The sequence below is a fragment of the Bacillus cereus group sp. BfR-BA-01311 genome (genome assembly GCF_022664295.1).
Classification (GTDB): Bacteria; Bacillota; Bacilli; order Bacillales; family Bacillaceae_G; genus Bacillus_A; species Bacillus_A cereus.
The window spans coordinates 115,343-173,013 of the sequence record NZ_JAKUHC010000009.1; the positions used below are offsets into that span (position 1 = coordinate 115,343).

Sequence of the window (57,671 nt, forward strand, 5' to 3'; positions counted from 1 at the left end):
ATTATGAGTATTTTATTCTCACTCACACTTCTTCCAGCACTATTATCGTTAATCGGTAAAAGAATATTAAAAAAGAATCAAGTAGCACATACGCCGGCAAAAGCATGGCGTAAATTTGCAAAATTTGTGATGAAACATCCAATTGCAATGATTATTGTTGTTACAACATTTATTGTTATTTGCTTATTACCGTTACGTACAGCTAATTTGCAGTTCCCTGGTGTTGAAGCTTTACCTGAAAAGAGTGATACAAGGATTGCATATGAAAACTATGAAGAAGTATTTAATGAAACTGTCAAAACACACGCTGATGTTACGTTAGTTGTAGAGACGAAAAAAGATATGAAAGAAAAAGAAAGTCTACAAAAGATAGAAGAAGTCGTTCAAAAGTTAAAAGATGATAAGAAAGTACATGAAGTAAGAAGTTTATACGACGGGTTAACTGGAATGAAAGCAGATCAAGTTGTTGGAATGTTGCAGTCGCCAGAATCAGCGAAACTAACTCCTGTATTTGAAGCATACACGCAAGGGAATAAGACGACGATAGAAATCTTTTTGAAAACAAAACCACGTACAGAGACTGCAAAACAGTGGGTGCGTGACTTTAAAAAGAACTATAAAGAAACGGATGTTACTTATTATCTAGGCGGAATGACGACGTTTCAACAAGAATTAGAAGATGAAATTAAAGATAAAGTAGTAATTGGTATGTCTGTTATATTTGGATCGACCTTTGTTATATTATTATTTGCATTCCGATCTATACTCATTCCAATTAAGGCAATTGTTATGAATATACTTAGTTTAAGTGCAACTATTGGAATTGTTGTTTGGTTATTTGAAGGTGGTCATTTCGGTTTAGAAGCGAGTCCGGTTCTGTTTGTCTTACCAATCTTCATTTTTGGCCTCGTATTTGGGCTTAGTATGGATTATGAAGTATTTCTTATTTCACGTATTCATGAGCTCTATGAAGAAACAGGAGATAACGATCAAGCAACGTTAGAAGGGCTCGTTTCAACAAGTAGAATTATTACATCAGCTGCTTTAATAATGATTGTTGTAACTGGTGCATTCGCATTTACTGATATTTTACCAGTAAAGCAGATGGGTCTTGGCGTTGCATTAGCAATATTTCTTGATGCAACAATTATTCGTCTTATGCTCGTACCAAGCTTAATGAAGTTATTTGGAGACTGGAACTGGTGGTTACCATTTCGAAAAAAACGAGAAAAATCATTGTAAAAAATGCTCATCATATTGATGAGCATTTTTTATGAATAGCAAAGCCTATATTTTGCAAATAGTATGTGATAAGAACATTACATAATAAGTAGGTGAAGGCAATGTTTCGTTATTTTAAGTTTAAGTTAAATGATACAGTACAGTTTGCCGAGAACGATGGGCATATGTATCGCATTGTCGGTTATCGGTTAGAAAAAGGATTTTATCCAAAAGATGAATGGACTCATATCATTTATGAACTACTTAGAGAATTTGACGGGTATACGATGGATGCAGAAGAGGAAGAACTTGTAAAGGTCGTTCAAGTAGAGGATGAGTATTACAAAATACAAGAAGTATCAGGTTATCGCTATCCAGTAAAAATGAAACAAAAACAACAAGTGATGAAAATAGAAAAGATGGACGATTTATTAGATGCTTACAATGACTATAAAAGGTTGGCGGATTTCTTTAAAGATTTATCGTATGAACAAAAAGCTGAAGAAGTATTGTTAGAAATGAAAAGACTTAGAGCTTGAGGGGCAGTCTATTATAAGACTGTCCTCTATTTTTGACAGTGCATCCAAGCATGTTTTCCGTTACAATGAGAGAATCAATAGAAATAAGGTGATAAACAGTATGGAAACAAAGAAAAAGGGCGAATGGTGTGAAATTACTGTTCCAGCTAAATGGAATGGTATAAGTATTGAATCGGTATTAAAAGTAGAATGGGAAATACCGAAAAAGCTATTACATCAGCTTCGTATGGAAAAAGGTGTTACGGTTAACGGGGAACAAAGAAGATGGAATGAGCTTTTAAAAGAGAACGATAAGTTACAAGTCCATATGTTTGCGGAGGAAGAGTACGGTGTAGATCCAGAATATGGCGAATTACATGTAGTATACGAAGATGATCACGTACTCATCGTAAATAAACCAGAGCAAATGGACACACACCCTGCTGAAAAAGGTGGAACCGGGACGCTTGCAAATCTTGTTGCTTTTCATTTTCAAATGCAAGGTTTAGAGACGAAGGTGCGTCATATTCATCGTTTAGATAAAGATACGACAGGTGGTGTCGTGTTTGCTAAGCATAGAATTGCTGGTGCAATTATGGATTGTCTATTAATGGAAAGAAAAATTAAAAGGACGTACGCAGCGCTCGTTGAAGGGAAAGTAAAGAAGAAACAAGGAAAGATTGATGCTGCTATTGGAAGGGATCGCCATCATGCTACAAGGCGTCGTATTTCTCCAAAAGGTGACCAAGCTATCACATATTATAAAGTAGAAAAGTATTTTAAGAAGCAAAACACGACTTTCGTAACATTACAATTAGAAACGGGTAGAACACATCAAATTCGTGTTCATATGAGTCATAATGGTAATCCACTAGTTGGGGATGTATTATATGGTGGACAAACAAAATATATGTCCAGTCAAGCATTGCATGCAATGAAGATAAATTTCTTGCATCCAATTACGAAAGAAGCGATTGAAGTTGATGTGCCGTTTCCTACAAAGTTAAATAATAAAATAAAAGAATTTCAAAAAGAAAATGCGTAAAGTATAAGTTTTAACTTGAAAAAAGTAGATTTTTGCAGGGATTTCTCTAAAAGAAGCGAAGCCGTTAAGAGAAAAGAGAGGTGAGAATCGCTTGATCAAATATAAGTATGTACTTGGAATATTTTTCGCTTGTCTTTTACTTACACTATGTTTTTATCCCTATTTACCAAATCGTATGGCAGTACATTGGAATGTAAATGGTGAGCCAAACGAGTTTATGAGTAAACAAATTGTTGTAGCATTTATTCCCTGTTTTATTATTTTTTCATATGGATTTTTGTATATTATTTCACATAATATATTTAAGTTTAATGAAAGAGAGCATGGTATTATAGGCGGATTTATAAAGAAAATTACATTATTTATATTGTTTATTCATATGCTTATCCTCTTTATTAATTTTGGGGATTTGATATCCTTTCAAACAGGATTAACGATTGGGATTAGTATGTTTCTTTTTATGCTGAGTAAAGAATTTAAGAAAATAAAAGGCAAAGAAAAAGAAAAAGACCCAATTAAATTACAAAAAATTCGTTTAGTGAGTAGACGGATTTTTCAAGTGATGGCATGTGGCATATTGTTTTCATTGTTTTTGAACTTAGAGTGGGGATTTTATGTATTGCTTAGTGTAATAAGCTGTGGATCTATGTTGTTTGTGTTATATATTTTCTATTCATACATAATAGAAAGCTATGAAACTTAAAAAAGAGTCTTCTCATTATGAGAAGACTCTTTTAATCTATTTACTTCGTAATAAATTGTTGTGTCCAGTAGTTGCCGCTTTCTACATAACCAACACCGATGTGAGTGAAGCCGTTATTTAAGATGTTTGCACGGTGTCCAGCGCTGTTCATCCAAGCTTGTACTACTTCTTCAGGTGTACGTTGGCCTTGAGCGATGTTTTCACCTGCAGATGTATAAGAAATGCCAAATTTCTTCATCATGTCAAACGGAGACCCGTATGTAGGGCTGTTATGATCAAAGTAGTTGTTTTTTTGCATATCTTCAGACTTAATACGTGCTACTTTGCTTAATTCAGTATCGATTTTTAGTGCTGGTAAGCCTTGTTTTGCACGCTCAGCGTTTGTTAATTCAACAACACGTTGTTCAAACTCGCTTAAAGATTTTGCTTCTTCAGCAGGCTTTTGCTCAGCTGGTTTTTGTTCAGCAGGTTTTTGAGTATTGTTGTTTTCAGCAGGCTTTTGAGCTTCTGGTTTTTGAACTTCTTCAGCAGGCTTTTGCTCGGCAGGTTTTTGCTCAACTGGCTTTTGAGTTTCTGGCTTAGCTGTTGGTTGCTCAGTTACAACATTTTCAGTAGGTTGTTGACCAGGAATGAAGCAGTTTGGTTGGAAGTTTCCTTGTTGCCATTGTGCTAATGATTCAACTCCCATAGATTGTAAGAATGCTTGTAATTCTTGTTGGCTCATTTGTTTCATCATTACTTTTGAATGCTGAATATTTTGAACCTTTACGTTAGATGGTTGTACTGTTGCAGCTTGTGCATCTAGAGAAGATACTCCTAAAGTAAGAGCTGTTGCAGCAGCTACAGATAATAAAACACGCTTTTTCATGATGTGTGTCCCCCTATATAAAGTTTTAATTTGTTTTCACACGATTTGTTTTTGACAGCCTGTCTGACTGACAAATTCATCGTAGCATACAATTTGCGAGAAAAAAGATGGAAAAAAATTCATAGACTTTAAAATTACCTAATTTATCCTAAGAGAAGAAGGGAGCAAAAATAAGAGAAATATAGAGTATAAAAGGAATTTATAGTGTTTTTATACTTGGTTTTAAGAGGGGGTTTTTGGATAAAGTTACCTAAATAGAAAATGAAGAATCCTATTGTATCAATGGTTTGAACGTTTTTTTGAGGAATATAATGGATTGATTTTTACAAAACTGTAATGTTTCTGTTGTTCTTTTTTATAATAAAGTAACATATTTTTAATGTTGTAGCAGACAAAAAAGCGGCTATCTCTTTACATAGACGAAGGAGATAGCCGTTTTCCTATTATTACGTATGTTACGAGTTAGTTTCAATTGCTTCTAATAATAAATCCACAATGTGAATTCCTCTCATTTTATGAGAAAGCCCTTCTCGCTCAATACCCAATTTCATTTGTAATAAACAACCTGGATTTGCAGTAACAATGGTTGCTGCTTCTGTTTCATGCACACGGTCCATTTTGTAATCTAGAAATTCCATTGATAACTCTGAATGAACAATATTGTAAATACCAGCAGAGCCACAGCAGCGGTCGGCATCTTTCATTTCTCGATATGTTGCACCTTGGATAGCCTCTAGTAACATACGAGGTTCAGAAGATGTGCGCATAACATTGCGTAAATGACAAGAGTCTTGATACGTAATAACTTGCGGCGTGAGTCGTAAGTCAGTTCGCTTATGGAAGTCTAGTTCTACTAGTATAGCAGTAATATCTTTAATTTTAGAAACAAACTGCTTAGCACGTTCAGCCCAATCCGGATCATCTTTTAAAAGATAATCATAGTCTACGAGATAAGCCCCGCAACCACCTGCATTCGTAATAATATAGTCGATGTTTAAATCTTCGAATGCTTTTATATTTCGCTTTGCTAATTCTTTTGCTCCACTCTTTTCACCAGCATGTCCATGCAATGCACCGCAGCAACTTTGTGTTTTTGGAATAACGATATCACAACCAGCTAATTGAAGAAGTTTCATCGTTGCGTTATTTGTTTCTAAAAACATCGTATCCATTAAGCAGCCTGTGAAGAATGCAACTTGTTTTTTCTTTGTACTTTCTGCAGGTAAAAATGAAGGACGATCTTTCATGGCTTTCATTTTAGGGACTTTTGGTAAAACGAGATCCATCGTTGCAAGTGTTTCAGGGAATAACTTCATAATCCCTGTTTTATGTGTTAGCGTTTGTAAACCAGAACGTTGATAAAATCCGATTAGTCCAGTTAATGTTCTCATTCGATTTTGATGGGGGAATAGTCCTTCAAAAACGACTTTTCGAACAGCTTTCACTGGCACTGAGAATTTTTTATTTTGATTAATAATATCACGAGCTTCTTCTAATAAATGTCCATAATTTACACCAGATGGACAAACAGGTTCACAAGCACGGCAACCAAGACAAACGTTTAATGTATGTTCAACATCTTCATCTGGTTCGATTAAACCATCAACGACTGCTTTCATCAATGCGATACGTCCACGCGGTGAATGTGACTCTTTATATCCGGATTGAATGTAGGTAGGACAAGTAGGTAAACAAAAACCGCATCGCATACAGTTTAGTAATTCATCTTCACTTAATCGTGCTTTGAATTCTTTTTGAATATTTTCTTTATTTAATGTGGTCATCGCTCAACCACCACTCTTTTTCGAGTGTCTTTCGCGAACATTTTTCCAGGATTCATAATGTTATTTGGATCGAAAGCTTGCTTTATTCCTTGCATAGCTGCAATACCTTCTTTACCTAATTTCATTTCTAAATATGGAGCTTTCATTGCACCAACACCATGTTCACCAGTAATTGTGCCACCAAGTTCAATTGCTTTCGCAAATATTTCAGCAAAAGCTTGCTCAGCTCGGTGCATTTCTTCTGCATTACGAGCGTCTGTCATACAAGTTGGATGTAAATTACCATCACCAGCGTGTCCAAACGTACAAATAGGAATATTATATTTTTTTGCAATGGCATTAATAGCTTCAACCATCGGAGCGATTTGTGAACGTGGTACAGTCGCATCTTCTAATATTGTAGTAGGTTTTAATCGTGCGAGCGCTGATAGAGCACTACGGCGAGCGGTATGAAGCGCATCTGCTTCTGTTTCGTCTTTTGCAATACGAACATCAACTGCATTCATAGAGCGGCAAACATTAGCCATGTTTTCAATATCTCGATTGACTACTTCGGGAGGGCCGTCTTGTTCAATTAATAAAATTGCTTTTACATCTGTAGGTAAACCGATTTGCGCAAACTCTTCTACTACTTCAATTGTCGGTTGGTCTAAGAACTCCAGTGTTGCTGGAATGATTTTATTTGCAATAATAGAAGAAACAGCACGTGCAGCTTCATTAATATCTTCATATAGTGCAAGCATTGTTTTCTTTGTTTCAGGCATAGGAACAAGTTTTAATATAGCTTCTGTTACCACGCCAAGTGTTCCTTCAGAACCGATAAATAAACGAGTTAAATCGTAACCAGCTACATCTTTTGCTAATTTACCACCAGTGCGAATAATATCACCATTTGGTAAGACAAGTTCAAGCCCCATTACATAATCACGTGTTACGCCATATTTCAAACCGCGTAATCCACCTGAGTTTTCATTAATATTACCGCCGATTGTAGAAATTTTCATCGAGCTTGGATCTGGTGGATAAAATAAACCTTTTTCTTCTACCGCTTTAATAATATCAAGTGTAATGACACCAGCTTGTACAGTAATTGTTAAGTTTTCTTCATCAATTTCTAAAATATTGTTCATATGGCGGAAAATAAGGACGATACCGCCTTCAAGTGGACATGTTCCTGCGCAAAGGTTTGTTCCAGACCCGCGCACATACACAGGAATTTTGTGAGTGTTACATATTTTTAACACTTCAGCTATTTCATTTGTATTACGAGGAGCAATGACTGCATCAGGCATTGCTTGGAAGTTTGGAGTAGCATCATAACTATAAGTTAAACGCCCCATATTGGATGTATCTACATTATCTTCGCCAACAATAGATACGAATGAATGAATAATTTGTTTTTCTAACATTGGAAATCCCCCTCAAACTGTTAACGTGTTTAGTTATAATAAACAACGTGGTAACAGTGCTTTCATTATAATGATAAAAAAGTCGAGGGATTCTTTCTATGTATAATCATCTAAAGATTAATCTATTTTATCGTTCTTTTTTATATGATTATCCAATAGGAGAAGTGCGAAGTATAAAACGTTTAAGTCTTTGAATTGTTTTGGATCAAGTTCTGTATGTTCTTCAATCTTTTTTAGCCTGTAATGTAATGTGTTAATGTGTATATGTAATTGTTTAGCCGTCTGTTTATAAGATTGGTTATAATCGATAAATAAGCGTAAAGTGTGCATAAGCTCAGGAAATGATAATAAGTTTTCGATGGTACGTTCTAGAAATTGTTCACGCGTTTCGGCAGAAATATCTTGTAAACACATTTCTAAACGTAAATCTTCATTAAATACAATTTTTTTCGTTTCCAATGATACAGAAAGAGCACGTAATGCTTGTTCGTAACATATGCTCATATTGTTTGAGGTGACTGTTTGTCCAATCCCGATATATAAAGAAATAGAAAATAAAGTTTCGCAGTCGTGTTTTAACCGTTTTAAAAATTGATAAGTTTGCTCTTTTGAGCTCGTTGCTGTAAATAAAATAAAACGATCATTTCCCCAACGAACAAATAGATGCTCTTTTGTTAAAATATTACGTATGTGTTGCCATATTTTACGCTGGAGCATCGTGTCATTTTTGCCAATAGAAAACAAAATAAGTTGTTTTTTCTTATATAAATCAATGCCAAGTGTTTTGGCGCGATCAAGAAAACTCGGGGACCACTCTGTATTTTGAAGCCAATCAAAGACAAAAGCTTCATAAGAACGGTGCTCAAGTTCTAGTTGCTCTAAAAAGTAGTTTTCATGAATTAATAATTCGGTCATCTTACGCAATATTTCTCCGTAGCGTGAAATATTTTCAGGTTCTCCTGTAATCCCAATGACACCAATTACTTCATCATGAAATAATAAAGGAAGATTCATCCCAGCCTTTACACCTTGCAATCGCCTTTCATCTTCTTTTGTAATGATGACGGTTTTCTTTTGTTTGGCGCAGCGGAGTGCACCTTCATGAAATTGACCAATTCTTTCTGTATCTGTACTTGCGATAATAACGCCTTCTATATTAATGATAATAATATTTTCTGTAATTAGTCTGCGTACTTCTCGTACAATTTTATTCGCTAAATCAGGAAATAGCATAATTGACACACCTCAAATTCTATTTGTTGTACATTATATATGTAAATTGAGTAAGAAAGGGAAATTTCACACTTTCCACACATTTATTTGTTATTTTACAATTATAACGAAATCATCCGAAGATGGAGGGAATCTTTTGAGAAAGTATGTTTTTCTTCTCTGTTTTTTATTTCTACTAGTAGGGTGTCAAGGAAGTTCATATACACCAATTGCTAAAGATAAAAATGTTATTATAACTACGAATATAAAAGAAGGCAGCATTAGTTTTATTGATAAAAAAGATAAAAAGTTAATTACGACATGGGAACTAAATGAGCCAATGGCCGGAATCACACTGCTTCCAAATGGCGATGAAATACTTGTATACGGTAAGCAATTAGAATATATGTATGTATATTCACTAGCGGAAGGAAGGCAAGTGGGAAAATATAAAACTGGAAAGGGCATTGTAAATGTGGTGGTATCAGCAGATAAAAAACAATTATTTGCTGCTGATCAAAATGTTCAAAAGGTAAGGTTCTTTACGATAAATGGGAAAGAGACAGGAAGTGTTTCAACAGGAAAAGGGCCTATAACGATGGTAGAGTATCAGAATCGGTTATCTGTACTAAACTTTTATGATACGAAACTAACGACAATTGATACGAAGAAAAAAGAAGTTATTCAATCCTTTATGATTCCGCCAGCATCAACAGGAGCGACGATTAGTCCTGATGGGAAAGAAATATGGATTGGCGGACATGGTGATGGAAATCAAGTAAATGAGAAAGTGTTAGTGTATTCTTTACAGAGTGGAGAAATGGTGCGTTCTTTACACGCTCCATTTATGCCTGTGAATATAACGAAGGATAGTAAGTACGTATATGCACTCAGTCATGGATCGAATACACTTAGAAAGTTTGATATTAGCACATATAAAGAAATAGCTTCTGTAGAAGTAGGGTCAAATCCATTTGCATTTTTTGAGAGCGGAGCAGAAGGGTATGTAGCCAGTTATGATAGTGATGAAGTGTGCGTTATAGATATGAAGAATTTGAAAATAAAACAAACAATTAAAGTCGGAAAAGGACCGTTTCAACTCATAGAGAGGGAAGGGAAGGACAATGAATAAATATAGAGTGCTAGTTGTAGATGATGAAAGTGATATGAGACAGCTTGTTGGAATGTATTTGGATAACTTTGGATATGAGTGGGGAGAAGCTGAGAATGGAAAAGAGGCTCTTAAAAAACTAGAAACGGATCATTATGATTTCGTTGTATTAGATATAATGATGCCAGAAATGGATGGACTTTCAGTTTGTAAAGAAATTAGAAAAACGTCAGATGTGCCGATTATATTTTTAACGGCAAAAGGTGAAGAGTGGAATAGGGTGAACGGCTTACGTATGGGAGCAGATGACTATATTGTAAAACCGTTTAGTCCTGGTGAATTGGTTGCCCGTATGGAAGCTGTGCTAAGAAGATATACAAAGCAAGAACAGCAAGAAGAGATTCAATTTGGACCAATTCTTATCAATGAAAAAAGTAGACGAATAGAGGCGGATGGTGAGCCGATTTCTCTTACTGTAAAAGAGTTTGATTTATTATATTTTCTTTGCCAACATACAGGACAAGTATTTAGCCGGGAGCAATTACTTGAAAAGGTATGGGGATATGATTATGCCGGAAGTACAAGAACGGTAGATACGCATGTGAAAACGATGCGCTTGAAGCTTGGAGAAAGTGGAAACTACATTCAAACTGTTTGGGGTGTAGGCTATAAATTTGAGGTGTAACGTATGTTTACGATGGTACAAAAACTTTGGCTTACAGTAGTATGTGCAGTATGTGTAACAGTGTCCTTTCTTTATTTCGTATCTTTATACTCGTATGAAAAATTATACGTTGATAATTTAAAAGCTTCGTTAGTAATGGAAGGAAAAAGTCTTGCTGCTCAATATGATAAGCGTGAAGGAATATCAACTTTTGAAGAGAAAGTAAGATCGTTTGATCAAATATCTAGTTCAGACGTTATTTTCGTGTCTAATCCGCGTGATTTAAGTGCATGTTTGCCTTTTGATGTGCATCATCATTCTCTTATAAGTGAAGGAGATAGGCAAACGCTATTAGACGGGAAAACTGTGACGAAAATAGGATATGAAGAACATTTTGACCGTAATATTATGGGGGTTGTCATCCCTGTATTGGAAAATAAAAAATTAGTCGGAATTGTCTATTCGTATATTCCTTTAAAAAGTATAAAAGATTTAATCTATGATATGGGTCTTATTTTAGCACCGTTAGCAATTGCTATGATTTTAATTACGATATGGGTTGGAAGGAAAATTATAATTGCAATTACGAAGCCACTTTCGCAAATGGAGCGGGTTGCAAATCATTTGGCTACGGGAGATTTTTCGGAGCGGATTACAGTTTCTTCAGAGGATGAAATTGGACGATTAGGAAAAGCATTTAATAAAATGGCAAATTCATTAGAAACAGAAGATGTAAAGCGTAAGGAATTTTTAGCAAATGTTTCGCATGAACTTAGAACACCACTTAGTTATATAAAAGGGTATAGCGAGGCTATTTTAGATGGTGTTGCAAAGGGACCACAGCAGGAAAAAGTAACGCAGCTAATTCATAAAGAAGCAGGTCGTATGCAGCGTCTCGTTCATGACTTGTTAGACTTAGCACAATTAGAAGGTGAGCACTTTCCGTTAAAGAAGCAACCTATCGTTTTTTCACAGCTGATTGAAGACGTATTAGATACGTATGAGATTAAGTTTATAGAAAAGGAAATTCATATTTCAACCAATTTAAATCCAGAGGTCATTGTCATGATTGATGAGGATCGTATGCAACAAGTGCTTCATAATGTGTTAGATAATGCGATACGGTATACAAATCAAAAAGGAAATATCGTTATAACTTTAGAGCAAATCGATGATTACTGTGAATTAAAAATAAAAGATACAGGAATTGGTATTGATATAGAACATTTGGAGAATCTTGGAGAACGCTTTTACCGAGTTGATAAAGCGAGAAGTCGTCAACACGGTGGAACAGGTTTAGGCCTTGCTATTGTGAAACAAATTGTTCATATACATGGTGGACAGTGGAAAATTGAAAGTGAAAAAGATAAGGGAACAACGGTTATTATTAAACTGAATGTACAGGATGAGGGGAGCATGTTCTAATTTTTAGGACATGTTCTTTATATTGAAGAAAATATTTATCCCGCTATTCGCCGGGCAGTAAGACCTTCACCTCAAAATTCAACGGAAGCAAAGAAGTTAGGTGGAGGCCCTGCTGCCCGTAAAAGCCCGATTGGTGAGAGCTAATAATCAGTGGGCGATGAACAAAACCCCACTGATTAAAGTTTCACTTTACACGCAAAATATAAATTAATATATAATAAATATCGAAAATTTGACTATTTTATGAACAAAACATTTGTACTTCTTATCAATTCGGTCTAAAATAGTTATGATGCAAAGTTCTTATAAATCGTTTCAATTGTTGTTTGGAAGATACTGAGGTGATTTAACTGGAGTACAAATCTATTAAACCGAAAAAAATTTACGAAGAAGTATCTGAAGCTATTTTAACAATGATTAAAAATGGTACGTTAAAACCTGGTGACAAACTACTCCCTGTGCATCAATTAGCTGAGCAGTTTCAAGTTGGCAGATCTGCTGTTCGTGAAGCGCTAAGTGCGCTAAGAGCGATGGGCTTAATTGAGATGAAACAAGGAGAAGGTACATATGTGAAGAACTTCGATTCTTCTTCATTAACGAAATCATTAAACAATAGATTATTAATGAAGAAAGAAGATATTTTGAATTTATTAGAAGTACGAAAGGTGCTTGAAGTGGGGGCAGTTCGAGTAGCGGCGGCAAAACGTACGGAAGATAATTTACAAAATATGAAACATTGGTTAGATGAAATGGCAAAGAGCATTGGAGATGAAAAGGCTGGTGAAAAAGCCGATTTTCAATTTCATATGGGAATTGCAGAGTCTTCGCATAATAACATTTTGCTTGAACTCATGAATCATGTTTCAGAGATGATTGCTGAAACAATTGGTGAATCAAGACGCATTATTTTATATGGTGAACAAACGACATCAGAACGACTTATAGAAGAGCATCAAGTTATATATGATGCGGTGTTAAAACAAGATGTAGAATTAGCGCAGCAAGCAATGCTAGATCATTTAACAAATGTAGAACATATTGTCACAGGTAAAAACGATATAAATTCGTAATTTAATCTTTTAAAAATTTAATTTTCTGATAAAATAGAGAAAGATTAAGTAAGCGTTTTCTTTAGAAGAGGGAGAGGATAGGCCATGGTTGAGCCTATTTCTTCTCTACTAAGTCATCTGATGACCATATGTTTGTTGGTGAAGTTGTAAAAAGGGGGAGTAATAGTTATGAAAGTTACTTTATTTGTTACTTGTTTAGTCGATATGTTTGAAACAAATGTCGGCAAAGCAACAGTTGAAGTGTTGGAGCGTTTAGGTTGTGAAATTGAATTTCCAGAAGCACAAGTTTGTTGTGGGCAGCCTGCTTATAATAGCGGCCATGTAGAAGCAGCAAAAGAAGCGATGAAACATATGATTGAAACTTTCGAAGATGCAGAATATATTGTTACGCCATCTGGTTCTTGTGCGACAATGTTTCATGAGTATCCGCATGTTTTCAAAGATGATCCAAAGTGGGCTAAACGTGCACAAAAAGTTGCTGATAAAACTTATGAATTTACACAGTTTATTGTAGATGTTTTAAAAGTTACAGATGTTGGTGCAAGTTTACCAGGGATAGCTACTATTCATAAATCATGTCATATGACGCGTATGCTTGGAGTAAAAGAAGCACCAGGAATTTTATTATCAAATGTAAAAGGATTAACTGTGAGAGATTTGCCAAACGTGCAAAATTGTTGCGGGTTTGGGGGAACGTTTTCAGTTAAGATGACTCCAATTTCTGAGCAAATGGTAGACGAAAAAGTAGATAGTGTCATGGAAACAGGTGCAGATTATTTAATCGGTGCAGATTGTGGGTGTTTGTTAAACATTGGCGGACGTATTGAGCGTTTAGGAAAAGAAGTAAAAGTAATGCATATTGCTGAGGTACTGAATAGTCGCTCATGAAGGGGGAACATAAGCTATGTCTATGAAAATCAGTGAGAAAAAATTTAATGATCGCGTTGGTGATGGAATTCAAGATTCGTTTATGCGCGGAGCAGTATCTTCTGCACAAACGCGTTTATATACGAATCGCTTAAAAGCTGCAGATGAATTAGGAAACTGGGAAGAGTGGCGTGAACTAGGTGAACAAATTCGTCAACATACGTTAGAAAATCTGGATTATTACTTAATGCAGTTAAGTGAAAATGTATCAAAAAGAGGCGGACACGTGTACTTTGCGAAGACGAAAGAGGAAGCTGCAAAGTATATTCAAGACGTTGCCAAAAAGAAACAAGCGAAAAAAGTAGTAAAATCAAAGTCGATGGTAACAGAAGAAATTAGTATGAACCATGCGCTTGAAGAGATTGGTTGTGAAGTGTTAGAGAGTGATTTAGGAGAGTATATTTTGCAAGTAGATAACGATCCACCTTCACATATTATTGCACCTGCACTTCATAAAAATAGAACGCAAATTCGCGATGTATTTAAAGAAAAGCTAGGCTATGAAAATTCTGATGACCCATATGAAATGACAAAGTTTGTTCGTAAACAACTTCGTGAGAAATTTATGGATGCAGAAATTGGTGTAACTGGTTGTAACTTTGCTGTTGCAAATACTGGATCTCTTTGTTTAGTAACGAATGAAGGTAATGCAGATCTTGTCATGTCGATTCCGAAAACACAAATTGCAGTAATGGGTATGGAACGTATGGTTCCGACAATGGAAGAATTAGATGTTTTAGTTGGTTTACTATGTCGTAGTGCAGTAGGTCAAAAGTTAACAAGTTATGTAACGGTAGCGGGACCAATTCAAGAAGAGGAAGTAGATGGCCCAGAAGAATTCCACTTAGTTGTGGTCGATAATGGTCGTTCTCAAATTCTTGGATCTGAATTCCGCCAAGTATTGCAATGTATTCGTTGTGCTGCTTGTGTTAACGTATGCCCTGTATATCGTCATGTTGGTGGACATTCATATGGTTCTATATACTCAGGACCGATTGGTGCGGTATTAACACCACTTTTAGGTGGATATGATGATTACAAAGAGCTTCCTTATGCCTCTAGTTTATGCGGAGCATGTACAGAAGCTTGTCCAGTAAAAATTCCATTGCATGATTTATTATTAAAACATCGTCAAGTTATCGTTGAGCAAGAAGGACGTGCTCCACTTGCAGAAAAATTAGCAATGAAAATGTTTAGTATGGGTGCATCTTCAGCAGCTTTATATAAAATGGGATCAAAAATGGCGCCAGCAGCAATGAGTCCATTTACATCTGGTAATCGTGTATCAAAAGGTGTTGGGCCACTTAAAAACTGGACAGATATTCGTGAATTCCCAGCTCCAAGTAAAGAACGATTCCGTGATTGGTATAAAGATCATAAGAAAGGCGGGGACAAATAATGACAGGATTAATTCAAAACCGTGATGCCTTTCTAGATAACATTGCAAAAGAACTTGGGCGCGCGCGTAAAACAGAAGGTGTAGAGCGTCCAGTATGGAAAAGTAATGTGAATATAGAAACGTTAAAAGATTATTCACAAGAAGAATTACTAGAAGTGTTTAAAAAGCAATGTACAAACATTCATACAACTGTAGTAGAAACGACAAATGACAGTTTAGGTGAAGACCTTCAAAAAGTAATTATGGAAAACGGCGGGGGACCTATTTTATTATCAGCAGATGAGCGTTTTGATGCATATGGTTTAACATCTTTATTTAAAGAAGAACTTCCAAAGCTAGACGTTGAAGTGAACGTATGGGATCCAGAGAGAAAAGACGAAAATATGCGTTTAGCTGAAAAAGCGAATATTGGTATTGCATTTAGTGATTATACATTAGCCGAATCTGGTACAATTGTTGTACAAAGTCATAAAGGGCAGGGACGTTCTTTACACTTTTTACCGACTGTATATTTTGCTATTATTCCACGTGAAACACTTGTGCCTCGTATTACACAAGCAGTTCAGGATATGAACTCACGCGTAGAAAATGGGGAGACAGCGGCATCTTGTATTAACTTTATTACAGGACCAAGTAACTCGGCTGACATTGAGATGAATCTTGTTGTCGGAGTACATGGACCATTAAAAGCAGTATATTTCATCGTATAAAAGAGGGGAAAGCAGGCCGGAAAATGGCCTGCTTTTTTAGTAGAATAAAGGATAATATGAAGTAGAAGTTCTCTCCTTTTTTTGCTATGTTTTTTTGGAAAGGAGAGGAAGGGATGTTCACTTATTTATATGCACTGTTAGCAGGGATGGTGTTTGGTTCTTTTTTTATGCTAGTTGCAATAAGGGTTCCATTAGGTGCGTCTATCATTACCCCACGTTCACATTGTTATTATTGCAAATATGTACTAAGGCCAAAAGAACTAATCCCCATCATTTCATTTTATATACAAAGAGGCTGTTGTACGAATTGTAAGAGGAAAATTCCAATTATGTATGTAGCATTTGAATGTATAACAGGAAGTATATTTCTTCTTACCGTGTATATGATTGGAATAGAACGAGAACTTATTATCATTTTATCCCTTTTTTCGCTACTTCTTATTATTTCGGTTACAGATTACTTATATATGTTAATTCCTGATTGTATTTTAATTTCGTTTGCCGTTTTACTCATTCTTGAAAGTGTTTTTGTACAATTAGTTACTTGGACAGATAGTATAGTTGGTAGTGGTGTTATATTCCTTTTGTTATATTGCATACAAAAGATATATCCAGAAGGGCTTGGCGGAGGAGATATAAAACTACTTTCGTTACTTGGTTTTATAGTAGGAGTGAAGGGAGTTTTTATCGTTTTATTTTTAGCATCTTGTTTTAGTCTTTGTTTTTTTGGGATTGGTATCGGATTAAAACGTATAGAAGTACGAAAGCCAATTCCATTTGGTCCTTTTATTAGTCTTGGGGCAATGTGTTATGTATTAGCCGTTTATTCAAATTAGAGAGGGAATCGAAAATGAACGTATATATGGATGATCAAAGAAGTTGCCCGTTCGGGTATGTGCCCGCAACTACAGTAGAATGTGCCTTGCAAATGGTTCGGGATTATGATGTGAATATTCTTTCCCTTGATTATAATATGGGCTGGGGAGCAAAAAATGGACTAGATTTTGTAGAAGCTTTTTGTACAGAGGGATTATATGTAAATGAAATTCACCTTCATACGAATGATGTCATCGGTATGCATAAGATGAAACAGAGAATGGATAAGGGAAAGGAAGAGGGAGAAATTAATCCTCACCTTGTAGTTAAATACGTGGGAAGCTAAAAACTCCAAAGTAAAATTTTGGAGTTTTTAATGTTTCATATGTGCTTGTAAAGGAATAATCTCTTCTTGTTGAGCTGTTGGGATTTCAGTTTTTTCCTGTTGAACGTCAGGTGTTTTCTTTGTTAAGTAGTGGTATACCATACCGACAAATACTGATCCACCAATAATGTTACCGATTGTAACAGGAATTAAGTTATGAATAGCACCTGAAAAAGAAATTGTCTCAGGATGCGGTGAAACTAAAGATAAAGCAAAGAGTGATAAGTTTGCAATACTATGTTCGTAACCAGATAAGAAGAATGTGAAAACAAGTAGCATCATGACCATTATTTTTGCTGTGTCACCTTTAACCTGAGAAGGTAAGAAACAAGCAAGACATACGAGCCAGTTACATAAAATAGCTTTAAAGAATAACTGCATCGTAGGTGTGTTCATCTTTCCTTCAACGACTTTACTCATTAAGTGACCGTGATCAATTGCTTCGAAAATTCCAGTTGCGTAAAATAGTAAGGCAAAGAATAACGCGCCGGCTAAGTTACCTGCATAACAAGCAACCCAGTTACGAAGTGTATCAGAAATCGTTGTTTCTTTTCTTAAAGTTGCTACAGTAAAGTACATTGTGTTTCCAGTAAACAATTCAGCACCGCCATATATAATAAGTACGAGAGCAATCCCGAAAAACATAGAAGCAGCTAAATACGTTGCTGGTGAATCTGCAATGTGAAAAAAGTTACCTAATTTAAAACATAGTACAATAATAAAACCGATATAAATACCCGCAAGTGCAGCACGAATGAAATATTGCATTGGGTTTGTATCTAGTATTTTCTTTTTGTTTTTAGCCAGTTTGACAACATAATCTAGTCCTTGTTCTAGCATGAGTAATACGCTCCTTTAGTAAATCTTCTATAAATACTTCTTATATGAATAAAGTACATGGAATTGTTCTCACTTTCAATAAGTTTGTGCAATGTTTCACAAAAAGGACATACATGCATTGAGAAAACGTTTACAAAAGGTAGTATAATGGAATTTTTTCTGGACATTGAGAGGAAGAACGGAAAAAGAAAAAGCGCTGTAATTACAGCGCTTTTTCGTCTAAATTCTTTTCTACTTTTACTTCTACTTCTTTTGAGAAGAACCAACCACCAACTGCGATTCCGACTAATACAATCCAGAATGTAAGCTTCCACGGAGTGGATTCTGGGAATGAATGTGGTATTACATTTAATGCAGGGTGTGCTAATGTATAAACTGCTAGCTTCACACCAACCCAACCTACAATTAAGAATGCTGCAGTTTCAAGTCCTGGTTTACGTTTTAAAATCTGTACGAAAGCAGTTGCTGCAAATCGCATAATGATTAATCCGATAAGTCCACCTACAAAGATAACAACGAATTGCCCAGTATCAAGACTACCAATTGTACCTAATCCTGTTTTTGGTAAAGTCATTGCTAGTGCAACAGCAGCTAAAATTGAATCAACTGCGAAGGCGATATCAGCGACCTCAACTTTAAATACAGTCCACCAAAAGTTCTCTTGTTTTTTCTTTGCTTCTTTTTCTTCTGTTTCTTCATCTGTATTCTTTTTAACATATGTTTTAAATAAGTGATTACCAGCGATAAACATAAGGTAGATGGCACCGATTGCTTGCACTTGCCATACATCGACTAAGAACGAAATCATAAATAACGATCCAAATCGGAAAACAAATGCCCCCGCTAATCCATAAAATAGTGCTTTCTTTCGTTTTTCTTCTGGTAAATGTTTTACCATAATTGCAAGAACAAGAGCGTTATCAGCCGCTAAAATCCCTTCAAGTGCAATTAGGATGAGTAATACCCAACCATACTCCAATAATAATGATACATCCATGTACATTCTCCTCTCATTTCTATAAGTTCTAAATAAGTGAAGAATTTCCCCACTATTTAGTTTCCCCATACTCCTGCCTATTAACTTTGGAAGAATCTGGAACTGAATACAAAAAAGACCTCTGCCGTTAATAGGCAAAGGTCTTGCTAGACATATGTAATAAAAAATGCCAACAAAGCCGGAAGAACTAAGTTCTACGTAATGACGACTTTGTTTCCAAGAAATATTCTTGGACGCTACTCCCCTTTGGAGATATGTTATTGTATTCTCATTATATGGATAATTTATACGGTTGTCAACCTGTTAAAATATCTTCATTCGGATATTTTATTTTCCGGTTCTTTTTACGAGCAAATGAAAAAGCCAATGTTAAAGGACCCATTTTCCCAAAAAACATCATAAAGATAATAATAGCTTTTCCGATTATAGTTAAGTGGGGTGTTAAATTCATACTGAGGCCAACAGTCCCAAATGCTGAAAATACTTCGAAAGCACTCATCAATAGAGGAACTCGCTCAGTAATACTCAAAATTAAAATAGCAAAAAAGATAAATGAAATGGAAATAATAGTAATGGTTAATGATTTGACAATGAGAGTATCTTTAATGGATTTTTTAAATACCACAATATCCTCTTGTTGTTGTAAAAATTTAAATACGCCAAAAAATATGATTAAAAATGTTGTTAACTTAATCCCACCACCAGTTGAAGCGCTACCAGCACCAATAAACATAAGGAGCATCATTAATAGGAGGGAAGGTTTTGACAATGTAGAAATATCAACTGTATTAAACCCGGCAGTTCGCGTTGAAATTGCTTGAAAATAAGAGCCCAATCCTTCTTCAAATGGGGTAAAACCTCTCATAGAAAGGGAGTTATGGAACTCGAATATAAAAATAAAAAGGGTAGCAATAATGTTGACGATTAGAGTAGAAGAGAGCATAAGTTTTGAATGTAGTGTAAGGTTTTTAAAGTTTTTCTTTCTTTTTATGTCTACGATTACTGTAAAACCAATTCCACCTAAAATGATGAGAGAGGAAATGACGAGATTGACAAGAATACTATGAGAATGGGACATTAAATTATCGCTCCACACAGAAAAGCCAGCATTGTTAAAGGCTGAGATTGAATGGAAAAAACTATAATAGATCCCTTTCGTAACCCCGTATTTTGGTACCCATTCAAAAGAAAGAATTATAGTAGCGATACATTCGACTGTAAAAGAGAATAAAAATAATGCTTTGGCAAGACGGATGACGCCGCCGATATTCGTTTGGTTTAATGCTTGTTGCAGTAAAATCCGATTTTGAAGACCAATTTTTCTTCCAAGCATAATCGCAATTAAGACAGCAAAGCTCATAATGCCCAGTCCGCCTACTTGTATAAGTGTTAAAATGACACATTGGCCAAATAAGGTAAATACTTTCCCAGTGTCTACCACACCAAGCCCTGTAACCGTACAAGCAGAAACGGTTGTAAATAAAGCATCTAGCCATGAGATAGACGTTGTTGTAGCAATTGGCAACTTTAATAAGCATGTACCGATAAGTGATAACATAATAAAAGCCAATGTAAGAACACGGGGAGGACTCATGCGAATATTAATCCGTTTCATGTTACGTATCGTTCCTTTCAATTTGCTTTTACTAGTATGTGAAAAAGTACGATTATGTATGTTAAAAATAGAAAGAGGCAGAGAATATCTGCCCCTAAGCCATATGTTATATTATTATCCACGTAGTTGTTGTTGAGCTAAAGCAACAAGACGTTTTGTTACTTCACCGCCAACTGAACCGTTAGAACGAGATGCTGTATTAGATCCTAAGCTTACACCAAATTCTTGTGCAATTTCATATTTAAATTGTTCAAGCGCTTGTTCTGCACCTGGAACTAATAATTTGTTTGTTTTTACCATGTTGATACACATCCTTATGAGTAGTCCAGTTCAGCTAAGTTCTTATCTAAACTGGTAACGTTATTTTATGTGGAAACGACGTACTCATACGCGGAAGTAATCGGTGCGATTAGAAGTTCTTGGATAGAAAAAAGAGTAGCAAATTTGCTACTCTTTTTTTAGTATTGTCGCTGTTCCTTCCACGACAATATCATCTGATTGATTATATATGTTTGTTTGCAACGTAATGATTTTTTTATCGTCACGCTTCTTAATAACCTCTGCCACAACGCGAAGTGTATCACCGATTTTGACAGGGGCACGGAATGAAACATTTTGGGATAAATAAATCGTATTTTTGCCTGGGAGTTTCGTTCCAAGGATGGTAGAAATAAAACTCGAAACGAGCATTCCGTGAGCAATACGTTCTTTAAACATTGTCGTTTTTGCAAAAGAATCTAAAATGTGAATAGGATTCACATCTCCAGTCAATTTTGCAAAATTGATAACATCTTCATCTGTAATTGTTTTTGTAAGGGATGCTTGATCACCGACTTGAATCTCATCATAGCGAAGCTCCGGAACAGTTTGTGCTTCTTGAAATGGATTCATTTTGTCCTCCTTCTTTTCCATATCGAAAAATGTTAGCCATCTTGATGTAGTAGGAGGAAGAAAGAGTTTTGTTTGTGCTGCGGTTAGCTCCCACATTTTTCTTACTTGATGGAAGTAAATAGATTTTTTGAGTTTTCCTCGAACTTTTTTGCGAGTTCCAACTGTTTTGACTTGAACTCTTCCAAAAAACCCTCTAACTGTTTTTGAGCCTCTTCACGTTGTAATTGTTGTTGCTCAATAAATTGTTTTGTTGTTTCTTCAAATTGACCGCTTGTTTGTGTAAGAATTGACAAAGAAGTTTTTGTAGGAGAAACGGTAAGCTGATGCATATGAGCAGAAAGTTCCTTCCACTTGTCTTGCCACTCGTTAATTTGATCATTTAAGGAGTTTCCAGTTAATTGTTTCACGTAATCTGTGTATTGGTTATTGAACTGAGCAGTGAGTTGTTGTAGTTCTTTTTCTAGTTCATCTACTCCTGATGTTAATTTATGCAAAGCGTCTTGTTGTTGTTTTAATGTTTCTAAAGTAAGTTGCTCTAACTGTTTTCCAGCTGAAGAGAAAAGGGAAAGTGATTGAGACCAGTTTTTCCAAAATGCATCGACTAATTCGTATGGTTTAGTTTCCATTGTTTGACCCCCAAATGTTTTTTTGCATATTGTGAACGCAGATTACTCTGCTGTACCACCAGGTGAAGATGAAGAATCCTTTTCATCCTTTTCTGGAGAAGTAGAAAATGGAAAGAATGCATTGGTGTATAACGTGAAAAACGTTCGCAACATATTTTGATAATGTTCAAAAGAAGTCGCACAGGTTGTTAAATATTGCTCTCCATATTCAGTTAAAGAATAAATTCTTTTTGCCGGCCCTCCATCGCTTGTATCCCAAGTAGAAGAAATAAGGTTTTCTTTTTCTAATTTGCGTAGTGTTCTATAAACATTACCTTGGTCAACAGAAGAAAAGCCGATATCCATTAGCATTTGAATAAGTTTGTAACCATGAAGACTCCAGTCTTTTAGACAGAGAAGTAAGAAGGGAACTAAGAAGTTTTTTGGCATGGAGTTTGGTTGTTTCGCTTGGTTCTTCTCCAAACTTTCGCGTTGTTCTGGTTCATTTTGTAGCATGATTGTGCATCACCTCATGAATCAGTTAGATGGAATTTTTTGCTTATAAGTGCAATTTACACCTATCTGTTTTTAAAGTCAACACATTTGTTAGAAAATAGAAAAAAATAAAATATAGACTTGAAGTTTTATTCAGAATATTAGAAAATAGTGAATAGGTTGAATTGTTTCAAAAACGAAAAAGGGAGTGTAGGTAAAGTGATTGATCAAAAATTCGATCCACTACAAGCATGGAAAAATGCTTATGAACAAACCGAAACATTTTGGGGAAAAGCGCTCAATGAAACAATTAAAACAGAAGAATATTCAGCTTGGATGGGCAGCGTTCTAGATTTGAATTTGTTTTATCAAAAAGCATTAAATGATACGACAAAAAACTATTTAGAACAAGTAAATGTGCCGACGAAAGAGGATATCGCAAGAGTGGCTACGCTTGTTATTAACTTAGAAAATAAAGTAGATAACATTGAGGAGTTTCTAGAGGAGAAAGTAGATTCTTTAGGACAAGCCCCTACATTAAAGCGTGATGTGACGAAAGTGAAACAAGATATTCGTACGCTTGAAACAAAAGTAGATCGAATTGTAGAATTGCTAGAAAAGCAAAATGCAGTACTAGCTAAACTACAAGTACCTGTAAAAGAAGAGGTAAAGCCTACGAATAAACCAGAAAATAAAAAATGATAAAAGCGCTTGTTTATAACAGGTAAAAGAGAGCGGGAGAATCTCTTTTCACGTATAAACAGCGAAACATAATTATATATGGACTCTATAGTATGAGTACCAAAATGATTCATAACAATCGTTCACAAATTCATTTAAGGGGGAAAAGAAATGGTTCAATTAAATGGAAAAGTAGCAATCGTAACAGGTGGAGCAAAAGGAATTGGAAAAGCAATTACAGTAGCATTAGCACAAGAGGGAGCGAAAGTAGTTATTAACTATAATAGCAGTAAAGAAGCAGCTGAAAATTTAGTAAATGAATTAGGAAAAGACGGACATGACGTTTATGCAGTGCAAGCGGATGTTTCTAAAGTAGAAGATGCAAACCGACTTGTAGAAGAAGCTGTGAATCATTTTGGTAAAGTTGATATTCTTGTTAATAATGCTGGTATTACAAGAGATCGTACATTCAAAAAATTAAATCGTGAAGATTGGGAGCGCGTAATTGACGTGAATTTAAGCAGCGTATTTAATACGACAAGCGCGGTGCTTCCATACATAACGGAAGCGGAAGAAGGAAGAATTATTAGCATTTCTTCTATTATTGGTCAAGCAGGTGGATTTGGCCAAACAAACTACTCAGCAGCAAAAGCGGGTATGTTAGGATTTACAAAATCATTAGCGTTAGAACTTGCAAAAACAAATGTCACTGTAAACGCTATCTGCCCAGGATTTATTGATACTGAAATGGTAGCAGAAGTACCAGAAGAAGTACGTCAAAAAATTGTTGCAAAAATCCCGAAAAAACGTTTTGGTCAAGCTGATGAAATTGCAAAAGGTGTAGTATACCTATGCCGTGATGGTGCGTATATCACAGGTCAACAATTAAACATTAACGGCGGATTATATATGTAATGAAGTAAGAAAAAAGTGCATATCCATAGCAGGAATGCACTTCTTTTTTTAAGAAGGAAATCGACCAAAAAGGAGATAAAAAAATGACTACATTCGCAACAGAATGGGAAAAGCAATTAGAGCTATACCCAGAAGAGTACCGAAAAGCGTACCGCCGAGTGAAAAGGGCGAGTGAAATTTTATTACGTGAACCAGAGCCGCAAGTAGGATTAACGCCGAAAGAGGTTATTTGGACGAAGAATAAGACAAAGCTTTATCGCTACATTCCAAAACAAGAAAAAACACAAAGAGTTCCAATTCTGTTAATATATGCTCTTATTAATAAACCATATATTATGGATTTAACTCCTGGAAATAGTTTAGTGGAATATCTAGTGGATCGTGGTTTTGATGTGTATATGCTTGATTGGGGCACATTTGGTTTAGAAGATAGTCATTTGAAATTTGATGATTTCGTTTTTGATTATATTGCAAAAGCAGTAAAAAAAGTAATGCGAACTGCAAAATCGGACGAGATTTCTTTACTTGGTTATTGCATGGGTGGAACGCTAACTTCTATTTATGCAGCACTTCATCCGCACATGCCAATTCGTAATTTGATTTTCATGACAAGTCCTTTTGATTTCTCTGAAACAGGATTGTATGGTCCTTTATTAGATGAGAAATATTTCAATTTAGATAAAGCGGTTGATACATTTGGAAATATTCCGCCAGAAATGATTGATTTCGGAAACAAAATGTTAAAGCCAATTACGAACTTTGTTGGTCCATATGTTGCTTTAGTAGATCGTTCAGAGAATGAGCGCTTCGTCGAAAGCTGGAGATTGGTTCAAAAGTGGGTTGGTGATGGTATTCCGTTCCCAGGTGAATCATACAGACAGTGGATTCGTGATTTTTATCAAAATAATAAATTGGTTAAGGGTGAACTCGTTATTCGCGGACAAAAGGTAGACCTTGCAAATATTAAGGCGAATGTCTTAAATATTTCCGGGAAACGTGATCATATCGCTTTGCCATGTCAAGTAGAAGCATTACTAGATCATATTTCTAGCACAGATAAACAATATGTATGTTTACCAACAGGGCATATGTCTATCGTTTACGGTGGAACAGCTGTAAAACAAACATATCCGACGATTGGAAATTGGCTTGAAGAGCGTTCTAATTAAAAATAAAAAAATCCAACTAGCCTATGTTAGTTGGATTTTTTTATGAAAAATAACAAAACATAGAAAGGAGAAATTTATATTTTAGGAGTATAATTATGAAACTTATGACGGGTAAGTTGTTTTGGAATACAGGAGTTTCTGTACCTTGTTATCCACTGTTAGAAAATGATATGATATGTGATGTGCTCGTAGTCGGAAGTGGCGAAGCCGGTGCTCATATAGCGTATTCTTTAGCGAAAATCGGCATGAGTGTAATGCTTATTGAAAAAAGAGAAATTGCATGTGGTAGTACATTTGCAAATGTAGGTTTATTACAGTTTCTTCATGATAAATCGTTAACCTCACTTATCCATACATTTGGTGAAGAAAAAGGGGTACGAGCATATAAACTGTGTTACGAAGCGTTACGAACAATGGAGAAAGTGGTACCTACTCTCGATATTGATCCCTATTTTATTCCGAGAAGTAGTTTATATTATGCAAGTAAAAGTGAGGATGTCTCATTTTTACAAGAGGAGTACAATACGTTACAGAATTATGGATTTCCTGTTGAGTATTTTACAGAATCTGATATTAAGGAACGTTATCCTTTTATAAAACAAGCGGCATTGTATACACACGGTGATGCTGAGGTGAATCCGTATTTACTAGCGCATAGTCTTTTGCATAAAGCAAACCAAATGGGAGCTAATATATATGAACATACAGAGGCAATACATATAAAAAAACGGCAAAATGATTTAATTTGTTACACGAAAACAGGAAATCAAATTGTAGCAAAGAATATTATTATGGCGACGGGCTATGAAGCACTTTTTGGGAAGAAAGAAAAAAATACAACAGTAGAGGCATCTTATGCAGTTGTGACAAATGAAATAGATCAGTTTGATGGCTGGCATGAGCGATCGTTAATTTGGGAAACAGCACGTCCCTACTTATATTTTCGGACGTTTCAAAACCGCATTATGGTAGGCGGATTAGATGAAGCGATGCAAATTCAACCGATTGGTGATACGAAACTATTGCGTAAGCGTGATATCCTTATTAACATTGTAAGAGAGATGTTCCCGCAGTATAAGAATATACAAGCAGAGTATTATTGGGCAGCAGCATTTGGTAGTAGTCATGATGGTCTACCTATTTTAAAAGAAGATAAGAAGATACATAATTTATTTTACGCATTATTGCACGGAGGTAATGGAACTGTGTATGGAATGGTATTTGCCAAATTATTTGAGCAGTTATTTACAAATAAAGAAAGTGAAGATTTTTCTTTATTTAATCGATAGAAAAAAGGTAGCGAAGTGATGGAATGAGAGATATAAAAAAGTTTTTACAAAAATTACGTCCTGTACAACTCATCGTTTTGTTTTATTTATTAGCGGTAGTTGTATCGGTGATATTGCTTAGTTTACCGTTTGTTACGAAGCCTGGTGTGAAATGGACATTTATAGATTCGCTTTTTACATCAGTTAGTGCGGTAAGTGTTACGGGACTGTCTGTTATTACGATTTCAGATACGTTTACTACAGCAGGAATTATTGTTTTAGCCCTTATTCTACAATTAGGCGGCTTAGGAATTATGGCGCTTGGTACATTTGTTTGGATCATTACGGGGAAAAAGATTGGTTTGCAAAGAAGAAGATTAATTATGGCAGACCATAATCAAGGAAATTTATCGGGTCTTGTAGAATTGATGCGTTCTATTTTGATTGTAATTATTTCAATAGAACTTATTGGAGCAATCCTATTAGGTACAAGATTTTTACTTTACTTTCCGACTTGGCAAGAAGCTTATTTTCACGGTTTCTTTGCAGCTGTTAGTGCGACTACGAACGGCGGATTTGATTTAACAGGACAATCATTAATTCCGTATAAAAAAGATTATATTGTTCAAATGATTCATATGTTACTAATTATTTTAGGAGCGATTGGTTTCCCTGTGCTAATGGAAGTGAAACAATTCCTTAGTAAAAGGAGACAACAATTATTCCGGTTTTCATTATTTACAAAATTGACGACAACAACATTTTTTTCGCTCGTTGTTGTTGGTACAATTATGATTTTTTTATTGGAGAGAAATCATTTTTTAGTAGGAAAGTCATGGCATGAAACTGTATTTTATACATTATTCCAATCTGTGACGACGCGAAGTGGTGGACTTGCTACGATGGATATACGTGAATTGTCACAACCGACGCTTTTATTTATGAGTATATTAATGTTTATAGGGGCATCTCCAAGTTCGGTTGGGGGCGGAATACGTACAACAACATTTGCTGTTAGTATATTGTCACTATATACCTTTGCAAGGGGTGGTAGAACAGTTAGAGTCTTCAAACGTCAGCTACATGAAGAGGATGTACTGAAAGCATCTGTCGTTATGACGATGGGGATTTTGTTATGTGCTACTGCGCTATTCATTTTATCTATTACGGAAAATGTACCGCTTATGAGCTTAATTGTTGAAGTTTGTTCTGCTTTCGGAACGACGGGACTATCAACAGGTGTTACGCCTGATTTAACAACTGTTGGGAAACTTGTACTTATTGTGCTTATGTTTATCGGACGCGTTGGTATTTTAACATTTATTTTAGCTAGTGGTGGAAGGGAACAACCACCTCGCTATAAATACCCGAAAGAGCGGATTATTATTGGATAGTATGAAACCATTCTACCTACGTTAGGTAGAATGGTTTTTTAGTCGTTAATTCCAAATTGTGGATGCATAAAAGCTTCATTTTTATTATCCGCTTCGTTTTTTAGCAACTCTTGATTTTCTTCTGAAATCCACCCAATATCATTTGTAGGATGGATCCACTCATCGCCAGCCATAATGGCAGGATCTATTTTATCACTCCAATTGTTAAGTGGACTGTTCTCGGAATTATATTTACTGTCTCCAATTACAACATCATATTGATTCACAAAAGGTTGTTGCATCGTTTTTCCTGTTCCTTTAAAAGATGGAAAATTCATTTGATGCGGGAGCGTTTCGTCTAAAATTGGTGATTGAATCTTTTCTTTTTTCTTCAAAATTATCGCTCCTTTTTATAATGATTTCTTCATACGTAGTATTTCCATCTAACGCCTCTTATGTACTTGTTAACACTTGCCAGTAATAATTATTTTAAGTTGTTTCAAACTAGAGTAGAAAGTGATTTCTTGAGAGCAGGTGAATGTATTGGTAAAAAGAAAAGTGAAACAAAATGCGGCAATCAATAATAATAAAACTCCGAAAGAAAGCTTACCAGATGCAGAATTTGCATTAGAGTATGAAGGAGAAAATAGCGCAAAGTATGCTAATCGTAATTCAAAAAAAGGTAAACAAAAATGAGGCGTTTTTTACAAACGCCTCATTTTTTTGTGGGATTATAAAGGTTTTTTTAATTATTTGTAAATTTAGTGTTTTCTATTAGCAGAAAAATGCGAAAAAACATAGAAGTAGCAACGTATTACACAAAAACAAACAACAAACAAAAGATTAATGTTGGTTTAATACTGCTTTTACACTAGTTGTTTATATTTGAGTTGTACATAAGATTTGTAAAAGGAGAGAGAAACAGTGAAAAAAACAATCTTTAAAGCTGTAGCGACTGGAATGGTATTTTCGTTATTAATGGGTTGTGGTGCAAAGAAGGAAGAAAGTGCTGGAGCGAAAGTGAAAGATGACAAATTATCTGGATCATTAACTGTTTACACAGCGATTGAAGAAGAGCTTGTACCAATTTATCTTGATTCCTTTAAAAAGAAATATCCTGATGTGAAATTGAACATTGTACGTGATTCAACAGGAGTTATTACTGCGAAATTGCTAGCTGAAGGAAAAAATACACAAGCAGATGTTGTATGGGGAACTGCGGCATCAAGTCTATTAGCTTTAGATAAAAAAGATATGTTAAAAGGATACTCTCCAAAAGGAGCAGATCGTGTTCTTCCGCAATTTAAAGATGATAAGCAACCTGAAAAATGGGTAGGAAATACTGCATTTATGACGGGGATTGCTGTAAATAAAGAAGAGTTAAAGAAGAAAAATTTACCGATGCCAGAATCATATGAAGATTTAACGAAACCAGAGTATAAAGGAACACTTGTTATGCCACATCCAGCATCATCTGGAACAGGATTTTTAACAGTTTCTGCATGGCTACAAATCATGGGTGAAGATAAAGGCTGGGATTACATGAAGAAACTTCATGATAATATGGCAAGTTATACGCATTCAGGATCAAAACCAGCGAAATTAGCAGGAGCAGGTGAATATCCAGTCGGTGTATCAATGGTTTATAGTGCTTTAAAAGAGAAACAAAAAGGTGCACCAGTTGAAGTTGTACTGCCGAAAGAAGGATTAGGGTGGGAAGTAGAAGCGAACGCACTTATTAAGAAAGATAATGCGAAAAATGATAAATTAGCACAAGCATTTTTAGATTGGGCAATTACTGATGATGTAATGAAGTTATACTTTGAGAAAAATGGATTTGCGACAATTAAAAATGATTATAAACTTCCAGAGGGATTCCCGAAAGATGTTACTGAAAAATTATATAAAAAGAATGACTTTAAATGGGCAGCAGAAAATCGTGACAAAATTTTAGAAAAATGGGAAAAAGAGTTTGGCCAAAAAGCAGAACCGAAAAAGTAAGTGAGTGGGAGAGAGAAAAATGAGCGAATATTTATCAATTCAACACATTCAAAAACAGTTTGATGCATTTACAGCGTTAAAAGATATTTCTTTTACTGTGAACAAAAATGAGTTTGTTTGTTTATTAGGCCCGAGTGGCTGTGGGAAAACGACGTTGCTTCGCATTTTAGCGGGACTAGAGGAACCAACGACTGGCAGTATAGCTGTGAATGGAAAAGATATTACAGCATTGCCTCCTGGAAAGAGAAACTTCGGAATGGTTTTCCAATCGTATGCTTTATTTCCGAATTTAACAGCACTTGAAAATATTGAATACGGCTTAAAGACAAAAAAATATGGGAAAGCAGAAGTGAAAGAGAAAGCGCTAGATGCGTTAAAACTTGTAGATTTGCTGAATGTAAAAGATAAATATCCTGCTCAAATGTCTGGTGGACAACAGCAGCGAGTAGCACTTGCACGTGCGCTCGCTCTGTCTCCAGATATTTTGTTACTCGATGAGCCGTTATCAGCTTTAGATGCAAAAGTGCGTGAAAAATTACGTAGGGAAATGCGTGATTTGCAAGAGAAAATAGGAGTAACGACGATTATGGTAACGCATGATCAAGAAGAGGCATTAACGATGGCTGATAAAATTGTTGTAATGAATCATGCGGAAATTATGCAGATTGGAACACCAGAGGAGATTTATCAAAGACCAGCCAATCCGTTTGTGGCAGATTTTATTGGTTCTATTAATTTCTTTTCGAAAAATAACGAAGAACATGCAATTCGTCCTGAGCATGTAACAGTCGTACAAAATAATGGCATTAAAACAATGGTAGAAAGCATGGAGTTTCGTGGGTCTGTATACCGGACAGAAGTGAGAGTTATAGATGAGAAAACACACCTATATAATGAGAAAATCGTTGTAGATATATTGGCATCAGAAGTAGAAAAAACAGCCATTAGGAAAGGGAAGCCAATTCAAATCTCTTTCTCAGAAAATCATATGTTGTCATATGGAAAGAAGGTTGTTGTATAGATGGAGATGTTAGAAGATTTAAAGGTAGAAAATACGAAAAAAAAGATTAAGAGACGTATCGGTAAAGAAGAGTGGGTACAACGACTATTAATTATTGGTATGATTTTTGCCTTTTTGATTATGCTTGTATTGCCGCTATTACAACTATTTACACAAGCTTTTTATGATAAAGATGGAGCTTTCATTGGTGTTGCGAATTTCAGTAAATATTTCACAACACCAACGCTAGTTCAATCATTACAAAATACGGTATGGGTTTCGGGTGCGACAACAATTATTGCAGTAACACTGGCTTTCGCTTACGCCTATGCGATCGCTCGTACGAATGTGTTTGGAAAGCGTGTATTTCAATACATTGCGTTATTACCATTGTTCGCACCAACGATGATGCACGGTATAGCACTTACATATTTATTTGGTAATCAAGGGCTAGTAACGAAAGGAATGTTTGGTTTATTTGAAGGTATACAAATCCCTTTATATGGACCAGTAGGAATTGTAATAGCTGAAGTTATGTATACATTTCCACAAGCCTTTCTTATATTGCTAATTGCCTTCCAAGGATCTGATTATCGTTTATATGAAGCTTCTAATATGTTAGGGGCGAGTAAAACAAAGCAATTTTTCACGGTTACTTTACCTAGTGTAAAGTACGGATTAATTAGTGCAATGTTTGTTGTGTTCACACTTAGTTTTACTGATTTTGGGGCACCAAAAATTGTTGGTGGTCAATATAATGTGCTTGCTACTGACGTATACAAACAAGTAATTGGACAGCAAAATATGCCGATGGGTGCAACTGTCGGAATGATTTTATTAATCCCAGCTATATTCGCATTTGTAGTTGATCGTATTACGCAAAGAAAGCAGGCGAATTTCTTATCTTCAAAAGCAGTACCATACAGAATAATAGCTAATAAGAAAAGAGATGTAATCTCATTCATATATTGTAGTGTGATTACACTTATGATCATTCTATTATTTGTTGCAGTTGGTATTGCTGCAAGTGTGAAAGTATGGCCATATAATATGAGTTTTACATTTGAGCATTTTAATTTTTCAAGTTTAACAGGAGATGGACTTGAAGCATTTAAAAATAGCGTAATTGTTTCAGCAGTTACAGCAGTTATTGGGGCGATTTTAACATTTGTATTCGCATATGCAATTGAGAAAATAGACCAGCTACAATTTTTCAGAAAAACAGGTTACTTTTTCTCTATAGTGCCGTTAGCGATACCAGGTTTAGTACTCGGATTAGGATATGTCTTTTTCTTTAGTCAACCAACGATTCAAATTCTTGGACTATCAGTAACGAATCCGTTTCATTCTTTATACGGAACAATCGCTGTATTAGTACTAGTAAATATCATTCATTTTTATTCTGTAACATTTGTCACGGCAACGACTGCCTTAAAGAAATTAGACCGAGAGTTTGAGCTTGTTTCGCAGTCGATGGGTATTCCGTTTTATAAAACATTCTTCCGAGTAACAGTACCAATGTGTTTACCAGCAATTTTAGAAATGGTAATGTACTACTTCGTAAATTCAATGGTAACTGTATCGGCAGTTGTATTCCTATATGCAGCTGATTTTAAACTAGCTGCCGTATCAATCGTAAATATGGATGATGCAGGAAATGTAGCACCAGCAGCTGCAATGAGTGTACTTATTGTTGTTACAAATATTGTAGTGAGAGTTGTATATGAATGGGGAACGAAAGCACTTCGTAACCGAACTTCACAATGGCAAAAAAGATAAGTAAGAAGGGTGATGGACAGAATGAAAATTGAAGCAGTTATTTTTGATTGGGCAGGTACGACGGTTGATTACGGATGTTTTGCACCGCTAGAAGTATTCATGAAGATTTTTCAAAAACGTGGCGTTGAAATTACAGCAGAAGAAGCACGTAAGCCAATGGGATTATTAAAAATAGATCATGTAAGGGCACTAACAGAAATGCCTCGTATTGCGGATGAGTGGAAGCGTGTCTTCGGTCAATTACCAACAGAAGCAGACATTCATGAGATGTATGAAGAGTTTGAAGAAATTCTCTTTTCTATTTTACCAAGTTATGCTACGCCGATTGATGAGGTAAAAGAAGTAATCGCTTCTTTACGTGAGAGAGGCATTAAAATCGGTTCAACAACGGGCTATACGAGAGAAATGATGGAAATTGTAGCAAAGGAAGCAGCGTTACAAGGATATAAACCTGATTTTCTTGTTACGCCAGATGATGTTCCAGCAGGCCGTCCATATCCATGGATGTGCTATAAAAATGCAATGGAACTTGGTGTGTATCCGATGAACCATATGATAAAAGTAGGGGACACAGTATCAGATATGAAAGAAGGTAGAAATGCTGGAATGTGGACAGTTGGTGTAATTCTTGGAAGTAGTGAGCTCGGTTTAACGGAAGAGGAAGTGGAGAGTATGGATTCGGTAGAGCTTCGTGAAAAAATAGAAATAGTTCGTAATCGGTTTGTTGAAAATGGGGCTCATTTTACGATTGAAACGATGCAGGAGCTCGAAAACGTAATGGAACATATCGAGAAACAAGAACTTATTATTTCATAAAAGGGGCACGGGATCATGAATGAAAATCACTACTTATTATTAACACCAGGACCATTAACGACAACAAAATCAGTAAAAGAAGTTATGCTATACGATTGGTGTACGTGGGATGATGAATATAATACGATGGTGCAAGAAGTAAGAGCTAAACTTGTATCGTTAGCGACGAAGGAAGAAGAGAAATATACAACAGTGTTAATGCAAGGAAGCGGTACGTTTTCAGTTGAAGCAGTAATTGGTTCTGTTATTCCGGCAAATGGGAAGCTTCTCGTTTGTACAAATGGTGCGTACGGTAAGCGAATTGTGCAAATGGCAGAGATGTTACAGATTGATGTAGTGATCAGTCAAACAGAAGAGTGGGAACCTACTAATATTGTAGAAGTAGAAAAGTTATTGCAAGAAGATAAAGAGATTACGCATATTGCAGTTGTTCATTGTGAAACAACGACAGGAATTATAAATCCAATTGTAGATGTATGTAAATTAGGAAAGCAGTATGGAAAGGTTACAATTGTTGATGCGATGAGTAGTTTCGGCGGGATTGAAATAGACATTGCTGATTTACAAATTGATTTTTTAATTAGTAGTGCAAATAAGTGTATTCAAGGGGTTCCTGGATTCGGATTTGTAATCGCAAAACGTGATGAATTATTGAAGTGTAAAGGGCAAGGACGCTCTTTATCTCTTGATTTATATGATCAGTGGGAAACGATGGAAAAACAAAATGGGAAATGGCGTTTTACTTCACCTACACATGTTGTACATGCTTTTTATCAAGCGCTACTTGAGCTAGAAAAAGAAGGTGGAGTAAGAGCGCGTTACAATCGATATTACAACAATCAAAAACTACTAGTGAATAGAATGGGAGAAATCGGATTTAAGCCACTAGTAGATAAGAAATATCAATCTCCTATTATTACATCTTTCATTTATCCAAAAGAGGGGTTTGAGTTTCAACAGTTATATAACGAATTAAAGCGTTATGGATTTGTTATTTACCCTGGGAAAATTTCGAAAGTAGATACGTTCCGGATTGGAAATATCGGTGATGTACATGAAGAAGATATTAATCGCTTAGTTGATTGTATTGCTAAAGGAGCTGTTATTGGGTGAAAGTATTTTGCTTAGGTGGAGCAGGTAAAATTTGTCGTGAAGCTATTTTGGATTTAGTTCAATTTTCATCTTTTGAGACGATTACTGTAGCCGATTTTAACGAGGAAGAGGGCCGTAAAGTAGTAGAATGGCTCAACGATCCTCGTGTTGATTTTGTAAAAGTAGATGTAACGAATCACGAGGATACGGTTGCAAAAATGAAAGGTTATGACATTGTAATGGACGGTACGACGATAAAGCTAAACGGATTGTCGACTCGCTGTATTGCAGAAGCAGGCTGTCACGGTGTGAACTTAAATGGATTTGGTGAAGAAAATGAATCGCATGCTATATTTGTTCAAAATGAAAAAACATGTTTACCTGGATTTGGCATGACGCCAGGTGTAACGCAAATGATGGCAATGCATGCAGCAAATCAACTGGATACTGTAGAGTCCGTCCGTGTAAGTCACGGTTCGTATCGTCCGATTGCTTTTTCTGCTTCAATTACAGAGACAACGACATATGAATATGATCCACATTTATCATCGCGTATAGTGTATGAAGATGGTGAATTTAAGCAAGTACTTCCGTTTGCGCGTCCGAGAGAAATAGAATTGCCAGCGCCTTATGGTAAGGAAACGCAGTATATCATTCCGCATTCTGAAACGATTACGTTAGCAAAGGCACTAGAAAATAAAGGTGTCAAACTGATAGAGACGAGAGGAACTTGGCCAAAGCAAAATATGCAACTTGTACGTGCTTTATATGATTACGGCATATTGCGTAATGATCAGATTGAAATAAACGGGAAAGAAATAGGAATTATGGATTGTATTTCGCAGTATTTATTGCAATCGAAAGAAGGTCAAGAAACAGAGCTTTATGGTTATGCACTTCATGTAGAAGTAATAGGTATGAAAAATAATGAGAAGCAAAGACATGTGTTATATCATACACATCCGTTATCTGACGGTTCTGTTGTAGGATGGGAAAAATTAAGAGCGTATACGAGAAACGTCGGTATTCCATTTGGGGTTGCTACAGAGTTAATTGCAAATGGAAATGTAAATAGGGTGGGTGTTGTTACGCCTGAAGAAGCTTTTGAAAATCCACAATTAATTTTTGATGAACTAGCAAAGCGCGGTATTCATATTCATGAAGAAGTTTCTACTTACAAAGAAAATTATAACTTTGTATAAGCAAGGAAGCTTATGAGGGAGATATAAATGAGGTGAATCTATGTCTGTAGTAGGAGAAGAAAGAAAGCGAACCATTCTTGAAAAGGTAGAATTTAAAGGAAAAGTAAAGGTTTCAGAATTAGCGAGAGAATTTGCTGTATCAACAGAAACGATTCGTCGATATTTAGAAGAATTAGATCGTGAAAAGAAGCTGAAAAAAGTGTATGGTGGAGCTGTTCAACTTCCAGGCGCTGGGGTAGAGGCGCCAATGTTAGAAAGAGAAATGCTACATATAGAAGAGAAGAAAAGAATTGGTTATAAAGCAGCGACATTTGTAGAAGATGGTGATGTCATTGCAATTGATGATGGAAGTACACCGCTTCAAATGGTTCCATACCTTGTTCATCGTAAAAACTTAACGATTGTAACAAGTTCATTTCCAGTCGCAACACAATTAATTTCTTCTATTAATAAAAAGATGTTTCACGGTGAAGTTTTATTTATAGGTGGAAAAGTATCTCCAAAGCATTCGCGTGTATCAGGGTCTATTTCTCAGCAAGTAATACAGCAATTCCATTTTCATAAAGCGTTCGTTTCGATTGATGGGTTATTACCTAGTTTTGGAGTTTCCAGCTTTGAATTAGAGAAAGCGAAATTGTCAGAGGCGATGATGAAATTAGCTGAGAAAACATATATTTTATGTGATCATACGAAGGTAGGCGTGAAAGGGAATTATCGTATAGCAGCATTTTCACGTATTCAACATGTAATTTGTGATAAAAAAATGCCATATAGTTTTGAAGAAGAACTTATGAAGCATAATATTCAGTGGACAGTTTGTTAAATAAAGTGAAAGTACCTAAACTCCCGCCTAATTTTTAGGAGGGAGTTTTATTGTCTGCAAATCGTAAAATAAAAGATTTGCATTTATGCAAAAAGTGGACACATTTTCTCATCTCTTTCATATAATTTACCAATACAAAAAAAGTTGGTCGAAGGAAAGAAGGGAGAACATGTCAGAACGAATATATAATAAACTTGTATTGTACGCGAATATTTTGCAAAAAATTGGTGTCATCAATGAGAAGGAAAAAAGTGAAATTCTTCATACGATAGGTAAAAAAGCCCTTTGAATAAAGGGCTTTTTATTTTTTATCTTTAAAAATATAAATTTAATGTAATATTCTCATTGACAATGATAATGATATTCATTATCATTTATTTGTGGGTAATTGATAAGGGTTATCAATTATAAAAATTGTATATGATAGGGGATATTATTTTGAAAAAAAATTATATGAAGGCGCTAGTAGTAGCGACAACATTAGCAATTCCATTTGCTACGTATTCTACTCCAGCATTAGCGGCATTAAAAGTTGAAGCAAATCAATCGGTAGCAGCAGCGAGTGATCGCACGTATGATACTGAAATTAAAATATATAAGGACCAAAAAGACGAGCCATCTATGGTTTCTCAATATATAAAAGATCCTAAAGTAACGATTGCAGCTGGTAAAAAAATTGTCACTGTAACAATGCAAGATAGCGATTATTTTCAATATCTTAGAATAGAAGATAGAAACCAGCCTGGTGTATTTCATGATGTGAAGGTTTTGTCAGAAGATAAGAGGAAGAACGGAACGAAAGTAGTCCAATTTGAAATTGGCGAGTTTGAGAAGAAGCACAATATGCAAATGCATATACTTATTCCAGCTATTGGATATGATCACAAATATCAAGTTCAATTTGAAATTAAAGATCCAACTGTAGGTAACAAAGAAACAGAGAAACCAGATGATAACTCTAATTCAGGAAATACGGAAACGGATAATCCAGTTGATAATCAAAATATGATAACAGATAACAAATTAAGAGAGCTTGTTAATAAAAAAGTATTTAATAGAAAAGATTTAAATACACCAATTACGAAAGAAGATTTATTACAAGTAAAGGATTTGTTTTTTAATACAAATGAGATACTTGATTATAGTGCATTAAAATATATGCCAAATTTAAAATCTTTAACAGTTGCGAATGCGAAGATAAAGGATCCGTCGTTCTTTGCGAACTTAAAGCAATTAAATCATTTAGCTTTGCGTGGTAATGAATTTGCAGATGTAACGCCACTTGTTAAGATGGATAATTTAGAATCCCTTGATTTAAGTAATAATAAAATTACAAACGTTGCACCACTAACTGAAATGAAAAATGTAAAAAGTTTATTTCTATCAGGCAACCAAATAGAAGATGTAACAGCATTAGCGAAAATGGAACAACTAGATTACTTGAATTTAGCAAATAATAAAATTACGAACGTTGCTCCATTAAGCGCTTTGAAAAATGTAACATACTTAACTTTAGCAGGTAATCAAATTGAAGATATTAAAGCGTTATATTCATTACCTTTAACAGACTTAGTATTAACACGTAATAAAGTTAAAGATTTATCCGGCATTGAGCAAATGAAGCAATTAGAAGAATTGTGGATCGGGAAAAATGAAATAAAAGATGTTACTCCTCTAAGTAAGATGACACAGTTAAAACAATTACACTTACCTAACAATGAGTTAAAGGATATTACTCCATTATCAAGTTTAGTAAACTTACAAAAGCTTGATTTAGAAGCGAATTATATTTCAGACTTATCACCAGTTAGTAATTTAAAAAAATTAGTATTTCTAAGTTTTGTTGCAAATGAAATCCGTGATGTCCGACCAGTTATAGAACTAAGTAAGACGGCTTATATTAATGTCCAAAATCAAAAAGTATTTTTAGAGGAAACAGAAGTAAATAAAGAAGTAAAAGTACCTATATATGAAAAAGATGGTGAGATTTCTACGAAAATCCGTCTGAAGAGCGATAATGGTACGTATAGTAATGGTGTAGTGAAATGGAGTACACCAGGTGAGAAAGTATATGAATTTGGTGTGAAAGATCCATTCGCGGATACAGGAATCTTCTTTACAGGATCTGTTATTCAAAATGTAGTAGAAAGTAAAGACGGTAATACATCTAAAGAAGATGAGAAAACAGAAGTGGTAGAATTTAAAGATGTACCAAAGGGACATTGGTCAGAAGAAGCAATTAATTACTTAGCGAAAGAAAAATTATTTATAGGCTATGGAAATGGTGAATTTGGATTTGGTGATAACATTACTCGTGGACAAGTAGCACTTCTAATACAAAGGTATTTAAAATTAGAAAATAATCTAGAACAAAAAACGGCATTTACAGATACGAAAGGAAATATGTATGAAACGGCTATTGATGCAGTGGTTCAAGCTGGAATTATGACAGGCTATGGAAATGGTATGTTCCGTCCGGATGGAGTATTAACTCGATATGAAATGTCAGTAGTACTACAAAGAGTATTTCAGTTAAAAGAAAATGAAAATAGTGCAGAGAATTTTAAAGATGTACCAAATGGCCATTGGGCGAAAGGATATGTGAAAGCTTTAGTGGATAATAAAATATCAAAAGGCGACGGAGAAGGGAATTTTTTAGGAGATAATTTCGTAACACGTGAACAATACGCGCAGTTTTTGTATAATGCAATAAAGAAATAAAGTGAAACTTTATTCAGTGGGGGTTTTGTTCATTCCCCACTGATTAGTAGCCCTCACCAATCGGGCTGCCCGTTAATGCGGAATAAAAAATGAGGAAAATACGCTATTCTTTAATTAAAGAATAGCGTATTTTTTATGTGCAAAATGAAATAGATAGGAGTATAGACATATGAATAGCCTATTTTAAAGAAGAACCACGAAACTATATTGACAAAAAAGCGTTCTCATGTGATAATTCAATTAAATTTTTAGAATAATCAAAAAATATTCCTTTTACATAGAAAGGATTCGAACCTTATATGAATATTATGCCGGGGGTGACGAAATGTTATTTTTTCTGAAGAAATGGAATGAATTAAAAGATGTGAAATCTGAATTGGCACTTCGTGATTGGTTTTATGGTACCAAAATTAGCTTATCGCTATGTACGTCAAAAGAGCCGTTAACATTTTTAGTAAATGTTGAGGGAAGAGATAAAGGGCTATTTTCGGAAGAAGATTTTATTGTCGTAAATTGCATGTGCGAGTCAGTATTTGAAAATGAAGAAAAACCAGCTGCAGAGTCATTCATGCATGCGGATATTTATAAAAAAAGTAGTGCAGGATGTATTTTACAAGTGCAGACTGTAGATAGTCATTTAATATCAGAGTTATATGGGGAAGAAGGAGAAGTAACGTTCGATAAACGCAGTGTGGAGCGTGTTTTCGGAAAAGAAGGTATAACAGAAATGACAATTCCAATTGTAGAAGATGAAAAAAAATTCGCTGATTTATTAGAAAGCAATGTTCCGAATTTCATTGAAGGTGGAGGAGTAGTTCTTGTTCATAATTACGGCATGATTGTGTGGGGAAAAACGCCAGAAGAAGCGAAAAAATGGCTAGAGGGTATAGAATATTTAATGAACTATCATGTAAAGTTATTAATGATTAAGGGTGCAAGGAGCTCTGTTATATAAAAATGGATGTGATATGGCTACAAGTTAATAAACAAATGAAAGCGTTTTAAAAATAATTTCACTCATAAAATATAGGTCTCCTTATTATATATAGATTACATGTTGACATGTAAGGAGGAACATATTTTGCGAGTTAAATATCATTTTCTGCCAAAGCAGCAAGTAACATTTTGCAAGATAAATGATTCTGGTGAAGAGGCACTGCAAATGATGAACGAAACGGGATTTCGAGCCATCCCGGTATTAGCAGAAGATGAGAAGAAATTCACGGGGATTATTTATAAAGTAGATTTATTAGAAAAAAAATGCAATAGCGGATTAGAGCATGTAAGTGCAGGGGATATGCTTGATGATTCCAATGCATTTATTTTTGAAAAGGATTCATTCTTCAGAGCTTTTTATGTAATTCGTCGGCTTCCGTTTTTAGCCGTGCTAAATGATTATAATGAATTTGTCGGTATGTTAACGCATTCGAATATATTTGATGTTATTGAAGATTCATTTGGTATGCGAACAGGTGGTTATATATTAACAATTGCAACACAAGATTGTAAGGGAACGATTAAAGAGCTTGGGACATTGTTAAAAGCATATAATATCGGTGGCCTATTTACGTTAGATAACGGTGATCAATATATCCGCCGCGTTATTGTAAATATATCAGATGAGTTAGATGAAACAAGATTAAAGCAATTAATCGGAAAAATAGAGAAAAAAGGATTCAGAGTGAGTCATGTAGATTATATTTAAGTTAAAAAAAGTACCTATCTGTTATATATAGATAGGTACTTTTTTGTCCCGTCATTTGTGGGCAGTAAAATCCGAGCCTCAAAATTCAGCGCAAGTAAAGAAGTTAAGTGGGGGACGGATTGCCCATAAAAGCCCAATTGGTGAGGGCTGATTAAAGTTTTACTTTATGTGAGTAATGAACTTTATTTTGAAACAGGAGGCGGGGATAATGCTAGATCAGATAAGAAAATAAAGTCTGCATGCTCACGAATTTTAGGGATAGAAGTTTCAATAACGCGTGATGTAATTTCACCTGGAGGGCCCACATGCCCGATAGCTACCATAATAGGTTTTTCTTGAATTTTTTTGATGAGTAATTGGGCTTGTTTTGAAATATGTCCTGCTGTATACACATCATCAAAAAATAGTTGGTTTTCAATAATAGGAACTCCTAATTCTTTTCCGATTTTTGGGACGACACTATTAGGATTCGTTTTACTATCTAAGTAAAATAAACCGTGTTTTTTACAAGCAGCAAGTATAAGGCGAACAATTCTTTCATCCGCTGTTACTTTTGACCCCATATGATTGTTCATTCCAATTGCATGCGGTACTTCTTGAATCGCTTGTTCAAGTCGGTTGTTTATTTCTTCATCGCTTAAATCAGTTGTAATTGCTTTCGGCCCAAGCCATTCTTTTTTACCTTTTATAGGTTCCATTGGCATATGTATAATAACTTCATGGCCTTTCTTATGGGCAGCTATTGCATCTTCTTTTGTGGAAGGAAGAAAAGGCATAACAGCAACAGTGAGTGGAATGGGAAGTGATAACATTTGATTAGTCCCCTTCATATTATTTCCGAAATCATCAATGACAATAGCAACTTTATTCGTATGAGCATTTGCTTGAATAGGAAATAAGAAGGACGGTAAAAACAAAACAATGATGAATAATGCAATCGTATATTTTCGCATATAAATATTTCCTTTCTATTGTTATCCCGCTATTTGTGGGGGAGTAAGACTCCCACCTCAACATTGGGCTGGATAGGTGGGAGATTCACTGCCTACCCGATTGGTGAATGCTAATAATCAGTGGGGGCTGAACAAAAAACACTGATTAAAGTTTCACTTTATCAATCATCATTATGTTTTGCTTTTTTATATAAATTAAACAAAAAATGTCGAAGAAAAGTAGTGGAAAATTAAGAATCCACGGTTTACGTAGCATTTATAAAAAAACAAGATGAAAAAAATGTCTATTATTGCGAATGTATTTACAAAGATAGAATAATTTGTAATAATTCTCAAAGTGAGGGTAAAGATTTGTAAATTACAGGGAGAAAATGTTAAAATTTCTGATTCTTCAAATTTGCATATGATTAAGTAGTTAAAAAAGTCAATGGAGAAGTGAAGTTAAGAGCATGGAAGTATAATAAGGGGGATATGGATGTTTACTGTAAAAAGGAAGTACACATTAGAAAAGCTTTCACGTGATATTCATATGAAACGTGAAGAAATGATTCAACTAGGATTAACAAGTGGGCTAAATAGTAGGGAGACAATTCAAGTTAGTCAAGAATTGGACAAGCTTATTTTACAATATCAATGTTATAAAGAAAAACAAACACCGAAATGGTTTTCAATTATAAAAATACCTATTTTCCAAATCGGGTATGAAGGAAAATCAAATAATTTTTGGCGAATGCTTGTGGCTGGTTTTATGAAATAAGTATAATTACCCTTATGGGATAAGGATAATTATACTATGTGTAACGGAATTTCGATATGAACTGTTGTTCCTTCGTTTTCTGTACTGTCAATAAAAATATGCCCATTATACATCTCTACAATTCGTTTACATATGACAAGTCCAAGACCTGTTCCAGTATCTTTATTAGTAAAGAACGGATGAAAGAGGTGTTTTTGAATATGTTGCGGAATCCCTTTTCCAGTATCTATAATCTGCAATTGTGCGTGTGTTTCATTGTTTTTTACTACAATGGTTAGTGTATCACTAGAAGTCATGGCCTCAATTGCATTTTTTGTAATGTTTAAAACCACTTGTTTCATATGGTCTTTCGAACAACGGATATGAACAGGATGGTCTGGCAGATGTAAATGGAATACAATGTTATGTAAATTCGCCTCAGATTGAATAATTAATGCTACCTCATTTAGAATTTTTCTTACATCATACGTTTGTTCGATGATGGCGGTTGGCTTTCCGAGAATAAGAAATTCACTTACAATTTCATTGATTCGCTCTATTTCTTGTTCAATTACGGAAAAGTAGAACTGATCTTGCTCATCTTTATATTTCTCTTTTAATAGAGCGACGAGTCCTTTAATTCCAGTAAGAGGATTACGGATTTCGTGTGCTGTACTCGCTGCAAAAGTTCCAACTAATTCAATTTTTTGTAGTTCATTTTGTTGCCTTTCAATTTTTGTTTGACGTTTTAACAACATATATTGAGCAAGTAAAAATAAAATAGACATTAAAAATAAAGTAGCTATACACTCTATTGCAACCCACTGGTATAAGGTTTTTTGATGAATAGGTAATGGAGAAACAGAGACCTTCCAATTTAATCTTTGGAGTGGGGTAGTAAGCATATTAGAATGCGTATCACTTGTGTCGTTATTATCATCGGTTAGAAAAACTACATCATGTTTATCAGTTACCTCAAAATGGTATTGTGGTTTAATGGCATTTAAAGAAGATGAAATGTAATCAAAGCGTAAACTAGCTAATAATAATCCTGAGAGCTCCTTCTGTTTATTAAATATGGGGGCAGCAATCATAATAGCTTTATGTCCAAGAACGCGATCAGTAATGACTGATGATACAGTGGTTTTTTTAGTTTGGAGCGCGTCTTGAATATATTTACGGTCTGAAACATCTATAGGCTTTGATTCATCTTCAGATGCGATTGTAATGACTCCTTCTGGTGTAGCGTAATATAGACCAGAAAAGCGTGCATCGTTTCCATCTGTATCATGTACAATTTGTTTAATACCATTTATATTACCAGTCTCGGTGCCTACAACTTTTGCAAGCATGTCTAAAGCAGAAATTGCTTCACCAAGATGATGATCCAAATAATCTCTATATAAAAAGAGAACTGTATGAGCAGATAATTTGTTTTCCTGTTTCATTTTATATGTATGATACGAATAAAATGTAGCACCAATCCCTATTGTCGGTAGGATAACAAGCAATATATATACAATTATGCTTTGGAATTTGACTTTCAAATGTGGTACTCCTTCTTTTTTTATTATCATTATATATAAACTATGTTAAAATTGTCATGTTTTTATTCAAGAATGATTCTTAATATATTAGGGGAGAGGAAATGGATGAGTGAATGCTCATTCGGAATTCACAGGAAGTATGAACTGGCATTTTCTTTTTATTGCTGAGAATTTAAGTGAAGGGTTGAAATTTGTATGACATCAAATAATGAACGAGAAGATATTTCTCAATCTTTAAAAGTATTTATTGCATTATCTCGTGTACATCGTTCTGTTATGGATACTACAAATAAATCTATACAAAGTAACGGGTTAAATCCAACTGAATTTGCTGTATTAGAACTGCTATATCATAAAGGCGGTCAACCACTTCAGCAAATTGGTGAGCGTATTTTAATAGCTAGTGGCAGCATTACATATGTTGTAGATAAGCTGGAGAAAAAGGGATTAGTAAAGAGAATTCCATGTCCGAATGACAGACGTGTTATTTACGCGCAATTAACTGAGTCTGGCGAGAACTTTATTGCTTCTATTTTTCCGGGGCATGAGAAAGTTATACATCAGTCTTTTGAAATGTTAACGAAAGATGAAAAAGATGAATTACTTGATTTATTAAAAAAAATTGGGAAGTATGAAAAATAATATGTTCCAAAGGAGCTTTGGATAAATAAATCCAAGGCTTTTTTATTTGTAATGAGCTCAGGGCAATCACTGCCGAAATTTGTTGAAAATTAAGAGGGAATTCAAGAATACGTATTGAATTATAATAAAGGTATGTAATGGAGAGGAGGCTCGTTCATGTCATTTAAAGACTATGAATATAAACGCCCAAATATTGAAGAGTTAAAAGAGAAATTTACTGTTGCTTTAGAGAAGTTTGATAACGCAAAAACTGTAGAAGAACAAAAACAAGTCATTCATTCAATTAATGAGATTCGCAACGATTTTGGTACAATGGGAAACCTTTGTTACATTCGCCATTCTGTTGATACGACGGATACTTTTTATAAGGAGGAGCAGGATTTCTTTGATGAATTCTCTCCAGTTGTACAAGGATATGGTACAAAATATTATAAGGCACTCATTAATTCTCCATTTCGTGAAGAATTAGAGGCGTATTATGGAAAACAATTATTTGCTCTAGCAGAATGTGATTTAAAAACATATTCAGATGAAGTCGTGAAAGATTTACAATTAGAAAATAAATTATCATCGCAATATACACAGTTATTAGCATCTGCAAAAATTGACTTTGCTGGAGAAGAAAGAACGTTATCGCAACTGATTCCGTTTATGCAAGGAAAAGAAAGAAGCGAACGTAAAGCAGCAAGTGAAGCATACTACGGATTTTTAGCTGGAAATGAGGAAGAACTAGATCGTATTTATGATGAGCTTGTTAAAGTGAGAACGAAAATCGCAAAATCTTTAGGTTTCAAAAACTTTGTTGAACTTGGATATGCAAGAATGTACCGTACAGATTATAATGCGGAGATGGTGGCTAATTACCGTCAGCAAGTGCTAGATTATATCGTTCCCGTTACAACGGAATTAAGAAAGCGACAACAAGCACGTATCGGTGTAGAGAAGTTAGCTTATTACGACGAAAACTTTGAGTTTGCTACAGGTAACCCAACTCCAAAAGGAGATGCGGATTGGATTGTTGATCATGGAAAGACAATGTATAAAGAGTTATCGGCTGAAACAGATGAATTTTTCAATTTCATGCTAGATAATGATTTATTAGATTTAGTTGCGAAAAAAGGAAAAGCTGGTGGCGGATATTGTACATATATTGAGAATTATAAAGCGCCATTTATTTTCTCAAACTTCAATGGAACATCTGGTGACATTGATGTATTAACACATGAAGCAGGTCATGCTTTCCAAGTATATGAAAGTCGTAAATTTGAAATTCCAGAATATAATTGGCCAACATATGAGGCGTGTGAAATCCACTCTATGAGTATGGAATTCTTTACATGGCCATGGATGAAGCTATTCTTTGAAGAAGATGCAGATAAATATTACTTCTCTCACTTAAGTTCAGCACTTCTGTTTTTACCTTATGGTGTATCTGTTGATGAATATCAACATTATGTATATGAAAATCCTGAAGCATCACCTGAAGAGCGTAAGACAGCATGGCGTAACATAGAGAAGAAATATTTACCACATCGTGATTATGAGGAGAATGATTATTTAGAGCGCGGTGGTTTTTGGCAACGTCAAGGGCATATTTATAGCTCACCGTTCTATTATATTGATTACACGCTTGCTCAAATTTGTGCGCTACAATTTTGGAAACGTGCAAGAGATAATAGACAAGAGGCGTGGGAAGATTATGTGAATCTGTGCCAACAAGGTGGAAGTAAATCGTTCTTAGAATTAGTAGAGGTTGCAAATTTAACATCACCATTTGCTGAAGGCTGTGTGAAAAGTGTTATTACAGAAATTGAAGCATGGTTACATGCGATTGACGACACAAAATTGTAAAAAACATGCGCTTTTTTTCACATGTTTAACATCGACATAATGGGAAAATGATGAGATAATAAAAGAAAATTCAGAATACTAAAGGGGTGTTTCTAATAAGGAGCACCTCTTTTCACCAACAAAAGGGGGGAACAAGTATGCTTCAATCTAATATGGATGTAAGTTTAGAAAGTTTAGTAAACTCATTACAGGCTACTCGAAGCACGCTATTATCAGAAATTGAAATGTTAAATGACACAGAAGTGAATGTAAAGCCACGCCGTGATAAATGGAGTATTATTCAAATTTTACACCACTTGCATTTAGTTGAACAATCTGTCACGTCTGCCCTTGTATATGCTTTACAAAAAAATGAAAGAAACATGACTCCATTTAAAGACCTCCAACTTACGCTTGATCGCACACATAAACGAGAAGCTCCTCAGCAAATGCAACCAACAGAAACTTTAATGAAAAAACAGCAAGGAATTCAATTGCTAGAACATTCACGCCAAGAACTATTACACGCGCTTCATAGTGTTATAGATGAAAAAGATCTATTTGAAAATGGATTAAAGCATCCTGTTTTTAATGATCTGAATTTGTATCAATGGGTTCAATTTCTTGATTTGCATGAACAAAGACATCTTACGCAGTTAAAAGAGGCGAAACATGCAATTTTGCAACGCTAAAGTGGAAGAAGTGGGAAACCACTTCTTTTTTGATACGTGCATAGTTTTCTTTCTTATTTTGGAATACTACATGGAGAAATAAGAAAGAAAAGAAGGAGTTGAAAAAAACATGTCTAAGAAGAAGCGAGAAGAAGAGCGCGCCTGGAAAGCACGTAAAAAAAATCAACAACCGCACGGAAAAGTGAAAGCTTTTGCTGAATTAGTTGAAGGAACAGAAAAAACGTGATGAGTATTTCATCACGTTTTTTGTATGAGTGGAAAAGTTAATAAAAAGGTTGTACCGATTCCTTTTTCACTTATAATATCAATTTTTCCATTCATAGCTTGAACAACACTGAATACGACCATCATTCCAAGTCCAGTACCTTTTTCTTTCGTTGAATAAAAGGGCGAACCAAGACGTTTTACTTGTTCTGAATCCATACCGACTCCTGTATCTTTTATATATAACTGAATATGCTTATGATCAGGAACTAATGTGAAATAAAGATCACCGCCTTTTGGCATAGCCTCAATGCAATTTTTTAAAATATTTAATAAACATTGATTTAGTTTTTGCTTTTCTCCAGCGATAAAAAAAGAAGTGCTTTGCTTTATATAATGAGTACGTACATTTGTTAAATTAGCAAGCGGTGTAATTAGCGACAATGCATGGAGTAATTCTTCTTCTAACTGTAATATTTGTTCTTTTTCAATGCTTGGTTTAGCAAAGGTTAAATAATCTGTAAGAACATGATTTGCTTGTTCGATGCCATTAATGGCAATGTCGATATATAATTTTCGTTCCTGCTCAGTGCATGTATCTGATTGTAACAGTTGTAAAAAACCTTTCGTTGAAGTTAATGGATTGCGAATTTCATGAGAGATAGACGCTGCCATTTCACCAATTAAATGAAACTTTTCAGCATTTATAAGTTCATTTTGGAGACGAACTTGAGTTTGTAATATGTGTAGTAAATATAAAATTAGAATCGTACCAAGCATTGAACATAATTCATACACAATAATATGCGGTATATAATCAGTCTTATTTGTAACCTTTGAAAGGAAGAAGGGTATCCAACTAAATCCGTATGTGAGACTGTAGATAATAGCAAGTGTTATTTTTATACGATTAGAAGTTCGATTGAAAAATTTATATGTTAATAATAGAACAATAAATAGAAGAACAGAACCGATAAGAGATGGGAAAACACCTACCCCACCTAATAATAAGCGATATATGTTTAATACAACTAAGATAGAACCACCAGCAATAGGCCCTCCCGTTAATGTACCGACAATTAATACAATATGGCGCATATCAAATTGAAAACCATTATTTGTTTTTGCTGCAAATGTAATACAGAGTACGGTAGCGAGGCAACAGAGTACAATGAATATAGCTGAATTTAATTTAGGAGAGCGTTTCCCTTTTTGATTCCAAAATAAATGATATACGAGCATTGTAATCAGGATGAATAATATATTTAAAAAGAGATAAATAATAAAGGATTTCAGTGGGATGCCTCCTCTCTTCTTATATTAAATTAATCATACTATAAAATGAAAGAAATGAAATAATAAATAGCGGAAAAATCAGAAATTTTTACGCTAGTATACAATATGTTACAATAAGCTATGTCAATGAAAGAAGAAATTCCGTGCACCGCGCGGGAGAGGTTCGCGAACTCCCTCTATAAAAAACTATGGAAACAACAATATCCTTAGGTATTGTTTTGTTTTTTTATTGTGACAGTTCAAGAACGTTCTTTCTTCTTATTTATAGTAGAGAAGGAGAATGAGTGAAATGAAAAAAGAAAAAGCAGTTGTTGTTTTTAGTGGAGGACAAGATAGTACGACATGTTTATTTTGGGCAATAGAGCAGTTTGCAGAGGTAGAAGCTGTAACGTTTAATTACAATCAACGTCATAAGCTAGAAATTGATTGTGCAGCGGAAATTGCAAAAGAACTAGGAATAAAGCATACGGTACTAGATATGAGTCTATTAAATCAACTTGCTCCAAATGCGTTAACGAGAACGGATATGGAGATTACACATGAAGAAGGTGAATTGCCATCGACATTTGTAGATGGACGAAATTTACTCTTCTTATCATTTGCTGCTGTATTAGCAAAACAAGTTGGAGCACGTCATATTGTAACGGGTGTATGTGAAACTGATTTCAGTGGTTATCCAGACTGCCGTGACGTGTTTGTGAAATCGTTAAATGTTACTTTAAATTTATCTATGGATTACCCGTTTGTCATTCACACGCCACTTATGTGGATTGATAAGGCTGAAACATGGAAATTATCAGATGAACTTGGAGCATTTGAGTTTGTTCGAGAAAAAACATTAACATGTTATAACGGAATTATTGGTGATGGTTGCGGTGAATGTCCAGCATGTCAACTTCGTAAAGCAGGATTAGATACGTACCTACAAGAACGCGAAGGAGCGAACAACTAATGGATAACTTTTTTGGATTTCGCATCGTAGAGAATTTGCAAAAAATGGACAAGGATATTCAGCGTAAACAACTCAAATACCATAATAAAAGAGTAATGGTCAGCAAGGAATTTACATTTGATGCAGCACACCATTTACACTGTTATGAAGGGAAATGTAAAAACTTACATGGTCACACATATAAAGTTGTATTTGGAATTAGTGGATATGTAAATGAAATAGGTCTTGCAATTGACTTTGGAGATATAAAAGAAATTTGGAAGAATGAAATAGAAATTTATCTAGATCATCGTTATTTAAACGAAACGTTACCTGCAATGAATACGACTGCTGAAAATATGGTCGTTTGGATTTATGAAAAGATGGCAGAAGCACTAACAAAAGAGAATCGAGTGAACGAATATAAAGGAGCTCGCGTTGAATTTGTTCGTTTATTTGAGACGCCGACTAGTTATGCGGAAGTAAGACGGGAGTGGATGCTTGATGAGTAAAATCCCTGTCTTAGAAATATTCGGTCCGACTATTCAAGGTGAAGGAATGGTTGTAGGGCAAAAGACAATGTTTATCCGTACAGCTGGTTGTGATTATAGCTGTGCTTGGTGTGATTCTGCTTTTACGTGGGATGGATCAGCTAAAGATCAAATTAGACAGATGACACCAGAAGATATTTGGGATGAGCTTGTTGCAATTGGAGGAGAAAATTTTTCTCATGTTACGATTTCAGGTGGAAATCCGGCATTATTGAAAAATATTGAGTTTCTTCTTTCTATATTAAAAGAAAATGGAATGCGAACGGCAATTGAAACGCAAGGGAGTAAATGGCAAGATTGGTTACTTCAAATTGATGAGATAACAATTTCTCCAAAACCACCAAGTTCAACGATGAAAACAGATTTTCAGAGATTAGATGCTATTATTCAGAAACTAGCAGGAAAAGATATTAGTTTAAAAGTAGTAGTATTCGATGATCATGATTTTGAATATGCAGTTAAGATGCACGAACGTTATCCAAAGGTACCATTTTTCTTACAAGTAGGAAACGATGATACAAAAACAGTGGATGATGCGATGCTTATAAAAAAATTATTAGATAAGTATGAATGGCTGATTGATAAAGCTGTAAATTGTAAAGAGATGAATGATGCAAAAGTATTGCCTCAGCTTCATGCGTTAGTATGGGGAAATAAGCGCGGCGTATAACGAGAAGGGATGTTTAAAATGACAGGAAGATTAGATGAAGATTTAAAAGATGTAACATTACTAGGGAATCAAAATACAAAATATTTATTTGAATATAGCCCAGAAATATTAGAGGTATTTGATAATAATCATCCAAACCGTGATTATTTTGTAAAATTCAATTGTCCTGAATTTACAAGTTTATGCCCGAAAACAGGACAACCAGATTTTGCAACAATTTATATTAGCTATATTCCAGAGCAAAAAATGGTAGAGAGTAAATCTTTAAAGTTGTATTTATTTAGTTTCCGCAATCATGGTGATTTCCATGAAGATTGCATGAACGTTATTATGAACGATTTAATTAAATTAATGGATCCACGTTATATTGAGGTATGGGGGAAATTCACACCACGTGGTGGCATTTCAATTGATCCATACTGCAACTACGGGCGCCCAGGGACGAAGTATGAACAAATGGCTGATTACCGCATGATGAACCACGATCTATATCCGGAAACAATTGATAATCGTTAATAGAAAGAAAGGGCCTGTATAGTATACAGGCCCTTTCTTTCTATTATATTATGCATTTTGATTAATGACAGTATAGTTTTTATGACTTACAACTGTAAGAGGTTCCATATCTAGTTCTCTAAAATTCTTCATAATTGTTATATCAACAATAACAGAGTTTTGATTTACTTTTTGAACACGGCCTTGCATTCCACCTTTAAATTCGATGATATCTCCAGTTTCTGCGATCTGCATAAGCAACTCTCCTTGTTACAGTTTTCCCAAAAAAAGAATAAATTTGGGTTTTTTTATTTCCTCCTATTTTGAACCATATTTCCTACTTTGTAAATGTTTCCAAAGTAAAAATTCGAAAAATATTCACTTTTTGTAAGAAAATATGTAGAAAATCCATGTTTTTTGAAAAAAATAGCAAAAATGCGAGAATCTTTATATCGAGGTATAATGAAAAAGTAGAATAACCTGCTGAAGTGGGAGAAATTAGAGGCGGTAAAATGATGTTTGAATTTGTGGGGAGTGTTATAGCTTTAATTTTATTTTTATTTTCTTATATGCATTTAAAAAAGATTCGTCAATATGATACGAGTACATATTTTGATGGGATGGATGGTATCCATGCTTCGATAACACATGATAGTGGTGGGGAGATGTAAAGGTATATAACTTTATTTTCTTGCGTGGTATGATGTTTAGAACTAGTGCATAATAGAGTTCATAAGTGATGAATGGAGAGTGAAAAGAATGAAGATTTCTTTTATTCGTCATGGTCGCTTAGATTGTACTATAGAACCAATGACGGTTACATCCTTTCATGAATGGATAAAAGGATATGACTTACATACTATAAAAGAAAAACAACCTATACCATTGGAAACAAGAGAAGCGGTTGAAGTAGCGAAATTGATTGTAACGAGTGATCAAAAGTGTGCTGTACAGTCAGCAGCTGAATTAATGGATTCTTTATGTTTTATACAAAATTCTCTTTTTAGGGAAGCGGCAGTTCCGGCGAGCTTTTATGCGCCAAAATGGTTGAAGTGTAAACTTAACGTATGGATGTGTATTGGACGAGCATTATGGATACTTGGTTACCATAAAAATGTTGAATCTTATAAGGAAGTAAGAGAGAGGGCAAGGCAAGCAGCTTACGTATTACATCGTTATGCTCTCGTACATGGAAGTATTGCTCTTGTAGGTCATAATTATTTTAATTCGATGATTGGAACGGAGCTGAGGGCAATGGGATGGTCTGGTTCGCCTATTTTGCATAGAAAGCCATGGGGATGTACAACATATACGTTTCACGAGGCGATGGATGGAAATATATTAAATACGAATTTAACATAAAAGCACACGATTTATATAAATCGTGTGCTTTCTTTTTAAGATACAGAAATTTTGACGTTTAATGGTTTTACGAGATGAGCATAAGGTTCGCCTACTAGCATAACAATTTCATCTTTTTTATAACCTAACTTTTCGTATAGTGAATAGGCGCGTGTGTTTTCTAAATTAACAAGTAAAGCGATTTTTTCATGCCCTTTTTCAGTTGCATAGATTTCGGCAGCTTCAATTAATTTAGAACCGATACCTTTTCCGCCGTGTGCACTTGAAACTGATAGTGTATCAATGTAATACTCATCAAGCTCAGCTTCTTTTTCTAACGTAATTGATTCATCTTTATGTAATTCTCTTAAGTGATGTACAATTGGTGCGTCAAGCTGTGTTGCTTCACTACCGTGATAAGCGACAATAACTCCAACTGCACTCTCGTCTTGTTCATAGACAAAACAGTTTTCGTAGCTCAGACGGTTATTTTCTTTTGAGAACCATGTCTCAAGTCCTAGTAATACTTCTGCTTCATCTGTGCTACCTGTGATTTTTTCAGCAATTTCATGCAGAGCATTATACAATAAAGGAGCTATTGCCATTGCATCTGTCTTTTTTGCTTTCCGAATCATAGTATCCCTCCTAGTTCTATTTGTATATTGTAGCATAGTGGTATGGAACTTTGCATAATTGAATGCCGAAATGTTTGATATAGAGAAGTAGCTATGTTAGTATATGATATTTAGTGGACATATAGTAAAACGATATTGTTTGCGAAATAACGAAAATAAAATCATGGCATAACAACGAGATAAAGTGAAACGTTAATCAGTAAGATTTTTTGTTCATTCCACGACTGATTAGTAGTCAACACCAATCGCACTACCTGCAAATAGCGGGATAAATTTACAGTTGTTGACCTATAGAATATACGATAAAATAAAATATTGCAGAGAGGTGAAATACATGGATAAAGAATTAGCAAATACAATTTTAGATCAGCTAAAAAATGGTGAAATAAAGGAGTATGTTGTTACGAAAGATGTATTTTATACGTTCAGAGAAGTTGTTGTAAATAGAGAAGACTTTAAGCATTTCATTGGTAACGCACAGCGAGGCGGGCAAGTGATTTATACATATTCAGAAACGCCACGTTCATAAAGAGGAATTTTGATCACCAGGGCATCTCTCACTGATTAGTAGCCTTTCACCAATCGGACGTTTAATGCGGGATAAATAAAAGATAAAGGAGAGGGGAATTATGGGCGATTTTAAACAAGGCATTTTACCACATTGGGATTATATGTGGAAAGATAGAGCCGGCAATCGATTTATGGGAATGGTTATGTATCCAGAGAAACGAAAATGTTCAGCAAAAATGCTTCAGAAAATAAAAAGAGCATATGAAGAAGCAGTAGAAATTAAAGTAACTGTACAAGTTCGACATACATATCAGTACGTAGAAGGAATGATTGTATACTTTGATGAAGAGGCTCCGGTATGTACAATGATTGATAAAGATGAAAATCCGCATCATATATTTGTAAAAGATATTTTGCGCATTGAGCACTCTGAATAAACTTTTCATAAATAAATTGAAGTTCCATAATAATAATCTTTTTCTATAATAGTTATCTTTTAGTATGTAACGAGAAACGAAAGTATATGTATAATATATTTAATAAGGTAAATTTGATAAATGTAATCGTTTTTTAGAGCAGATTATAGTTTCATATCTGTTCTTTTTTGCGTGATGCTGGAGAAATATATTTCTTCAGCATCTAACGTTTTATGACAAAATATATTGTTAACTTTTTTAAAAATAAGGTTAAATTCGTTGACAACTTTTTTGAAAAGCACTTTATTGACATGAGTTTTAGAATGTTGTTTCATAGTCATTGTATTGAAAAAAAACGGCTATCATGTCGAAAAGTAAAAGTTAAAAAAAGAAAGAATTTATACATATATCTTGTGTCTTATTTTGAAACGTAATACAATATATAGAGAAATCAAGAACAACATATAGAGAATATAGATTTGAGAGGGAGGGTCGGAAATGTTAGTTGCATATGATTCTATGACAGGAAACGTGAAGCGTTTCATTCACAAATTAAATATGCCGGCCGTTCAAATTGATGAAGATCTAGTAATAGATGAAGACTTTATTCTTATTACGTATACAACAGGTTTTGGCAATGTACCAGAACGTGTTTTAGACTTTTTAGAGCGCAATAATGAAAAATTAAAAGGCGTATCTGCAAGCGGCAATCGTAACTGGGGAGACATGTTCGGTGCAAGTGCTGACAAGATTTCTACTAAATATGAAGTGCCTATTGTATCAAAATTTGAGTTATCTGGAACAAATAACGATGTAGAATATTTTAAGGAAAGGGTGCGGGAGATTGCGACACATTGAACTGAATAATGAAATCACGCAAATGCAGGACGGTTTTTATCAGCTTCATAAAGATAAAGAGGCATTAGAAGTCTTTATGGAAGAAGCTAGAGAGAATACCGTTCCTTTTAATAGCGTGGCAGAGCGAATGGAGTATATGAAAGAACATGATTACTATTACAACGTTCTGGACGAGTATAGCTTGGAGGAAGTAGAGGAAGTATATAACATCGCTTATGGTGAAAACTTCGAGTTCCAATCTTATATGGCAGCATCTAAGTTCTACAAAGATTATGCGTTAAAAACGAATGATCAAAAACAATACTTAGAAAGCTATGAAGATCGTGTAGCAATTGTTTCATTATACTTAGGACGCGGTGATGTTTCGAAGGCAAGACAATTCGCAAGCATGATTGTAAAACAAAACTACCAACCAGCGACACCAACCTTTTTAAATGCGGGAAGAAGCAGAAGAGGAGAAATGGTGTCTTGTTTCTTGTTAGAGATGGACGATAGCTTAAATTCGATCGGCTTTAACATTAATACTGCGATGCAATTATCGAAAATCGGCGGGGGAGTAGCTTTAAACTTATCTAAGCTACGCGCACGCGGTGAGCAAATTAAAGGTATCGACAACGCTGCAAGTGGCGTAGTACCTGTTATGAAATTGCTTGAAGATTCGTTTTCATATGCGAATCAGCTTGGCCAACGAAAAGGTGCCGGTGCAGTATATTTAAACATTTTCCATTGGGATATTATTGAATTCCTGGATTAATTGGTAGTCCCTCTACACAGTAATGTGTATGAGAAAACCTTGTGAACCTAACCAATAGGGTGTCGCATTAGCGGCTAACGGTATCAGTTGAATAAGGGGTAAAAGAAAAAGAACCCGCGAAGAAGCTGACTAAGAGAGCCTACGGTCCATGCAAGTGGATAGCAGGTAATACCGTGCCAAGCTTGAAAGAAATATTACTTGGGTGAAGTGGAATCTTATATTCACCGGAGGCGAGATTCCATGAACTGTGGAATTTATTTGATAATTAATAAGGAAAACAGGAAGTTTTATATTGGTAGTTCTAATAATTTTAAAGTACGATTTAAAACTCATAGAAATCAATTGAATGCTAATCGGATCATAGTAAACATTTACAAGCAGCCTGGAATTTATATGGTGAGAATAAATTTGAGTTTAAAGGGATAATTGAATTACCAGATGATAAGGACATTCTTCATAAGGTAGAGCAAAGTTTATTAAGTCAATATTATGGGAAACAGTATTGCTACAACGGACATCCTATCGCTAGAGGTGGGGCGTTGAGTGAGGAAAAGAACCATATGTATGGGAAAACCCACTCAAAGGAAGTAAAAAAGTTTCTTTCTGAAATTAATACTGGGCCTAATAATTATTGGTATGATAAACCTCAACATATGGAGAATATGAGATCTAAGATTACTAAACGATTTCATGGTAGAAAACATACTGATGAAACAAAAGAAAAAATGTCTAGATCTCGTAAAGGTAAAAAGCATACAAAAGAAACATGTATGAAGATAAGTAAAGCTCAAAAAAATCAATATAATTCAGGTAGAGAAAAACAAAAAAAGCCAATTGTTATAAATGACATTTACTATGAGTCTTTAGCAGAAGCCGGACGAGTGTTTAATGTACCTGCTAATACGATAAAATATAGAGTACTATCCAATAACTTTCCTAATTATCAATACTTTCAAGAAGGTGTAGAGACTATCGAACGCGCGTCATTAGACGAAAGCTAGTAGAGTAGGCTGGAAATAGGTACCAGTCGAAGTGCAAGGCAACCAGTTACAGGTTGATGATATAGTCCAACCTTCATAGAAATATGAAGACGAGTTGACCAAAAAAATAAATGCCGATGAGAAGAGCCGTATTCAGTCTCTATCAATCGGAATTATCGTTCCAAGTAAGTTCTTTGAGCTTGCTGAGAAAAACGAACCTTTCCATGTTTTCGCGCCTTACACGGTGTATAAAGAATACGGAAAGCATTTAGATGACATTGATATCGATGAAATGTACGATGAATTAATGAGCAATCCGAAAGTGAAGAAGAAGCCACTAGATATTAGTGCACGTGATATGCTTATTAAAATCGC

Annotated in this window: 60 protein-coding genes, 3 pseudogenes and 2 riboswitches (2 of these 65 running past the window's edge); of the genes and pseudogenes, 46 read left to right on the plus strand and 17 right to left on the minus strand. The window is 34.9% G+C overall.

Annotated elements, in window-relative coordinates:
* From MR136_RS20060 to MR136_RS20075, 4 genes are all read left to right on the plus strand, one after another.
* Window positions 1–1,242, plus strand: the 3' portion of a protein-coding gene (locus MR136_RS20060; protein WP_242259564.1) for an MMPL family transporter. 951 nt of this gene lie to the left of the window's left edge; only the last 1,242 of its 2,193 coding nucleotides appear in the window; the start codon falls outside the window, past its left edge; its stop codon occupies window positions 1,240–1,242.
* A 101-nt stretch (window positions 1,243–1,343) separates the two neighbouring features.
* Window positions 1,344–1,760, plus strand: a complete 417-nt coding sequence (locus MR136_RS20065) for a hypothetical protein (RefSeq protein ID WP_000490301.1) — start codon at window positions 1,344–1,346, stop codon at window positions 1,758–1,760.
* Window positions 1,761–1,860: 100 nt separating this feature from the next.
* Complete coding sequence (locus tag MR136_RS20070) at window positions 1,861–2,784, plus strand: RluA family pseudouridine synthase (protein ID WP_242259565.1); 924 nt, start codon at window positions 1,861–1,863, stop codon at window positions 2,782–2,784.
* Window positions 2,785–2,875: 91 nt separating this feature from the next.
* Window positions 2,876–3,487, plus strand: a complete 612-nt coding sequence (locus MR136_RS20075) for a DUF1648 domain-containing protein (protein WP_061456933.1) — start codon at window positions 2,876–2,878, stop codon at window positions 3,485–3,487.
* Between the two features lie 40 nt (window positions 3,488–3,527).
* Here MR136_RS20075 and MR136_RS20080 read toward each other — a convergent pair whose 3' ends face one another.
* The 4 genes from MR136_RS20080 to MR136_RS20095 all read right to left on the minus strand — a co-directional run bounded on the left by MR136_RS20080 (window position 3,528) and on the right by MR136_RS20095 (window position 8,790).
* Window positions 3,528–4,355: a CAP domain-containing protein gene (locus MR136_RS20080; protein WP_000747596.1), complete on the minus strand. Its 828-nt coding sequence runs from the start codon at window positions 4,353–4,355 to the stop codon at window positions 3,528–3,530.
* Between the two features lie 455 nt (window positions 4,356–4,810).
* The gene (locus tag MR136_RS20085) at window positions 4,811–6,139 is read right to left on the minus strand and encodes a (Fe-S)-binding protein (RefSeq protein ID WP_061456934.1); all 1,329 of its coding nucleotides are present in this window, start codon (window positions 6,137–6,139) and stop codon (window positions 4,811–4,813) included.
* Window positions 6,136–7,548 carry a glycolate oxidase subunit GlcD gene (gene glcD, locus MR136_RS20090; protein WP_242259566.1) on the minus strand — a complete coding sequence of 471 codons (1,413 nt, stop codon included), beginning with the start codon at window positions 7,546–7,548 and terminating at the stop codon, window positions 6,136–6,138. Before glcD ends, MR136_RS20085 begins: the two co-directional genes overlap by 4 nt.
* A gap of 117 nt (window positions 7,549–7,665) precedes the next feature.
* Window positions 7,666–8,790 carry a CdaR family transcriptional regulator gene (locus MR136_RS20095; RefSeq protein ID WP_135277693.1) on the minus strand — a complete coding sequence of 375 codons (1,125 nt, stop codon included), beginning with the start codon at window positions 8,788–8,790 and terminating at the stop codon, window positions 7,666–7,668.
* A 127-nt stretch (window positions 8,791–8,917) separates the two neighbouring features.
* On the opposite strand from MR136_RS20095, the gene MR136_RS20100 reads away from it, so the two are divergent.
* The 9 genes from MR136_RS20100 to MR136_RS20140 all read left to right on the plus strand — a co-directional run bounded on the left by MR136_RS20100 (window position 8,918) and on the right by MR136_RS20140 (window position 17,228).
* Window positions 8,918–9,892, plus strand: a complete 975-nt coding sequence (locus MR136_RS20100) for a YncE family protein (RefSeq protein ID WP_001234154.1) — start codon at window positions 8,918–8,920, stop codon at window positions 9,890–9,892.
* The gene (locus tag MR136_RS20105; protein WP_001046396.1) at window positions 9,885–10,556 is read left to right on the plus strand and encodes a response regulator transcription factor; all 672 of its coding nucleotides are present in this window, start codon (window positions 9,885–9,887) and stop codon (window positions 10,554–10,556) included. Before MR136_RS20100 ends, MR136_RS20105 begins: the two co-directional genes overlap by 8 nt.
* A 3-nt stretch (window positions 10,557–10,559) precedes the next feature.
* Complete coding sequence (locus MR136_RS20110; protein ID WP_000494796.1) at window positions 10,560–11,960, plus strand: sensor histidine kinase; 1,401 nt, start codon at window positions 10,560–10,562, stop codon at window positions 11,958–11,960.
* 380 nt (window positions 11,961–12,340) lie between these two features.
* Window positions 12,341–13,030 (plus strand): FadR/GntR family transcriptional regulator, encoded by a 690-nt coding sequence (locus MR136_RS20115; RefSeq protein ID WP_254904515.1) that lies wholly within the window; start codon window positions 12,341–12,343, stop codon window positions 13,028–13,030.
* Between the two features lie 168 nt (window positions 13,031–13,198).
* Window positions 13,199–13,918 (plus strand): (Fe-S)-binding protein, encoded by a 720-nt coding sequence (locus MR136_RS20120; RefSeq protein WP_000869148.1) that lies wholly within the window; start codon window positions 13,199–13,201, stop codon window positions 13,916–13,918.
* A 16-nt stretch (window positions 13,919–13,934) separates the two neighbouring features.
* Window positions 13,935–15,356: a LutB/LldF family L-lactate oxidation iron-sulfur protein gene (locus MR136_RS20125; protein WP_000061927.1), complete on the plus strand. Its 1,422-nt coding sequence runs from the start codon at window positions 13,935–13,937 to the stop codon at window positions 15,354–15,356.
* On the plus strand, window positions 15,356–16,066 hold the full coding sequence (locus MR136_RS20130; RefSeq protein WP_017673691.1) for a LutC/YkgG family protein: 711 nt from the start codon (window positions 15,356–15,358) through the stop codon (window positions 16,064–16,066). Before MR136_RS20125 ends, MR136_RS20130 begins: the two co-directional genes overlap by 1 nt.
* Before the next feature lie 113 nt (window positions 16,067–16,179).
* Window positions 16,180–16,902: a prepilin peptidase gene (locus MR136_RS20135; RefSeq protein WP_088338212.1), complete on the plus strand. Its 723-nt coding sequence runs from the start codon at window positions 16,180–16,182 to the stop codon at window positions 16,900–16,902.
* A gap of 14 nt (window positions 16,903–16,916) precedes the next feature.
* On the plus strand, window positions 16,917–17,228 hold the full coding sequence (locus MR136_RS20140; protein WP_001103764.1) for a cyclic-phosphate processing receiver domain-containing protein: 312 nt from the start codon (window positions 16,917–16,919) through the stop codon (window positions 17,226–17,228).
* A gap of 27 nt (window positions 17,229–17,255) precedes the next feature.
* Here MR136_RS20140 and MR136_RS20145 read toward each other — a convergent pair whose 3' ends face one another.
* The 7 genes from MR136_RS20145 to phaQ all read right to left on the minus strand — a co-directional run bounded on the left by MR136_RS20145 (window position 17,256) and on the right by phaQ (window position 22,731).
* Window positions 17,256–18,107, minus strand: coding sequence for a formate/nitrite transporter family protein (locus MR136_RS20145; protein WP_000893023.1), 852 nt, complete (start codon window positions 18,105–18,107; stop codon window positions 17,256–17,258).
* A gap of 202 nt (window positions 18,108–18,309) precedes the next feature.
* On the minus strand, window positions 18,310–19,104 hold the full coding sequence (locus tag MR136_RS20150) for a TerC family protein (RefSeq protein ID WP_000383326.1): 795 nt from the start codon (window positions 19,102–19,104) through the stop codon (window positions 18,310–18,312).
* A gap of 90 nt (window positions 19,105–19,194) precedes the next feature.
* Window positions 19,195–19,361, minus strand: a riboswitch (yybP-ykoY riboswitch).
* A 38-nt stretch (window positions 19,362–19,399) separates the two neighbouring features.
* Window positions 19,400–20,719, minus strand: coding sequence for a TrkH family potassium uptake protein (locus tag MR136_RS20155; RefSeq protein ID WP_078420613.1), 1,320 nt, complete (start codon window positions 20,717–20,719; stop codon window positions 19,400–19,402).
* A 114-nt stretch (window positions 20,720–20,833) separates the two neighbouring features.
* On the minus strand, window positions 20,834–21,019 hold the full coding sequence (locus MR136_RS20160) for an alpha/beta-type small acid-soluble spore protein (RefSeq protein ID WP_000241212.1): 186 nt from the start codon (window positions 21,017–21,019) through the stop codon (window positions 20,834–20,836).
* A gap of 147 nt (window positions 21,020–21,166) precedes the next feature.
* Entirely contained in the window at window positions 21,167–21,610 is a 444-nt protein-coding gene (locus MR136_RS20165) for a MaoC family dehydratase (RefSeq protein ID WP_001067916.1), read from the minus strand.
* Between the two features lie 101 nt (window positions 21,611–21,711).
* On the minus strand, window positions 21,712–22,236 hold the full coding sequence (gene phaP / locus MR136_RS20170; protein WP_000448594.1) for a polyhydroxyalkanoic acid inclusion protein PhaP: 525 nt from the start codon (window positions 22,234–22,236) through the stop codon (window positions 21,712–21,714).
* Window positions 22,237–22,278: 42 nt separating this feature from the next.
* Complete coding sequence (gene phaQ / locus MR136_RS20175) at window positions 22,279–22,731, minus strand: poly-beta-hydroxybutyrate-responsive repressor (protein WP_000939953.1); 453 nt, start codon at window positions 22,729–22,731, stop codon at window positions 22,279–22,281.
* 198 nt (window positions 22,732–22,929) lie between these two features.
* Between phaQ and phaR the strand changes: the two genes are divergently transcribed.
* The 5 genes from phaR to MR136_RS20200 all read left to right on the plus strand — a co-directional run bounded on the left by phaR (window position 22,930) and on the right by MR136_RS20200 (window position 28,137).
* Complete coding sequence (phaR, locus tag MR136_RS20180; protein WP_000566945.1) at window positions 22,930–23,412, plus strand: polyhydroxyalkanoic acid synthase subunit PhaR; 483 nt, start codon at window positions 22,930–22,932, stop codon at window positions 23,410–23,412.
* A gap of 150 nt (window positions 23,413–23,562) precedes the next feature.
* Window positions 23,563–24,306, plus strand: coding sequence for an acetoacetyl-CoA reductase (locus MR136_RS20185; protein ID WP_000250407.1), 744 nt, complete (start codon window positions 23,563–23,565; stop codon window positions 24,304–24,306).
* An 83-nt stretch (window positions 24,307–24,389) separates the two neighbouring features.
* Window positions 24,390–25,475 carry a class III poly(R)-hydroxyalkanoic acid synthase subunit PhaC gene (phaC, locus tag MR136_RS20190; RefSeq protein ID WP_000206336.1) on the plus strand — a complete coding sequence of 362 codons (1,086 nt, stop codon included), beginning with the start codon at window positions 24,390–24,392 and terminating at the stop codon, window positions 25,473–25,475.
* A gap of 95 nt (window positions 25,476–25,570) precedes the next feature.
* A complete protein-coding gene (locus MR136_RS20195) occupies window positions 25,571–26,764 on the plus strand; it encodes an NAD(P)/FAD-dependent oxidoreductase (protein ID WP_000772560.1) in 1,194 nt (397 codons plus the stop codon).
* Between the two features lie 23 nt (window positions 26,765–26,787).
* Window positions 26,788–28,137 (plus strand): TrkH family potassium uptake protein, encoded by a 1,350-nt coding sequence (locus MR136_RS20200; protein WP_001204714.1) that lies wholly within the window; start codon window positions 26,788–26,790, stop codon window positions 28,135–28,137.
* A gap of 38 nt (window positions 28,138–28,175) precedes the next feature.
* On the opposite strand, the gene MR136_RS20205 is transcribed toward MR136_RS20200, so the two are convergent.
* Window positions 28,176–28,511: a DUF3905 domain-containing protein gene (locus MR136_RS20205; protein WP_000726025.1), complete on the minus strand. Its 336-nt coding sequence runs from the start codon at window positions 28,509–28,511 to the stop codon at window positions 28,176–28,178.
* Between the two features lie 148 nt (window positions 28,512–28,659).
* Here MR136_RS20205 and MR136_RS20210 point away from each other — a divergent pair, with 148 nt between their 5' ends.
* The 11 genes from MR136_RS20210 (at window position 28,660) to cbpA (ending at window position 41,255) form a co-directional block, all read left to right on the plus strand.
* Window positions 28,660–28,812, plus strand: coding sequence for a hypothetical protein (locus MR136_RS20210; protein ID WP_000240799.1), 153 nt, complete (start codon window positions 28,660–28,662; stop codon window positions 28,810–28,812).
* 228 nt (window positions 28,813–29,040) lie between these two features.
* On the plus strand, window positions 29,041–30,117 hold the full coding sequence (locus MR136_RS20215; RefSeq protein WP_000750893.1) for a putative 2-aminoethylphosphonate ABC transporter substrate-binding protein: 1,077 nt from the start codon (window positions 29,041–29,043) through the stop codon (window positions 30,115–30,117).
* Between the two features lie 19 nt (window positions 30,118–30,136).
* A complete protein-coding gene (locus MR136_RS20220) occupies window positions 30,137–31,138 on the plus strand; it encodes a putative 2-aminoethylphosphonate ABC transporter ATP-binding protein (RefSeq protein WP_061456940.1) in 1,002 nt (333 codons plus the stop codon).
* The gene (locus MR136_RS20225; protein WP_061456941.1) at window positions 31,139–32,896 is read left to right on the plus strand and encodes a putative 2-aminoethylphosphonate ABC transporter permease subunit; all 1,758 of its coding nucleotides are present in this window, start codon (window positions 31,139–31,141) and stop codon (window positions 32,894–32,896) included.
* Between the two features lie 21 nt (window positions 32,897–32,917).
* Window positions 32,918–33,712, plus strand: a complete 795-nt coding sequence (gene phnX, locus MR136_RS20230) for a phosphonoacetaldehyde hydrolase (protein WP_000687399.1) — start codon at window positions 32,918–32,920, stop codon at window positions 33,710–33,712.
* 15 nt (window positions 33,713–33,727) lie between these two features.
* A complete protein-coding gene (gene phnW / locus MR136_RS20235; protein WP_017673696.1) occupies window positions 33,728–34,825 on the plus strand; it encodes a 2-aminoethylphosphonate--pyruvate transaminase in 1,098 nt (365 codons plus the stop codon).
* On the plus strand, window positions 34,822–36,006 hold the full coding sequence (locus tag MR136_RS20240) for a saccharopine dehydrogenase family protein (protein ID WP_017673697.1): 1,185 nt from the start codon (window positions 34,822–34,824) through the stop codon (window positions 36,004–36,006). The genes phnW and MR136_RS20240 overlap by 4 nt, the downstream gene beginning before the upstream one ends.
* A 40-nt stretch (window positions 36,007–36,046) precedes the next feature.
* Window positions 36,047–36,829, plus strand: a complete 783-nt coding sequence (locus MR136_RS20245) for a DeoR/GlpR family DNA-binding transcription regulator (RefSeq protein WP_000117666.1) — start codon at window positions 36,047–36,049, stop codon at window positions 36,827–36,829.
* A 420-nt stretch (window positions 36,830–37,249) separates the two neighbouring features.
* A complete protein-coding gene (locus MR136_RS20250; protein ID WP_242259569.1) occupies window positions 37,250–39,550 on the plus strand; it encodes an NEAT domain-containing leucine-rich repeat protein in 2,301 nt (766 codons plus the stop codon).
* A gap of 325 nt (window positions 39,551–39,875) precedes the next feature.
* A complete protein-coding gene (locus tag MR136_RS20255) occupies window positions 39,876–40,505 on the plus strand; it encodes a class II aldolase/adducin family protein (RefSeq protein WP_000896006.1) in 630 nt (209 codons plus the stop codon).
* A gap of 126 nt (window positions 40,506–40,631) precedes the next feature.
* Window positions 40,632–41,255, plus strand: a complete 624-nt coding sequence (gene cbpA / locus MR136_RS20260) for a cyclic di-AMP binding protein CbpA (protein WP_001264208.1) — start codon at window positions 40,632–40,634, stop codon at window positions 41,253–41,255.
* Between the two features lie 182 nt (window positions 41,256–41,437).
* On the opposite strand, the gene MR136_RS20265 is transcribed toward cbpA, so the two are convergent.
* On the minus strand, window positions 41,438–42,208 hold the full coding sequence (locus MR136_RS20265; protein ID WP_001234107.1) for a divergent polysaccharide deacetylase family protein: 771 nt from the start codon (window positions 42,206–42,208) through the stop codon (window positions 41,438–41,440).
* A gap of 475 nt (window positions 42,209–42,683) precedes the next feature.
* Between MR136_RS20265 and MR136_RS20270 the strand changes: the two genes are divergently transcribed.
* Window positions 42,684–42,965 (plus strand): aspartyl-phosphate phosphatase Spo0E family protein, encoded by a 282-nt coding sequence (locus MR136_RS20270; RefSeq protein ID WP_000495536.1) that lies wholly within the window; start codon window positions 42,684–42,686, stop codon window positions 42,963–42,965.
* Between the two features lie 29 nt (window positions 42,966–42,994).
* On the opposite strand, the gene MR136_RS20275 is transcribed toward MR136_RS20270, so the two are convergent.
* A complete protein-coding gene (locus tag MR136_RS20275; RefSeq protein ID WP_000865068.1) occupies window positions 42,995–44,491 on the minus strand; it encodes a DUF3149 domain-containing protein in 1,497 nt (498 codons plus the stop codon).
* Between the two features lie 195 nt (window positions 44,492–44,686).
* On the opposite strand from MR136_RS20275, the gene MR136_RS20280 reads away from it, so the two are divergent.
* From MR136_RS20280 to MR136_RS20295, 4 genes are all read left to right on the plus strand, one after another.
* Complete coding sequence (locus tag MR136_RS20280) at window positions 44,687–45,133, plus strand: MarR family winged helix-turn-helix transcriptional regulator (protein WP_000203336.1); 447 nt, start codon at window positions 44,687–44,689, stop codon at window positions 45,131–45,133.
* Between the two features lie 156 nt (window positions 45,134–45,289).
* The gene (locus tag MR136_RS20285; protein ID WP_000008577.1) at window positions 45,290–46,984 is read left to right on the plus strand and encodes a M3 family oligoendopeptidase; all 1,695 of its coding nucleotides are present in this window, start codon (window positions 45,290–45,292) and stop codon (window positions 46,982–46,984) included.
* A gap of 137 nt (window positions 46,985–47,121) precedes the next feature.
* The gene (locus MR136_RS20290; protein ID WP_000941961.1) at window positions 47,122–47,655 is read left to right on the plus strand and encodes a DinB family protein; all 534 of its coding nucleotides are present in this window, start codon (window positions 47,122–47,124) and stop codon (window positions 47,653–47,655) included.
* 109 nt (window positions 47,656–47,764) lie between these two features.
* Window positions 47,765–47,881, plus strand: a complete 117-nt coding sequence (locus MR136_RS20295; RefSeq protein ID WP_000038356.1) for a DUF6254 family protein — start codon at window positions 47,765–47,767, stop codon at window positions 47,879–47,881.
* An 11-nt stretch (window positions 47,882–47,892) separates the two neighbouring features.
* Here the strand turns inward: MR136_RS20295 and kinB are convergent, their stop codons facing one another.
* A complete protein-coding gene (gene kinB / locus MR136_RS20300; protein WP_000964154.1) occupies window positions 47,893–49,101 on the minus strand; it encodes a sporulation sensor histidine kinase KinB in 1,209 nt (402 codons plus the stop codon).
* Between the two features lie 206 nt (window positions 49,102–49,307).
* A riboswitch (PreQ1 riboswitch) is annotated at window positions 49,308–49,351 on the plus strand.
* A gap of 93 nt (window positions 49,352–49,444) precedes the next feature.
* Here kinB and queC point away from each other — a divergent pair.
* Genes queC through queF form a run of 4 tightly spaced genes read left to right on the plus strand, consistent with a single transcriptional unit; the run spans window position 49,445 to window position 51,823 of the window.
* On the plus strand, window positions 49,445–50,107 hold the full coding sequence (gene queC, locus MR136_RS20305) for a 7-cyano-7-deazaguanine synthase QueC (RefSeq protein ID WP_000711595.1): 663 nt from the start codon (window positions 49,445–49,447) through the stop codon (window positions 50,105–50,107).
* Window positions 50,107–50,598, plus strand: a complete 492-nt coding sequence (queD, locus tag MR136_RS20310) for a 6-carboxytetrahydropterin synthase QueD (protein ID WP_000368414.1) — start codon at window positions 50,107–50,109, stop codon at window positions 50,596–50,598. The genes queC and queD overlap by 1 nt, the downstream gene beginning before the upstream one ends.
* On the plus strand, window positions 50,591–51,307 hold the full coding sequence (gene queE / locus MR136_RS20315) for a 7-carboxy-7-deazaguanine synthase QueE (RefSeq protein ID WP_000036294.1): 717 nt from the start codon (window positions 50,591–50,593) through the stop codon (window positions 51,305–51,307). Before queD ends, queE begins: the two co-directional genes overlap by 8 nt.
* Window positions 51,308–51,325: 18 nt before the next feature.
* Complete coding sequence (gene queF, locus MR136_RS20320) at window positions 51,326–51,823, plus strand: preQ(1) synthase (protein ID WP_001986050.1); 498 nt, start codon at window positions 51,326–51,328, stop codon at window positions 51,821–51,823.
* Between the two features lie 48 nt (window positions 51,824–51,871).
* Here queF and MR136_RS20325 read toward each other — a convergent pair whose 3' ends face one another.
* Window positions 51,872–52,057 (minus strand): YkvS family protein, encoded by a 186-nt coding sequence (locus tag MR136_RS20325; protein WP_001165082.1) that lies wholly within the window; start codon window positions 52,055–52,057, stop codon window positions 51,872–51,874.
* A gap of 260 nt (window positions 52,058–52,317) precedes the next feature.
* Here MR136_RS20325 and MR136_RS20330 point away from each other — a divergent pair, with 260 nt between their 5' ends.
* Entirely contained in the window at window positions 52,318–52,473 is a 156-nt protein-coding gene (locus MR136_RS20330; RefSeq protein ID WP_000461432.1) for a hypothetical protein, read from the plus strand.
* Between the two features lie 88 nt (window positions 52,474–52,561).
* The gene (locus MR136_RS20335) at window positions 52,562–53,164 is read left to right on the plus strand and encodes a hypothetical protein (protein WP_017673700.1); all 603 of its coding nucleotides are present in this window, start codon (window positions 52,562–52,564) and stop codon (window positions 53,162–53,164) included.
* Window positions 53,165–53,199: 35 nt separating this feature from the next.
* On the opposite strand, the gene MR136_RS20340 is transcribed toward MR136_RS20335, so the two are convergent.
* Entirely contained in the window at window positions 53,200–53,778 is a 579-nt protein-coding gene (locus tag MR136_RS20340) for a GNAT family N-acetyltransferase (protein ID WP_000619542.1), read from the minus strand.
* 334 nt (window positions 53,779–54,112) lie between these two features.
* On the opposite strand from MR136_RS20340, the gene MR136_RS20345 reads away from it, so the two are divergent.
* From MR136_RS20345 to MR136_RS20370, 6 genes and pseudogenes are all read left to right on the plus strand, one after another.
* Window positions 54,113–54,307 (plus strand): hypothetical protein, encoded by a 195-nt coding sequence (locus MR136_RS20345; protein ID WP_000356684.1) that lies wholly within the window; start codon window positions 54,113–54,115, stop codon window positions 54,305–54,307.
* Window positions 54,308–54,407: 100 nt separating this feature from the next.
* Window positions 54,408–54,725: a hypothetical protein gene (locus MR136_RS20350; protein ID WP_000502205.1), complete on the plus strand. Its 318-nt coding sequence runs from the start codon at window positions 54,408–54,410 to the stop codon at window positions 54,723–54,725.
* Between the two features lie 477 nt (window positions 54,726–55,202).
* Window positions 55,203–55,562: a class Ib ribonucleoside-diphosphate reductase assembly flavoprotein NrdI gene (gene nrdI, locus MR136_RS20355; RefSeq protein WP_000959447.1), complete on the plus strand. Its 360-nt coding sequence runs from the start codon at window positions 55,203–55,205 to the stop codon at window positions 55,560–55,562.
* A pseudogene (locus MR136_RS20360) lies at window positions 55,549–56,313 on the plus strand (ribonucleotide reductase N-terminal alpha domain-containing protein); the annotation flags it as partial. The gene nrdI and the pseudogene MR136_RS20360, both read left to right, overlap by 14 nt.
* A 243-nt stretch (window positions 56,314–56,556) precedes the next feature.
* Window positions 56,557–57,317: pseudogene (locus MR136_RS20365) on the plus strand (group I intron GIY-YIG endonuclease).
* Window positions 57,318–57,414: 97 nt separating this feature from the next.
* Window positions 57,415–57,671 (plus strand): annotated as a pseudogene (locus tag MR136_RS20370) (ribonucleoside-diphosphate reductase subunit alpha) (its annotated part continues 1,063 nt past the right edge of the window); the annotation flags it as partial.

What these genes read in the sequence shown, in the direction of transcription:
- MR136_RS20145 (WP_000893023.1), bottom strand. Translation starts at nt 18,107, where the DNA reads ATGCTAGAACAAGGACTAGATTATGTTGTCAAACTGGCTAAAAACAAA.
- phaC (WP_000206336.1), top strand. Translation starts at nt 24,390, where the DNA reads ATGACTACATTCGCAACAGAATGGGAAAAGCAATTAGAGCTATACCCA.
- MR136_RS20245 (WP_000117666.1), top strand. Translation starts at nt 36,047, where the DNA reads ATGTCTGTAGTAGGAGAAGAAAGAAAGCGAACCATTCTTGAAAAGGTA.
- MR136_RS20165 (WP_001067916.1), bottom strand. Translation starts at nt 21,610, where the DNA reads ATGAATCCATTTCAAGAAGCACAAACTGTTCCGGAGCTTCGCTATGAT.
- phnW (WP_017673696.1), top strand. Translation starts at nt 33,728, where the DNA reads ATGAATGAAAATCACTACTTATTATTAACACCAGGACCATTAACGACA.
- MR136_RS20125 (WP_000061927.1), top strand. Translation starts at nt 13,935, where the DNA reads ATGTCTATGAAAATCAGTGAGAAAAAATTTAATGATCGCGTTGGTGAT.
- MR136_RS20280 (WP_000203336.1), top strand. Translation starts at nt 44,687, where the DNA reads ATGACATCAAATAATGAACGAGAAGATATTTCTCAATCTTTAAAAGTA.
- phnX (WP_000687399.1), top strand. Translation starts at nt 32,918, where the DNA reads ATGAAAATTGAAGCAGTTATTTTTGATTGGGCAGGTACGACGGTTGAT.
- kinB (WP_000964154.1), bottom strand. Translation starts at nt 49,101, where the DNA reads ATGCTCGTATATCATTTATTTTGGAATCAAAAAGGGAAACGCTCTCCT.
- MR136_RS20350 (WP_000502205.1), top strand. Translation starts at nt 54,408, where the DNA reads ATGGGCGATTTTAAACAAGGCATTTTACCACATTGGGATTATATGTGG.
- MR136_RS20255 (WP_000896006.1), top strand. Translation starts at nt 39,876, where the DNA reads ATGTTATTTTTTCTGAAGAAATGGAATGAATTAAAAGATGTGAAATCT.
- MR136_RS20265 (WP_001234107.1), bottom strand. Translation starts at nt 42,208, where the DNA reads ATGCGAAAATATACGATTGCATTATTCATCATTGTTTTGTTTTTACCG.
- MR136_RS20250 (WP_242259569.1), top strand. Translation starts at nt 37,250, where the DNA reads ATGATAGGGGATATTATTTTGAAAAAAAATTATATGAAGGCGCTAGTA.
- MR136_RS20185 (WP_000250407.1), top strand. Translation starts at nt 23,563, where the DNA reads ATGGTTCAATTAAATGGAAAAGTAGCAATCGTAACAGGTGGAGCAAAA.
- MR136_RS20200 (WP_001204714.1), top strand. Translation starts at nt 26,788, where the DNA reads ATGAGAGATATAAAAAAGTTTTTACAAAAATTACGTCCTGTACAACTC.
- glcD (WP_242259566.1), bottom strand. Translation starts at nt 7,548, where the DNA reads ATGTTAGAAAAACAAATTATTCATTCATTCGTATCTATTGTTGGCGAA.
- MR136_RS20345 (WP_000356684.1), top strand. Translation starts at nt 54,113, where the DNA reads ATGGATAAAGAATTAGCAAATACAATTTTAGATCAGCTAAAAAATGGT.
- phaQ (WP_000939953.1), bottom strand. Translation starts at nt 22,731, where the DNA reads ATGCTACAAAATGAACCAGAACAACGCGAAAGTTTGGAGAAGAACCAA.
- MR136_RS20270 (WP_000495536.1), top strand. Translation starts at nt 42,684, where the DNA reads ATGTTTACTGTAAAAAGGAAGTACACATTAGAAAAGCTTTCACGTGAT.
- MR136_RS20220 (WP_061456940.1), top strand. Translation starts at nt 30,137, where the DNA reads ATGAGCGAATATTTATCAATTCAACACATTCAAAAACAGTTTGATGCA.
- MR136_RS20330 (WP_000461432.1), top strand. Translation starts at nt 52,318, where the DNA reads ATGTTTGAATTTGTGGGGAGTGTTATAGCTTTAATTTTATTTTTATTT.
- MR136_RS20160 (WP_000241212.1), bottom strand. Translation starts at nt 21,019, where the DNA reads ATGGTAAAAACAAACAAATTATTAGTTCCAGGTGCAGAACAAGCGCTT.
- MR136_RS20225 (WP_061456941.1), top strand. Translation starts at nt 31,139, where the DNA reads ATGGAGATGTTAGAAGATTTAAAGGTAGAAAATACGAAAAAAAAGATT.
- phaP (WP_000448594.1), bottom strand. Translation starts at nt 22,236, where the DNA reads ATGGAAACTAAACCATACGAATTAGTCGATGCATTTTGGAAAAACTGG.
- MR136_RS20130 (WP_017673691.1), top strand. Translation starts at nt 15,356, where the DNA reads ATGACAGGATTAATTCAAAACCGTGATGCCTTTCTAGATAACATTGCA.
- MR136_RS20325 (WP_001165082.1), bottom strand. Translation starts at nt 52,057, where the DNA reads ATGCAGATCGCAGAAACTGGAGATATCATCGAATTTAAAGGTGGAATG.
- MR136_RS20070 (WP_242259565.1), top strand. Translation starts at nt 1,861, where the DNA reads ATGGAAACAAAGAAAAAGGGCGAATGGTGTGAAATTACTGTTCCAGCT.
- MR136_RS20285 (WP_000008577.1), top strand. Translation starts at nt 45,290, where the DNA reads ATGTCATTTAAAGACTATGAATATAAACGCCCAAATATTGAAGAGTTA.
- MR136_RS20085 (WP_061456934.1), bottom strand. Translation starts at nt 6,139, where the DNA reads ATGACCACATTAAATAAAGAAAATATTCAAAAAGAATTCAAAGCACGA.
- MR136_RS20335 (WP_017673700.1), top strand. Translation starts at nt 52,562, where the DNA reads ATGAAGATTTCTTTTATTCGTCATGGTCGCTTAGATTGTACTATAGAA.
- MR136_RS20110 (WP_000494796.1), top strand. Translation starts at nt 10,560, where the DNA reads ATGTTTACGATGGTACAAAAACTTTGGCTTACAGTAGTATGTGCAGTA.
- MR136_RS20195 (WP_000772560.1), top strand. Translation starts at nt 25,571, where the DNA reads ATGAAACTTATGACGGGTAAGTTGTTTTGGAATACAGGAGTTTCTGTA.
- MR136_RS20155 (WP_078420613.1), bottom strand. Translation starts at nt 20,719, where the DNA reads ATGAAACGGATTAATATTCGCATGAGTCCTCCCCGTGTTCTTACATTG.
- MR136_RS20120 (WP_000869148.1), top strand. Translation starts at nt 13,199, where the DNA reads ATGAAAGTTACTTTATTTGTTACTTGTTTAGTCGATATGTTTGAAACA.
- MR136_RS20290 (WP_000941961.1), top strand. Translation starts at nt 47,122, where the DNA reads ATGCTTCAATCTAATATGGATGTAAGTTTAGAAAGTTTAGTAAACTCA.
- MR136_RS20150 (WP_000383326.1), bottom strand. Translation starts at nt 19,104, where the DNA reads ATGGATGTATCATTATTATTGGAGTATGGTTGGGTATTACTCATCCTA.
- MR136_RS20080 (WP_000747596.1), bottom strand. Translation starts at nt 4,355, where the DNA reads ATGAAAAAGCGTGTTTTATTATCTGTAGCTGCTGCAACAGCTCTTACT.
- MR136_RS20140 (WP_001103764.1), top strand. Translation starts at nt 16,917, where the DNA reads ATGAACGTATATATGGATGATCAAAGAAGTTGCCCGTTCGGGTATGTG.
- MR136_RS20340 (WP_000619542.1), bottom strand. Translation starts at nt 53,778, where the DNA reads ATGATTCGGAAAGCAAAAAAGACAGATGCAATGGCAATAGCTCCTTTA.
- MR136_RS20105 (WP_001046396.1), top strand. Translation starts at nt 9,885, where the DNA reads ATGAATAAATATAGAGTGCTAGTTGTAGATGATGAAAGTGATATGAGA.
- MR136_RS20295 (WP_000038356.1), top strand. Translation starts at nt 47,765, where the DNA reads ATGTCTAAGAAGAAGCGAGAAGAAGAGCGCGCCTGGAAAGCACGTAAA.
- queC (WP_000711595.1), top strand. Translation starts at nt 49,445, where the DNA reads ATGAAAAAAGAAAAAGCAGTTGTTGTTTTTAGTGGAGGACAAGATAGT.
- nrdI (WP_000959447.1), top strand. Translation starts at nt 55,203, where the DNA reads ATGTTAGTTGCATATGATTCTATGACAGGAAACGTGAAGCGTTTCATT.
- MR136_RS20135 (WP_088338212.1), top strand. Translation starts at nt 16,180, where the DNA reads ATGTTCACTTATTTATATGCACTGTTAGCAGGGATGGTGTTTGGTTCT.
- queF (WP_001986050.1), top strand. Translation starts at nt 51,326, where the DNA reads ATGACAGGAAGATTAGATGAAGATTTAAAAGATGTAACATTACTAGGG.
- queE (WP_000036294.1), top strand. Translation starts at nt 50,591, where the DNA reads ATGAGTAAAATCCCTGTCTTAGAAATATTCGGTCCGACTATTCAAGGT.
- MR136_RS20065 (WP_000490301.1), top strand. Translation starts at nt 1,344, where the DNA reads ATGTTTCGTTATTTTAAGTTTAAGTTAAATGATACAGTACAGTTTGCC.
- queD (WP_000368414.1), top strand. Translation starts at nt 50,107, where the DNA reads ATGGATAACTTTTTTGGATTTCGCATCGTAGAGAATTTGCAAAAAATG.